General features: G+C 36.1%; 57 protein-coding genes. 26 read left to right on the top strand and 31 right to left on the bottom strand.

The window, feature by feature from the left end; translation table 11 throughout:
- Positions 1 to 22 precede the first annotated feature (22 nt).
- The 8 genes from YN1551_RS15235 to YN1551_RS15270 all read left to right on the top strand — a co-directional run bounded on the left by YN1551_RS15235 (position 23) and on the right by YN1551_RS15270 (position 6,167).
- Positions 23 to 985 (top strand): hypothetical protein, encoded by a 963-nt coding sequence (locus YN1551_RS15235; RefSeq protein WP_012718267.1) that lies wholly within the window; start codon positions 23 to 25, stop codon positions 983 to 985.
- 48 nt (positions 986 to 1,033) lie between these two features.
- Positions 1,034 to 1,225 carry a hypothetical protein gene (locus YN1551_RS15240; protein ID WP_012718268.1) on the top strand — a complete coding sequence of 64 codons (192 nt, stop codon included), beginning with the start codon at positions 1,034 to 1,036 and terminating at the stop codon, positions 1,223 to 1,225.
- A 29-nt stretch (positions 1,226 to 1,254) separates the two neighbouring features.
- The gene (locus tag YN1551_RS15245) at positions 1,255 to 1,452 is read left to right on the top strand and encodes a helix-turn-helix domain-containing protein (protein ID WP_012718269.1); all 198 of its coding nucleotides are present in this window, start codon (positions 1,255 to 1,257) and stop codon (positions 1,450 to 1,452) included.
- The gene (locus YN1551_RS15250) at positions 1,449 to 1,823 is read left to right on the top strand and encodes a hypothetical protein (RefSeq protein ID WP_012716290.1); all 375 of its coding nucleotides are present in this window, start codon (positions 1,449 to 1,451) and stop codon (positions 1,821 to 1,823) included. Before YN1551_RS15245 ends, YN1551_RS15250 begins: the two co-directional genes overlap by 4 nt.
- The gene (locus tag YN1551_RS15255; protein ID WP_012718270.1) at positions 1,823 to 2,377 is read left to right on the top strand and encodes a DUF1286 domain-containing protein; all 555 of its coding nucleotides are present in this window, start codon (positions 1,823 to 1,825) and stop codon (positions 2,375 to 2,377) included. Before YN1551_RS15250 ends, YN1551_RS15255 begins: the two co-directional genes overlap by 1 nt.
- Positions 2,378 to 3,197: 820 nt before the next feature.
- The gene (locus YN1551_RS15260) at positions 3,198 to 3,449 is read left to right on the top strand and encodes a plasmid regulator (protein ID WP_012718271.1); all 252 of its coding nucleotides are present in this window, start codon (positions 3,198 to 3,200) and stop codon (positions 3,447 to 3,449) included.
- On the top strand, positions 3,446 to 4,588 hold the full coding sequence (locus YN1551_RS15265; RefSeq protein WP_012718272.1) for a HEPN domain-containing protein: 1,143 nt from the start codon (positions 3,446 to 3,448) through the stop codon (positions 4,586 to 4,588). Before YN1551_RS15260 ends, YN1551_RS15265 begins: the two co-directional genes overlap by 4 nt.
- 319 nt (positions 4,589 to 4,907) lie before the next feature.
- Positions 4,908 to 6,167: a tyrosine-type recombinase/integrase gene (locus tag YN1551_RS15270; protein ID WP_012718273.1), complete on the top strand. Its 1,260-nt coding sequence runs from the start codon at positions 4,908 to 4,910 to the stop codon at positions 6,165 to 6,167.
- Here the strand turns inward: YN1551_RS15270 and YN1551_RS15275 are convergent.
- The 11 genes from YN1551_RS15275 to YN1551_RS17930 form a co-directional block, all read right to left on the bottom strand.
- Positions 6,145 to 6,432: a hypothetical protein gene (locus YN1551_RS15275; protein ID WP_012718274.1), complete on the bottom strand. Its 288-nt coding sequence runs from the start codon at positions 6,430 to 6,432 to the stop codon at positions 6,145 to 6,147. The genes YN1551_RS15270 and YN1551_RS15275 overlap by 23 nt on opposite strands.
- A gap of 5 nt (positions 6,433 to 6,437) precedes the next feature.
- Positions 6,438 to 6,734, bottom strand: a complete 297-nt coding sequence (locus tag YN1551_RS15280; RefSeq protein WP_012718275.1) for a cell division protein ZapB — start codon at positions 6,732 to 6,734, stop codon at positions 6,438 to 6,440.
- Positions 6,721 to 6,957, bottom strand: a complete 237-nt coding sequence (locus YN1551_RS15285) for a hypothetical protein (RefSeq protein WP_048052523.1) — start codon at positions 6,955 to 6,957, stop codon at positions 6,721 to 6,723. The genes YN1551_RS15280 and YN1551_RS15285 overlap by 14 nt, the downstream gene beginning before the upstream one ends.
- Complete coding sequence (locus YN1551_RS15290) at positions 6,954 to 7,148, bottom strand: ribbon-helix-helix protein, CopG family (protein WP_012718276.1); 195 nt, start codon at positions 7,146 to 7,148, stop codon at positions 6,954 to 6,956. The genes YN1551_RS15285 and YN1551_RS15290 overlap by 4 nt, the downstream gene beginning before the upstream one ends.
- The gene (locus YN1551_RS15295; RefSeq protein ID WP_012718277.1) at positions 7,145 to 7,489 is read right to left on the bottom strand and encodes a hypothetical protein; all 345 of its coding nucleotides are present in this window, start codon (positions 7,487 to 7,489) and stop codon (positions 7,145 to 7,147) included. The genes YN1551_RS15290 and YN1551_RS15295 overlap by 4 nt, the downstream gene beginning before the upstream one ends.
- Positions 7,486 to 7,698, bottom strand: coding sequence for a hypothetical protein (locus YN1551_RS15300; protein ID WP_012718278.1), 213 nt, complete (start codon positions 7,696 to 7,698; stop codon positions 7,486 to 7,488). The genes YN1551_RS15295 and YN1551_RS15300 overlap by 4 nt, the downstream gene beginning before the upstream one ends.
- Entirely contained in the window at positions 7,691 to 7,981 is a 291-nt protein-coding gene (locus YN1551_RS15305) for a hypothetical protein (RefSeq protein ID WP_012718279.1), read from the bottom strand. Before YN1551_RS15305 ends, YN1551_RS15300 begins: the two co-directional genes overlap by 8 nt.
- Positions 7,974 to 8,465: a hypothetical protein gene (locus YN1551_RS15310; protein WP_012718280.1), complete on the bottom strand. Its 492-nt coding sequence runs from the start codon at positions 8,463 to 8,465 to the stop codon at positions 7,974 to 7,976. The genes YN1551_RS15305 and YN1551_RS15310 overlap by 8 nt, the downstream gene beginning before the upstream one ends.
- Positions 8,462 to 8,629 carry a hypothetical protein gene (locus tag YN1551_RS17230; protein WP_012717425.1) on the bottom strand — a complete coding sequence of 56 codons (168 nt, stop codon included), beginning with the start codon at positions 8,627 to 8,629 and terminating at the stop codon, positions 8,462 to 8,464. The genes YN1551_RS15310 and YN1551_RS17230 overlap by 4 nt, the downstream gene beginning before the upstream one ends.
- Positions 8,626 to 8,949 (bottom strand): hypothetical protein, encoded by a 324-nt coding sequence (locus tag YN1551_RS15315; RefSeq protein WP_048052531.1) that lies wholly within the window; start codon positions 8,947 to 8,949, stop codon positions 8,626 to 8,628. The genes YN1551_RS17230 and YN1551_RS15315 overlap by 4 nt, the downstream gene beginning before the upstream one ends.
- Before the next feature lie 84 nt (positions 8,950 to 9,033).
- The gene (locus YN1551_RS17930) at positions 9,034 to 9,156 is read right to left on the bottom strand and encodes a hypothetical protein (protein ID WP_274379019.1); all 123 of its coding nucleotides are present in this window, start codon (positions 9,154 to 9,156) and stop codon (positions 9,034 to 9,036) included.
- 114 nt (positions 9,157 to 9,270) lie between these two features.
- Between YN1551_RS17930 and YN1551_RS15320 the strand changes: the two genes are divergently transcribed.
- Both YN1551_RS15320 and YN1551_RS15325 read left to right on the top strand, forming a co-directional pair.
- Entirely contained in the window at positions 9,271 to 9,855 is a 585-nt protein-coding gene (locus YN1551_RS15320) for an IS607-like element ISSis5 family transposase (protein WP_012717888.1), read from the top strand.
- Positions 9,833 to 11,134, top strand: a complete 1,302-nt coding sequence (locus tag YN1551_RS15325) for an RNA-guided endonuclease InsQ/TnpB family protein (protein WP_012717887.1) — start codon at positions 9,833 to 9,835, stop codon at positions 11,132 to 11,134. Before YN1551_RS15320 ends, YN1551_RS15325 begins: the two co-directional genes overlap by 23 nt.
- Here YN1551_RS15325 and YN1551_RS17235 read toward each other — a convergent pair.
- Complete coding sequence (locus tag YN1551_RS17235; protein WP_187146900.1) at positions 11,118 to 11,273, bottom strand: hypothetical protein; 156 nt, start codon at positions 11,271 to 11,273, stop codon at positions 11,118 to 11,120. The genes YN1551_RS15325 and YN1551_RS17235 overlap by 17 nt on opposite strands.
- 120 nt (positions 11,274 to 11,393) lie before the next feature.
- Here YN1551_RS17235 and YN1551_RS15330 point away from each other — a divergent pair, with 120 nt between their 5' ends.
- From YN1551_RS15330 to YN1551_RS15340, 3 genes are all read left to right on the top strand, one after another.
- Positions 11,394 to 11,675, top strand: coding sequence for a hypothetical protein (locus YN1551_RS15330; protein ID WP_012718282.1), 282 nt, complete (start codon positions 11,394 to 11,396; stop codon positions 11,673 to 11,675).
- A gap of 109 nt (positions 11,676 to 11,784) precedes the next feature.
- Entirely contained in the window at positions 11,785 to 12,426 is a 642-nt protein-coding gene (locus YN1551_RS15335; protein ID WP_012718283.1) for a hypothetical protein, read from the top strand.
- Positions 12,423 to 12,968, top strand: coding sequence for a FeoC-like transcriptional regulator (locus YN1551_RS15340; protein WP_048052525.1), 546 nt, complete (start codon positions 12,423 to 12,425; stop codon positions 12,966 to 12,968). Before YN1551_RS15335 ends, YN1551_RS15340 begins: the two co-directional genes overlap by 4 nt.
- A 437-nt stretch (positions 12,969 to 13,405) precedes the next feature.
- On the opposite strand, the gene YN1551_RS15345 is transcribed toward YN1551_RS15340, so the two are convergent.
- Positions 13,406 to 13,744 (bottom strand): hypothetical protein, encoded by a 339-nt coding sequence (locus YN1551_RS15345; protein ID WP_012718285.1) that lies wholly within the window; start codon positions 13,742 to 13,744, stop codon positions 13,406 to 13,408.
- 133 nt (positions 13,745 to 13,877) lie between these two features.
- Here YN1551_RS15345 and YN1551_RS17240 point away from each other — a divergent pair, with 133 nt between their 5' ends.
- Together YN1551_RS17240 and YN1551_RS17245 are read left to right on the top strand one after the other, a co-directional pair.
- On the top strand, positions 13,878 to 14,015 hold the full coding sequence (locus YN1551_RS17240) for a hypothetical protein (protein ID WP_012718286.1): 138 nt from the start codon (positions 13,878 to 13,880) through the stop codon (positions 14,013 to 14,015).
- Between the two features lie 127 nt (positions 14,016 to 14,142).
- Positions 14,143 to 14,298 (top strand): hypothetical protein, encoded by a 156-nt coding sequence (locus YN1551_RS17245; RefSeq protein WP_012718287.1) that lies wholly within the window; start codon positions 14,143 to 14,145, stop codon positions 14,296 to 14,298.
- A gap of 310 nt (positions 14,299 to 14,608) precedes the next feature.
- Here the strand turns inward: YN1551_RS17245 and YN1551_RS15350 are convergent, their stop codons facing one another.
- From YN1551_RS15350 to YN1551_RS15360, 3 genes are read right to left on the bottom strand one after another with little or no spacing between them, the layout of a single operon-like run.
- Entirely contained in the window at positions 14,609 to 16,333 is a 1,725-nt protein-coding gene (locus YN1551_RS15350; protein ID WP_048052526.1) for a restriction endonuclease subunit S, read from the bottom strand.
- On the bottom strand, positions 16,326 to 17,891 hold the full coding sequence (locus YN1551_RS15355; RefSeq protein WP_012718289.1) for a class I SAM-dependent DNA methyltransferase: 1,566 nt from the start codon (positions 17,889 to 17,891) through the stop codon (positions 16,326 to 16,328). Before YN1551_RS15355 ends, YN1551_RS15350 begins: the two co-directional genes overlap by 8 nt.
- Before the next feature lie 19 nt (positions 17,892 to 17,910).
- The gene (locus YN1551_RS15360; protein WP_012718290.1) at positions 17,911 to 20,202 is read right to left on the bottom strand and encodes a DEAD/DEAH box helicase family protein; all 2,292 of its coding nucleotides are present in this window, start codon (positions 20,200 to 20,202) and stop codon (positions 17,911 to 17,913) included.
- Positions 20,203 to 21,470: 1,268 nt separating this feature from the next.
- Between YN1551_RS15360 and YN1551_RS15365 the strand changes: the two genes are divergently transcribed.
- Positions 21,471 to 21,953, top strand: coding sequence for a hypothetical protein (locus tag YN1551_RS15365; RefSeq protein ID WP_012716262.1), 483 nt, complete (start codon positions 21,471 to 21,473; stop codon positions 21,951 to 21,953).
- On the opposite strand, the gene YN1551_RS15370 is transcribed toward YN1551_RS15365, so the two are convergent.
- Together YN1551_RS15370 and YN1551_RS15375 are read right to left on the bottom strand one after the other, a co-directional pair.
- The gene (locus YN1551_RS15370) at positions 21,939 to 24,935 is read right to left on the bottom strand and encodes a type IV secretion system DNA-binding domain-containing protein (protein ID WP_012718291.1); all 2,997 of its coding nucleotides are present in this window, start codon (positions 24,933 to 24,935) and stop codon (positions 21,939 to 21,941) included. The two genes, YN1551_RS15365 and YN1551_RS15370, sit on opposite strands and share 15 nt — an antisense overlap.
- A 156-nt stretch (positions 24,936 to 25,091) precedes the next feature.
- A complete protein-coding gene (locus YN1551_RS15375; RefSeq protein WP_012718292.1) occupies positions 25,092 to 25,484 on the bottom strand; it encodes a hypothetical protein in 393 nt (130 codons plus the stop codon).
- Between the two features lie 39 nt (positions 25,485 to 25,523).
- On the opposite strand from YN1551_RS15375, the gene YN1551_RS15380 reads away from it, so the two are divergent.
- Entirely contained in the window at positions 25,524 to 26,078 is a 555-nt protein-coding gene (locus YN1551_RS15380; RefSeq protein ID WP_012718293.1) for a hypothetical protein, read from the top strand.
- Here the strand turns inward: YN1551_RS15380 and YN1551_RS15385 are convergent.
- Complete coding sequence (locus tag YN1551_RS15385; RefSeq protein WP_012718294.1) at positions 26,052 to 26,333, bottom strand: hypothetical protein; 282 nt, start codon at positions 26,331 to 26,333, stop codon at positions 26,052 to 26,054. The two genes, YN1551_RS15380 and YN1551_RS15385, sit on opposite strands and share 27 nt — an antisense overlap.
- 42 nt (positions 26,334 to 26,375) lie before the next feature.
- Here YN1551_RS15385 and YN1551_RS15390 point away from each other — a divergent pair, with 42 nt between their 5' ends.
- Entirely contained in the window at positions 26,376 to 26,891 is a 516-nt protein-coding gene (locus YN1551_RS15390; RefSeq protein WP_012718295.1) for a hypothetical protein, read from the top strand.
- Positions 26,892 to 26,899: 8 nt separating this feature from the next.
- Here the strand turns inward: YN1551_RS15390 and YN1551_RS17250 are convergent, their stop codons facing one another.
- Positions 26,900 to 27,055, bottom strand: coding sequence for a hypothetical protein (locus YN1551_RS17250; RefSeq protein ID WP_012718296.1), 156 nt, complete (start codon positions 27,053 to 27,055; stop codon positions 26,900 to 26,902).
- A gap of 134 nt (positions 27,056 to 27,189) precedes the next feature.
- On the bottom strand, positions 27,190 to 27,801 hold the full coding sequence (locus YN1551_RS15400; RefSeq protein ID WP_048052528.1) for a Holliday junction resolvase-like protein: 612 nt from the start codon (positions 27,799 to 27,801) through the stop codon (positions 27,190 to 27,192).
- Between the two features lie 185 nt (positions 27,802 to 27,986).
- On the opposite strand from YN1551_RS15400, the gene YN1551_RS15405 reads away from it, so the two are divergent.
- A complete protein-coding gene (locus tag YN1551_RS15405; protein ID WP_012718297.1) occupies positions 27,987 to 28,589 on the top strand; it encodes a hypothetical protein in 603 nt (200 codons plus the stop codon).
- Positions 28,590 to 28,593: 4 nt separating this feature from the next.
- Here the strand turns inward: YN1551_RS15405 and YN1551_RS15410 are convergent, their stop codons facing one another.
- The gene (locus tag YN1551_RS15410; protein ID WP_012718298.1) at positions 28,594 to 30,099 is read right to left on the bottom strand and encodes an Ig-like domain repeat protein; all 1,506 of its coding nucleotides are present in this window, start codon (positions 30,097 to 30,099) and stop codon (positions 28,594 to 28,596) included.
- Positions 30,100 to 30,398: 299 nt separating this feature from the next.
- Between YN1551_RS15410 and YN1551_RS15415 the strand changes: the two genes are divergently transcribed.
- On the top strand, positions 30,399 to 31,298 hold the full coding sequence (locus tag YN1551_RS15415) for an IS5 family transposase (RefSeq protein ID WP_012717109.1): 900 nt from the start codon (positions 30,399 to 30,401) through the stop codon (positions 31,296 to 31,298).
- A gap of 84 nt (positions 31,299 to 31,382) precedes the next feature.
- On the opposite strand, the gene YN1551_RS15420 is transcribed toward YN1551_RS15415, so the two are convergent.
- From YN1551_RS15420 to YN1551_RS15445, 6 genes are all read right to left on the bottom strand, one after another.
- Positions 31,383 to 31,703, bottom strand: a complete 321-nt coding sequence (locus YN1551_RS15420; RefSeq protein ID WP_012718299.1) for a hypothetical protein — start codon at positions 31,701 to 31,703, stop codon at positions 31,383 to 31,385.
- The gene (locus YN1551_RS15425; protein ID WP_338107617.1) at positions 31,697 to 32,419 is read right to left on the bottom strand and encodes a ParA family protein; all 723 of its coding nucleotides are present in this window, start codon (positions 32,417 to 32,419) and stop codon (positions 31,697 to 31,699) included. Before YN1551_RS15425 ends, YN1551_RS15420 begins: the two co-directional genes overlap by 7 nt.
- A 15-nt stretch (positions 32,420 to 32,434) precedes the next feature.
- The gene (locus YN1551_RS15430) at positions 32,435 to 33,493 is read right to left on the bottom strand and encodes an ISH3-like element ISSis6 family transposase (protein WP_012717385.1); all 1,059 of its coding nucleotides are present in this window, start codon (positions 33,491 to 33,493) and stop codon (positions 32,435 to 32,437) included.
- 143 nt (positions 33,494 to 33,636) lie between these two features.
- Positions 33,637 to 33,867: a ParA family protein gene (locus YN1551_RS17935; protein WP_048052529.1), complete on the bottom strand. Its 231-nt coding sequence runs from the start codon at positions 33,865 to 33,867 to the stop codon at positions 33,637 to 33,639.
- Positions 33,864 to 35,174, bottom strand: a complete 1,311-nt coding sequence (locus YN1551_RS15440; protein ID WP_012718300.1) for a ParB N-terminal domain-containing protein — start codon at positions 35,172 to 35,174, stop codon at positions 33,864 to 33,866. The genes YN1551_RS17935 and YN1551_RS15440 overlap by 4 nt, the downstream gene beginning before the upstream one ends.
- Positions 35,171 to 35,452, bottom strand: coding sequence for a winged helix-turn-helix domain-containing protein (locus YN1551_RS15445; RefSeq protein WP_012716276.1), 282 nt, complete (start codon positions 35,450 to 35,452; stop codon positions 35,171 to 35,173). Before YN1551_RS15445 ends, YN1551_RS15440 begins: the two co-directional genes overlap by 4 nt.
- Positions 35,453 to 35,557: 105 nt before the next feature.
- On the opposite strand from YN1551_RS15445, the gene YN1551_RS15450 reads away from it, so the two are divergent.
- The gene (locus YN1551_RS15450) at positions 35,558 to 35,839 is read left to right on the top strand and encodes a MarR family transcriptional regulator (RefSeq protein ID WP_012718301.1); all 282 of its coding nucleotides are present in this window, start codon (positions 35,558 to 35,560) and stop codon (positions 35,837 to 35,839) included.
- 58 nt (positions 35,840 to 35,897) lie between these two features.
- Positions 35,898 to 36,047 carry a hypothetical protein gene (locus YN1551_RS17255; protein ID WP_012716279.1) on the top strand — a complete coding sequence of 50 codons (150 nt, stop codon included), beginning with the start codon at positions 35,898 to 35,900 and terminating at the stop codon, positions 36,045 to 36,047.
- Here YN1551_RS17255 and YN1551_RS16380 read toward each other — a convergent pair.
- Positions 36,015 to 36,632: a GNAT family N-acetyltransferase gene (locus YN1551_RS16380; protein WP_012716280.1), complete on the bottom strand. Its 618-nt coding sequence runs from the start codon at positions 36,630 to 36,632 to the stop codon at positions 36,015 to 36,017. The two genes, YN1551_RS17255 and YN1551_RS16380, sit on opposite strands and share 33 nt — an antisense overlap.
- Before the next feature lie 143 nt (positions 36,633 to 36,775).
- Here YN1551_RS16380 and YN1551_RS15460 point away from each other — a divergent pair, with 143 nt between their 5' ends.
- From YN1551_RS15460 to YN1551_RS15475, 4 genes are all read left to right on the top strand, one after another.
- The gene (locus tag YN1551_RS15460) at positions 36,776 to 37,099 is read left to right on the top strand and encodes an SWIM zinc finger family protein (protein ID WP_012716281.1); all 324 of its coding nucleotides are present in this window, start codon (positions 36,776 to 36,778) and stop codon (positions 37,097 to 37,099) included.
- A 3-nt stretch (positions 37,100 to 37,102) separates the two neighbouring features.
- A complete protein-coding gene (locus YN1551_RS15465; protein WP_012716282.1) occupies positions 37,103 to 37,285 on the top strand; it encodes a hypothetical protein in 183 nt (60 codons plus the stop codon).
- A gap of 87 nt (positions 37,286 to 37,372) precedes the next feature.
- Positions 37,373 to 39,247 (top strand): VirB4 family type IV secretion system protein, encoded by a 1,875-nt coding sequence (locus YN1551_RS15470; protein WP_012718302.1) that lies wholly within the window; start codon positions 37,373 to 37,375, stop codon positions 39,245 to 39,247.
- A 1-nt stretch (position 39,248) separates the two neighbouring features.
- The gene (locus YN1551_RS15475) at positions 39,249 to 39,506 is read left to right on the top strand and encodes a hypothetical protein (RefSeq protein ID WP_012718303.1); all 258 of its coding nucleotides are present in this window, start codon (positions 39,249 to 39,251) and stop codon (positions 39,504 to 39,506) included.
- Here the strand turns inward: YN1551_RS15475 and YN1551_RS15480 are convergent.
- Both YN1551_RS15480 and YN1551_RS15485 read right to left on the bottom strand, forming a co-directional pair.
- On the bottom strand, positions 39,468 to 40,130 hold the full coding sequence (locus YN1551_RS15480; protein WP_012718304.1) for a hypothetical protein: 663 nt from the start codon (positions 40,128 to 40,130) through the stop codon (positions 39,468 to 39,470). The two genes, YN1551_RS15475 and YN1551_RS15480, sit on opposite strands and share 39 nt — an antisense overlap.
- 91 nt (positions 40,131 to 40,221) lie before the next feature.
- Positions 40,222 to 42,222, bottom strand: a complete 2,001-nt coding sequence (locus tag YN1551_RS15485; protein ID WP_012718305.1) for a hypothetical protein — start codon at positions 42,220 to 42,222, stop codon at positions 40,222 to 40,224.
- Between the last annotated feature and the right edge of the window lie 23 nt (positions 42,223 to 42,245).

The raw sequence follows: 42,245 nt of genomic DNA on the forward strand, positions 1-42,245 counted from the left end.
TTTTTAAAAACCCTGCATAGTGATGATCTCCAAAAAAGAGTTTTTACCTATTCTTGCATACTCTATTCCAACATATGTACTAGTGTATCCATCATTTTTTGTTAACACTCTAGCAAGGGAATTCCCATACTGGGAGGCATTCCTACTACTCTCCCTACCCTTTCTAGGGAGAGTAGTAGGATCCCTAATTTACCAATTCTTCAAATCCTACATCATACCGCTCCTAACCCTTAGCATACTCACGCTCCTACAAATCGATTTAAACATAATATTTCCCGTCAGATTCTTGATCGGCATAATCTTCGGACTAATGACCAGCTACGCAGTTGACAATGCTGTTAAAACGAACAACTTAGTGTTAGGTTTAACCACAGCGGGCTGGAGTATAGGATGGATACTATCATATATAGCATATACAACAATCCATAATTGGAATCAAATATGCATAATCAGCAGCATAATAATAGTATCCATAGCACTCCTAGACAGAAGAGTAAGCCTAGATAAAATCAAAATCAATATAAGCTTACCAAAAACGTCATCCATAATAGTCTACTTCTCAGCGTTAACCCCGGCATTCACACTACAAATAATTCCGAGCATATTCGAAAAAGCACACACAACATGGCTAATACTCCCTTCGTATCTACTTTCCATAGCTGCGTATACTATACTACCAATAATAGCAAGCAAAATAGGACTAAAGAGATGCATCATAATAACAACCCTAGGAATACTAATTAGTGGAATAACAACATTCCTAATAACACCCTACACCCTATTACCATATACCTCACTAGGACTAGGAATACTTTCACTAATACCGAAATACTTAACAACGAAAAACGAAAAAGCCAACACTCTGGGAATAGCCCTAAATATAGGATCAATAGGAGGACTAATAATACCAACGCTATACACAATAATACCGACAAGCCCAGAATCAATACTCATAATAACTTCAATAATATTGTTAACAATCTAAAAAATTGTAATGAGGGTTTTTAAAAACCCCAAAAGTGAAGGTGGTGAAATGATTTCGCCTGACTTAGCAATAAAAATTCTTCTATTAGTTCCTTCAGTAATATTCTTCTTCTACAGTGCAGTATATTTAATGTTATTTGAGCTAAATGTACAACCTAAACTGAGCAAATTCTACAGAAATACTAGTCTAGTTTTAGCTGGAGGTGGTATACTATTATTGACAATTTATTTAATGATTTAGATAGCATAGATGATATAATTTTAATAATATTGGCAAATGCTAACGGAACTGTTAAAGAAATGGCAGAGAAAACGGGAATAAAAGAAGAAGCTGTATATCATCTTTTAGAATTTCTAACAATAGCTGGGATTGTGAAGAAAGAGAATGATAGATATTCTATAGATAAAACAATGAGAACTATAGCTCAACTTTTGATAGATTTTAAAGACGGAGATGACGTGAATTGAAGAAAATAGTAATAAAAACAGAACTTCCTTATAATTATAGAAAGCTTAAGGGATTTTTCATTTCACCTGGGGTGCTCAGATTATTTTATGACGTAAAGAGTGTAGAAGTTGCAGGGAATTTATCATATATTATTAACAACAAGTACAATGCAATAATGTATTTCAGTAATGTTGATATTGTATGGGAGATTTATAATGGTAGATTAAAGGATAAGATCTCAGTATGGTTATATCCAATTGGTGATAATACAGGATTACACTTGAAATTCGAAACTAATAGAATACTCCCGCTAAAGAAACCTCTAGAAAATGAAGTCAAAGCAGGAGTAGAATTGCTAAAAAGTTTGTTAGATGCTTTGAGGAGGTTCTGATGAAGTTAAGAACCCATTACATCTTCTCAACCGGTTTATTGACGCTTCTGGACTCTGTACTCTTTCATGAATATTTTTACTACGCTTTAATCTTGAGCGGAATAGTTTCGGTAATAGGTAATTCCTTGATTGATAGGATTGGCCATAAGGAGATTGCCACTAGGTATGGGTATATCCCGGTAAGGACACCTTTAACCCATACAATTCCTAGAAGTGTAGTTTGGGGTATTGTCTCCGTAGTCCCGGTCTTTATTCTCTTATTGATTTATTATTATGGGTTTAGCTATCACGAGTACTATTTCTCCCTTAGCAATAAGGTGGTGTTGTTAATATTGTTAAATGGTGTAGTTGTTGGGCCCTCTCATTTGTTCCTGGACGTATTTACGGAAAGGGGAATATATCATAAAGTAAATGGTAAGTGGAGGAGATTCGCATTGGCACACTTCTCCTATGATAACCCCTTAGTAAATGGATTAGCAATCTTACTAGGAATTATAATGCTGCTAGCAGCACTTTATCTACATAACTACCATTATTACAACTATTATTTCTAACGAGATAATAATAGTATAAAGATAAAAACAAAAAAGTTTTTAAATCTGTTTTTACAGAAGTAGAAATGGGGGATGAGGGGATGATGAGTAGGGTCAGAATTGACCTATGATAGGACACTCGGCAGCTGACCTGACCCCCTCATCCCTAATTTATTCTTACCTTATCTAACTATTAAGCTTTTCTTCTCATTGAATTTTGAAAAATTGAGCAAAGAATGAGGTTGGATCCTAACGTTAAATTTACGACGTGAGAAAAATTCAATAAACTCCCCAGTTTGCTAAGAAAAATTCTTTCTTCTAATTTCTTAATCTCATCTAATTTTGTATTATTAGCTAATAATGTACAATAAATGCAGCTGAGGAGTGATATGATGCAACATAGATACGCTAAACATTCTCTATAATAAACTGAAATATGATAATGTATTCGAATTGAATTAAGCATCTTTATAATTAGGCAAATTTGTATAACACAAATATAAGTGTGCGTAATTATTGCAGAAATAGTTATCAAGACACTTGTTAAAATAAAAGAAATGATGAGAAGAGTTTTATTTCTCATAATATTATAAATTTTATTTAAAAAGCTCAGTTGAATTAACTCCAGTTTACTCTACAAAAATTCAAAGTAGTTAATCCTGCACGGATCTCAAATTTTTTAGTTAAAAGAGCAAGGTAATGCGATAATGACCATAAATACTACACTTTGTTAACCCTACTATTCCCAGTTTGGGAACTCATTTTCAGCCCCCTTCTAAGGAGGTAACACTTTGTTAACCCTAGTTAAGGTTTATTAAGGGAAATTTCTCAATACAATTTTATGGAAGTTAAGATAGAGAAACATAAGTCAAGGTTTACCATTACACAATTAATTTTAATGGCTATGGCTAAAGCTCCTGGGAGCTGCTGTAGTTTGGAATATTTACATGAGAAAACTGGTGTTGATAAGAAGGAGCTGCTAGTATATCTAACAAGGTTAGCCAAAAGAGGAATAATAGAAAGGAAATGGCATAAAAGTAGGGCAGGGAAAGAGAGAATGTATTGTCTGAAGTATAAGGAGGATATACTATGAGCCCGCCAAATGATAAATTTTTAGAATACGCTAAAGCGCTTTTAGAAACTGCAGAATCTGATTTAGATGCAAGTAAATTTCTTTGGGATTGTAATTATCAAGCTCAGTCAGTGTTTTATCTTCAGCAATCAACCGAGAAGATATTTAAAGCGTTTAGGAGCATGTATCAGTACCTCTTTGTAGAATTTCCCGAATTTATTACAGAGGAACTGATAGCTTCAAGTAATAGTAGAGTTACTAACTTGATGCCCTATCTTACACTGTTAAATTTAAGGTTAAAAGAGAGAAAACTGAATATTAAAGGCCTGGAAGATTTACTGAAAAAGGAATACTCTCATGGCTTAAAGAAAGGATTAAAGGGCGAAATAGATGAGTTAAAAAAGGAACTTGAATATGATAAAGTTATTTTAAAGGGTATATTTTCTCAACTACAGTATACTAATATAACAAATAATATTGATTCTGCAATATACTCGCTTATAAATAATTTATTATCACCTCAAGGTAACCAACAGAATATCGAGAAAGAATTAAAAGATATAGAGGGAATCATTGAGAGTATTAATAATGTAACTTCGTTCCTTCAAAAATTCGTGGGAGAAATTAAAAAACAACCATCAAGTATACCCTTACAAAGTTCATCCAGGAATAGTAGTAATTTAGTAGATATTATTTTAGACGAAGTTTTACCTTCTATACTTACCGTTTTAATATTACCATTTAAACTATATAATATAGCGTCTTATCTTGCTCAGTTTGAAGAGAATTCAAGATATCCGCAAATAAATAACGGAAACATTGAAATTCCACAAGATATAATTCGCAATTGGTCTAATAATTATTCTAGTATTTACGGTAATTTATATGAGGTAATAAAAGAGATTCTAAATAACTTTAAGAAAACTGACCAATTTCTGCTAGATATTCATTATAGAGTTATTCAGAGAAACTATTCTATGGATAGTATACTTAATGATATTCTTGGTTTCATAGACTTTATAAACAATATTTTTCCAATATTACTACAAAAAAATATATTACAGAAAATAATAAATATTATAAATAAAGATAAAATAGATGAAAATGATATTGAACAATTAGCAAATGAATTAATCAAAACACTGGAAAAAGTGATCTAAAAGGAAATTAAGCCTAACATAAACTGTGGGATTCGATAGTTTGGAACGTTTTACGTATTCTACTACTATTTTATTCTACTTTTCTTTCATAACATAATTCTACTTCTACTTCAACGTGCAACAGAAAACGTTTCTTTTCAACGTTTTACTGAAACGTTATCTAGCCTGTCGAGCCCCTGACCCGGGTTCAAATCCCGGCCGCGGCGTTAATTTTCCCTTAAATTGAAAGAGAGCTACGTTCTCTTTATAAAGGCGTAAATGGAACAGTAATCCTTATTTTTGGAACAGCGTCACTTTCTTATAAGTAGGGTAGAAATATATGCTAATTGATATTTCTAAACTGGACGAGCAACAAAGGAAGAGAATTATTAAGAAGTTAGTAGAGAAGTTGGGGTTATCTCAAGCTGCAAAAATGCTGGATGTCGGTAGGAGTACTTTATATAGATACGTTAACAGTGATCAGAGTATTCCTTTAGACATTGTGAGGAAAGCTGCAGAAATGTTAGCTTCAGACGAACTTTCGGACGCAATATACGGGCTGAAAGTAGTTGACGTTGATTTTACTACTGCATTATCTGTAGTTGTTAAAGCTATGAAAGATGAGAAGTTCCGGAACTTTTTCGTTTCGATACTTTATCAATATCTAGGAGACTATTTGAAGAACGTATCATCAACATACATTGTTACTGAAGAAGACGTGAAGAAGTTTGAAAAATTGCTCCAGGGTAAGAGTAAAAGCACTATTGTCATGAGGATGAGGTATCTTAGGATAGCGCTTACAAAGTTGGGATATGAGTTAAGCCCGGACAGTATCAGAGACTTAATAGCGGAGTTATCTGAAGATAGCAGCAATGTAGCCAGACATACCGCGAATTCCTTGAAACTATTTATCAAAACAGTAGTAAAGGAGAAGAACTTGCAGTTAGCACAGCTGTTATATAATTCGTTCAAAGTTCCTAAGTCTAAGTATAAATACAAACCCCAACCGCTTAGTTTAGAGACGTTAAGAAGAATCTTTGATAATATAGAACACTTAGGTGCTAAAGCTTTCTTCTTATTGCTATCAGAATCAGGGCTCAGGGTAGGAGAAGTATACTCGCTTAAGATGGACCAACTAGATCTGGAAAACCGCATAATAAAAGTGATGAAAGAATCAGAAACCAAGAGGGCCTATATTTCCTTTATCCATACAGAAACTAGGAAGTGGTTACAAGAAGTTTATTTCCCATATAGGGAAGAGTTTATAAGGACGTATGAACACGTTGTAGGTCATATAGGAGCTGATGTAGAAGCGTGGAAGCAGAAACTGTTCCCTTTTCAGTTAGCGGACTTAAGATCTTCAATAAAAGAAGGGATGAGGAAGGTTCTGGGAAAGGAGTTCAGACTTTACGACTTGAGGAGCTTCTTTGCCAGCTATTTAATCAAAAACGGAGTATCGCCGATGATAGTTAACATCTTACAAGGACGTGCTCCCCCTGCTCAATTCCAGATACTACAAAACCATTATTTCGTGATGAGCGAGATAGAGCTGAAGAAGATATTTGATGAAAAAGGGCCTAAGCTGCTTTCTCCAAAATAAGGTCTATTTCTTTACCTAAATACTGCTCCCAGATCTGTTTCAATGAAATGGGTAGGGTAAGTATAAAGTAGTTTCCGTGCTTATATAGGCTCCTTAGGCCTATTAGTATTTCACGCTGATCAGTTATAGCTGTGACGCTCCATTTTCCATGGCTTAAATACTTATCGAAACGCAGAGGTAAATAAACGTAATAAATCTCCTTCTTTCCGCTCCTCATTTTTGATACCGTAACTCCAGGTATCAATAACTTACTCACTTCGGCCATTAGATTCACCCCTTAAACTCCCCAGTTTCTTCCTTAATCTTCTGTAAAACTGCCTTCAGATGTAGGTCTTGTTTTTCTCTATCTCGTATAGTCAGTGCAATCTCTATAGCCCTCATTAGAATATTATTTTGTCTTCTCAGTTTCATATTTTCATCTTTTAATGAAATGTTCTCTTTCTGCAATCTTTCATTCTCTCTTTCTAACTTTTGCAGCTTCCTCTCTAAAGCTGCTATAGTATTCAATGCTTTACTATACTGAATTTGCAGCTCTTCGTTTTCTTCAATGATCTCATTTATTGTCATGTCTTATCGCCCAATCGTCCAGGGTAGTTTGTCTCATCTTTTTCTCCTTATTCTTTTTAGTCCATTTTTCTGCATAAGGGCAAGAAAGACGATGGGGTCTCCAATCTGGGTCAACTGGAATTTTATAGCCCTTAACATGCCTAACCCAGTAGATTTTCTTATGGCAATATTCGCACTCTGATTCCTCAAATGCCTCTACCCAGTCGGGTATGTCTGAAGTCATATTTCCCTCACCCTAACTCCATTGTTTTTCTCTTCAAAGGAATTTAGTCTGTAAACTCTGCCTTTCCTGCAGCTTAAGTAAAACTTTATTGCGGTCCTAATTACCTCGCTTCTCTCCTTAGCGTTATTAATGCAGTATAAGTCTAGCTGCTGTAACAATTCCTCCTCTAGTTTAAATGTAACAACCCTCATTCCTTTTCACTCTCGATCTCTTCCCAGTCTACTTCCTCTCCTTCTTCTTGGTTCTTTTTCTGCTGATTCTTACTTTGCCTGGTTTTTGCAGCTTTTTCATCTGCCTCTATGTATTGTTTAGCTAAGAGTGCTAGAATGTAATCTAATCTCTCTTTAAGTAGAGCAGCTTCAGCTGTTGAGAGATGGAAGAAGGTCTTTTGATTCTCAGAGTGTATAGACAATAATAAACTCCCTTCTTCGGCGAAATCTTTAGAATTTATTTCAACATCATCAAATCCTAATTCGAGAACTTTCACTTTCTTATTTTTATCAAAGTGGGCTAACCGTAGGGCTTTTCTCATTGAATAACACCTGGAATCAATACTTTTCTTTCGAATTTCCTACAATAGCTTACGTCTTCTTCTAAGTCTTCAGTAAAGCTAGGATCATCATTAGCAATAGCATTGAAGAATTTGCAAATAAGCTGCTGACAATCTCCTTCTAATTGCTGAATGTTGTCTACTCTTCTGAACTTTAACCAACAATTAATGAATCTGTCAAAATCATTCATTCTTCTCACTCTCGACCTCTTCTATGAAGTTCTCAATGGCCTTCTCTGGATAGAATATATGGCCAATACTAGGAATCCATAATGTAAGCTCAGTTTTCTCGTTGAAAGAGGCATAGAATGGAATATGTTTTTTGCCTATCCTCAGAAATCCCTTTAACGTCTTTCCATCTCTGACCGCCCACACTACCTTAAGTTCCTCTATGTTTACTAACATAAGATCGTTAGAATTGATAAATTCTTCAAATCTAGCAAATATCTTATCTATAATTTCCTTCTCACTCATTCTTCCTCACCTTTAGACACCAAATATCCAATCCGCTGCCCAGGGGATCTTCAACTTCTTCAACTGCAGCTTCTGCTCCTATCTCATCTAACCTTCTAAGAGCCTCTACCTTAGAATAGTAACATTCTTCATATCCCTTTTCCTTCATCCAATTAATGAAGTATTTCTCTTCATCTAGATTTTGCGGTAAACTCCCCAGTTTATCGTCAGATTTTGATACCATTTGCCTAAAACTTCTCAATAACATAGAATCTCTTTTCTCTTCAATTAATTGTAACTGCTTTTCATAATAGCATAATTTTGTTCCAACTTCTGCTTCATCATAGTCTAAGCCGTATAGCTGAAACTCTTCCATTGCACTTATCAACTCGTTAATTTCATGTAATATCCTCCTTGCAGCTCTATCTGCAGTTAGTTTCTGAGCTTTGCCGAATAACATGTAAGCTTTCTCTAAGTGCTGCTGCAAAGTAGTAGCTTCAGTCATTCTCCCACCTCAGCAGCATCTATAGCAAAGCACATTCCATCAGAAGCTTCCTTTTTTGCCTCCTCCTCGCTGTCCGCGTACACGTATGCAAAACTTAATTCATCTGGTCCTCCTGCGACAACGTTTAAACATTGCAACCTTACTAAGTAGAGCTTTCCAGTCATTCCTCCTCAGCCTCCATTCTTTCAATTATTTGTAGAGCTCTCTTTGCCTTCTCCCTGACTCTTTCAATTAGCCATCTTCTTGCTTCTTCATCGGCTTCCACTATCTGTAATATTCTTTCGTCACTGGGCGCATAGCCGTTGAGAAACTTATAGTATGCAGTTTTGCTCAGCTTCTTTTCTTCTATCTGCTGTTCGAAATCTTCTCTGAATTCCTTTACGAATTCTATCTTATCTTCTCTGTCCAATAAACTAATTAAAAAAAGAAGATCTTTCTCCCCATCAACTGGGGAGTTTTTTTGAGCCATTTCAACTAAACTCATTTTCTTCATTCTACATAGTATGCAGAGAGATATTTAAACTTTTGCATTCAACATAGAGTGCAGAGAATCTCAAATAAAAAAATGTTATTTACCAATCTCTTTTAGAGTATCGTTTAATTCTAATAATTTTTCAACTACAACCTTGCCAGTCTCCGTTAACTTCACTACCTTCTTAGCAGTTCCTACTGAAGTTTTTTCTTCTCTCACCACTATTAACCCATTCTCTTCTAAAATCGGTATCCATTTCTGGATTGTATGCCGTCGTCAACAGTTTCCGATAAACCGTGAAGTTTATATACTTTGTATGTAAGTTTAACTACAATGCTGAAACCTAAGGAAGTGTGCCAAAAACTAGGAATATCATACCGCACACTACAGAGCTATGTTAAGAAGGGTTACATAAAACCCGTGATACTACAGAGTGGAAAATGGAGGTTTAAAGAAGAGGATGTCGAAAGACTCATGGGGGTTGTTAGGAAGAGGAAAGTAGTATTATACGCTAGGGTATCATCAAACACACAGAAAGACGACTTAATAAACCAAGTTAAGTACCTGGAGGAGAACGTTAAGGACTACGACCAAGTAATAACAGACATTGGTTCTGGGTTGAACATGAAGAGAAAAGGATTCCTCAAGCTATTGAGAATGATACTAAACAACGAAGTATCGAAAGTTGTCATAGCCTACCCAGACAGACTAGTTAGGTTCGGCTTTGAAATAATAGAGGAGGCATGCAAAGCACACAACTGCGAGCTCGTGGTATTAAATAAGGAGGACAAAACACCAGAGCAGGAACTAATCGAAGATTTGATCTCTATACTGGTATCATTTAGCGGAAAGTTGTATGGTATGAGGAGCCATAAATATGAGAAGGTGAAGAAGTGTGTCGAAGAGCTTAAGGCTTAAATCATTCCAACCGGAGGAGGAATACGTTTACCTAACTTACTCCCTGAAGAATAATAAGAAGGTGAAGAGCAAGATATTACTAGAGAACTATAAACACCTACTACAGAAGGCTTTAGACTGGTTATGGGAGAGGACTAAGATAGAGAGGAAGGAGGTCAAGAAGGGCAAGAAAATTTTCGCTAAGGTTAAAGTAACCTTGCCAAAGAAAAAGGAAGTTTACAAGGTGTTGAGGGATGAGTTAGAGAAGGTTAACAATCTAGCTTCACATTACGTTGACAAAGCAATAAATGATGCTTACTCAATCTTGAATAGTTGGAGGAGGAGGGCTGAAAAAGGACAAGCGTCATTAAGGAAACCTAGATTGAAGAAGGTTTACGTTAGGGTAAAGTCGACACTTAGAAAGGTTGAGGGTGAGAGTGTAAGGATTACAGTAAGACCTTACGAATACGTCACCTTCTCATGGTCTCACAAATGGTTTTCAAGGAGGGTTGAAGGGCTTGAGTTGGGTGAGCCAGTAATAAAGGAGGATAAAGTTCACCTACCATTTCGTTATAAGTTACCTTGGTTTACTCCCCTTGACTTTCTATCTATTGATAGTAACTTGTACACATTAGACGCTTACGATGGGGAGAAGTTCGTCACATTTTCTTTGAAGGAGTTGTATAGTTTGAAGTTCGGTATGGAGTTGAAGAGGAGTAAAATACAGTCCTTCGCTTCTAAACACGGTAGGAAGGGGAAGGTATTGTTGAGGAAGTACTCCCACCGTGAAAGGAACCGCGTGCTTGATTATGTTCACAAGTTTGTGAACAAACTGTTGGGAATGTATCCTCTCACTATGTTTGCTGTCGAGAAGTTGAATAAGCAGTCAATGTTCCAAGACGCTGATGATAAGCTGTCTAAGAAGGTTTCAAGGACTGTATGGAGGACTATACACCGCGTGCTTAAATACAAGGCTCCCCTTTATGGTTCTTTCGTTAAGGAGGTGAACCCACACCTCACATCTAAGTCCTGCCCCAGATGTGGATGGGTTTCCCGAAAGGTCGGCAGGATTTTCAAGTGTGAGAGGTGTGGGTTCACTCTAGATAGGCAACTAAACGCATCTCTCAATATTTACCTCAAGATGTGCGGGTTTCCCCACCTCTTTCTTACTCCCACTGGGAGTAGGTGGATTGGGGTTATCCCGCTAAAGGGGCGGAGGGGTATGAACGGGGCGTTGCCCCGCGACTCTGGTGAAGCCCAAGGGCTGAGGATTGGATACAAATTCATGAAAATTCAATGAAGCCCAAACCCCAACTCATTTGGCTAATTTTTACCAGATCCATTAAGGATCCCTCACCCATCATGTTAATATATAGTAATATTTGCATAGGAGTTGACAAAATATCGAGAAGCTTTTTATTTATAACAAGTTCACTCATTCTACTCTCACTACATAATATAGAGAGTAAAATTTTAATAGTTTCGCTTACCAGTGCCCTCTGTTCTGCAGTCTACACAGAAAGCAAACTTTTAATACTTTCTGCACATAGTATAGAGTGATGAAAGTCTACCCTATCAACGCTAAATACAAGGTACTTATAGTGTTATTGAAACTTGGAGGAAGCGGAAAGTATAGTGATATAGACAGAATGATGCGTAATTCTAACTTACGCTTCTTCATAGAACAATTAAGACAAGAAGGTTTTATTGAAGACAGATATGAGGGAAATAAACATATAATAAAGTTAACAGAGGATGGAGAAAAACTCGCTAAGAGATTAATGGAAGCTGAAGAGTTCGTAATGATGAAAATAGCTCAAGCGAGAGGCCAGATTCAATGAAATCCTTCTTTTTCATTTTTATTATAGTTATTCTCTATTTCGTTCTTCTTCAATTAGAATTCTCTATTGATAGAAGAGAACGGTAAACTGAGGAGTTTAAGGTGAGAAAATGATTATCGGTATGGGAAAAAGTCCAGTAACTGCAATTCTGCAGCAATACAGCTATATCTGTGCATATCCTTGCTTCTTTGATAACAAAGTATTGCTGACTGAGAATAGAAGCAGGGCTTATATCCAGTACATTAAATTATTAGTAAGGCATTATGCAAAATACGGCAGGGCTCTTAAAATCGCAATATGGCCCGACTATACTCCATTATATAAGGTAGAGAAAATAGCAAACATATACTTGTTTAATAATATAAGCTTCATAGTTCCTATACACGATTTATCAGAACTAGAGATTGTAGATGAACTAGTAGAGAATGGGTTCAGGGTTTTCGCGGGTTATGCTTCCGATAAGAAGCTTAGAAAATATGAACTTGATGACTTCAAAGAAGTAGCAAATTACGACCGGTGGTATCTAGGAGTATCATCTAAGCATGAGGTAAGAGAGGCAGTACTATATAATTTCCAGGGTTTTGACATAACAACATTTCTCTTTGGAAGACATGAGGATAGAAAGGACAGCAAAAAACTTGCATCAAATATACTGAATTTCGTTAAAGAGATCAGTAAGGTCAAAGGCAAACAAACTATTCTTTACGATTTCTGCGGTAAACTGGGGAGTTTAACGGGTGAAAGACGGTGATAGGCGTTGAAATAACTCCTAAATCCTCCAGGGTTATCAACACCTTGGCCTTTCTGCTGGAGAACGGGAGCTCCTTCGCTCACCAACTATCTCAAATCATGAACATGGACTCCAGAGAAGTATACCCCATGCTGAAGACCTGGATCCTAAAGGGAGTTGTAACGGTATCAAAACAGGGTAGGAGGAACGTCTATTCGATCTCCCAGAAATTCAAATCTTTAATCAGCAGTGTCGTAAAGAAGTATTCTTATAAGGGCAGGGAATTCATAATAGCTAAGGCTAAGGAGAGGTATAAGAGGTTCTTAGGGAGGGATCCGGACCCGGAAGTATTAGCAGTAATAGAGTACTTTGTAGATAAAGCACTCTCTGGAAACCCCTACGTCCAAGGATCTCAAAACGAAAGCGTTGCAGAGTTGTTGGCCAGGGTACTGAACATTTCCTTATATGATATTAATGAAATACTGAGGGAACTAGTCCAGGCTAACATCTTATATGTTTGGAGGAACAGAAAGGCAAGGTTAGACTCTTCCCTTACGGCCTAACTGCCTTACCTAAAACTATGAGTAATTTTTCTCAGTCTCGTAATAAAAGTTCTAACTAGCGTAAACTCCCCAGTTTAATTTGTAAAAACTCAAAGTAAAAACAAACTAATTCTTTGAATAAACTCCCCAGTTTATTGAGAAAAATAGAAACCTCTCTAAAAAGAGACTTGCTATTTATTACTACTACTCAAACTTTCACAAAAAATAAAAACAAAAACAAACGTTCTTACACTACTTTCAATTTTACAACTTTTTACTTAGGCTAATTTTACGCTAAATTATAGCTAATTGAATTTTTTGTTTTATTTTTAGAAAAATTTTATGAAAAGAAAGAAGGCCTTACATACTTCTTTTTACTGGGCCTAAGCTTTTTCACTCTTCTGTTTTTCATTCTCAGAACTCTTAGTAGTAGTTATTACCAGTAGTCGAATTTTTCTTCAGTAAACTGGGGAGTTTAATTCTATCTCAGCTATTACTAAAACTTTCTTACCTATTAATTTCTCCCCTATCTCTTTAGGAATAGAAATACTAAAGTAAGGAATATTTTCTTCTCCTTTTCTGTAATATTCCAAAGAAAATATCTTCACATTACTTAACTCTATTTTCTCTTCATTGGTAACTATTGTTACGTTTTTTAATATTTTTCTCTCCTTAAGTATGTTAGAATACTCTATAGGAAAAGTAACTATATAATAAGGATACTTAACCTTCTCTCCCTGACTGTTAATCTTTACGTTATACTTTACCCTTACTTTTAACTCCTCTTTAATTATCATATGTATGGATATTTTTAATTTTCCCTTATAAATCTTTCTTTATTTTAAGAGAGATTCCCTTCTAAATTATAGAAGAATCTAAGAGAGAAATATTTAAATACTAGAAAGTAATAACTATACTTGTGAAAGAAAAATGGCAAAAAGAACAAATAAGACAAGAAAAAGCAAAAAAGAAGAAGATGAAATGATAGACGAAGTACAAGAAAAATTTGGGGAATATTGCTCTGACCCAGAGAACTACACTGATGAGGCTTGTGAAAAGTTATTTTAATTTTTTTTTTTAAAAAAACTTTCTAAGAATATAGCATATAATTTTCTTATTGTTATAATTCTCTCTTAGTACAGTAGTTTATTTAGGAGAGAAATATTTATATATTAGTTTAAAGAAAGTATAATTGATGACGGAAAACAAAAAGAACAAAAAAGAAGTAAACATGACATTCATATCATTTCCTAGCAAAGAAATTTTTGAACAAATATATAATGAGCTAAGTGAAGACGGTAAAAAAGAATTAGATAGAATGATGAAAGAAGGTAGAGTAAAGATATACTAATTTTTCATTTAATATTTTAAACTTTTTCCTCAATTTGCTAGCATTTTCTCAATTTCTTCTCCTATCTTGTCGTCTAATTTCTGAATCCCTGGCATTGGCTTGAAATTAAACTTCTCCTTCAATACTCAAAATTGGGAGAAAGAGAAGAGATAGAAAAGAAGAATTTACCACAGAATTGTGAGAAATTAAGGCAAAAAAGTAGTTTAACTCAAGATTGTGAGAAAAAAGATAAAATGAATAGGGGGTTTTACCACAAAAATGGGTAAAATTTCATTCTCACTAAAAATATATTCAAGTTATAATAAAAAGATTATTTTAAAAATTCATCTAAATTTAATTCGGATTTTACAGTATATTCTGGATATTTCTTATACACATAGGATAACAACTCCTTAAGGTCCTTATTCCCAAATCTATTTATTAAATCGTTTACCGCGTTGGCGATATCTTGATTTACCTGCGGTAACTCCTTAGATGTGATTAAACTCTTATCTACGTTATCTTTAACTTCCTTAACCTCTATCCTATCCTTAAGCTCCTCAAGATCCTTATAAAGTTGGGGAGTAAAAGGACCATATTTGTATGGTTCAAAATTGTAAGCTAGATTAATGTTATATTCCTTTTGAAGGAGGAATAGATACTTCATTAACTCTGTCATATAGACTGGCCTACCTTTAATCTTAGACGCTTGATAGACTAAATATGGTATTACTACAGATCTAAGTAGGATAATTTGCCTCCTCCAATCCTCAGTTAATTTCCCTGTTAATGCTAACCTAAGAATAGACTTATATAGAGTATTTGCCTCATCTTCTAAGTTCTGTAGGAAATCATTAAATCGAATAATAAGTTCATCAACCTTTTGAAGTAGTTCTACGATCTTCTTTTGTTCCTCTAGGGGAGGTAAAGGAATTAGTAAATTTCTTATTGTATCTAAGTTAAGATTCCACTTCCCTGCTTGGTTTTTAACCACTTTCTTAAAAGATCCGTTTAGATGATACCATGAGAGTAAATAATATATATAATATGGTTCCACATCCTTTGATACAATCCGTATTGCCGTTAGATGATTACTAAAGGTTATCTTTTGATTTAAAGGCATATCAATAATACCAAGTTTCCCTATATGATCAATACTACCATTAGTATTGACCAATACGATATCCAAATGCCTGAGCAAATACCTCTCAATTTTTGGAGATTCAGGTATATATACAATTCTATGAAAAACAATCCTATCCGTTTCATTATCAATATTATCTGGTCTTAAATGGATTACTTTACTATTCTCATCTCTTTTCCTCTCTGAAAAACCAGAACGTATAATAGCAATTTCATTAAGTCTTCTTACTTCCCAATCCTTAGGAAATTCGCCAATATCAGTCTCAACATAATCTCTATGCCCTATACCTTTAGTCAATAATTCCTTTCTTATTACTTTCGTTATAGTTTCTGTAGAATTTCTAATTTGAATAATATAATCCTTTAAGGTGTAATAAATATCAGTGGCCTTTTGAAGTAGTTCTACGATCTTCTTTTGTTCTTCTAGGGGAAGTATAGGAACTGAGCTATTTAAAACTATTTCAAGTGTAAGATTGGGTTGAGTACCCTTTTTAATAAATTTACTCCAATAAGGTTTGAAGTATAGATACCAATAATATAAAAATTCTGTATCTATAATATTCTTATTAGGTATTATTCCTATAATTGCTTGATTTGTCGCTACTGGTATTTTATTAATTGCAACAAATCCTAAAGAACCATAAATTGTTAATAGTAAAGAATCCTTTGGAACTATCCAAGCATTAGAATTTTCTAATCCTTTTTCAGTAATAAATTCCTCAGTATTGTATAGATACTTACCAGATTTCGTTATATCTTGTATCTTTGCAAATGGAATGTTTCCGTTCCAATATTCAGGAACATTTCTTCTGGGTGTTCCTCCAGATTTTGCTTTTATTATAACATCTTTTAATTTTCTTACATCCCAATCCTTAGGAAATTCACCAATATCAATCTCAACATAATCACTCATTTTCATCGCCAATGCCTAAGATCTTCTTTAACTCATTCAACCTTTTCATAGCGTCACTTAAGTTAGTCTCCATTAATTCTATAAGTTGTTTGGGATCTGCATTTTCTTCCTCTAACCTGACTTTCCTATATACGTTAATATCTAATCTATAATCATGTTTCCTTATCTCTTCAACATCTACTACGAAGTACTGTTCAGTTTGAGGTATTTCCTCTCCTCTCTTAAATTTCTGATAAATTTCTAGAGCTAAAGGCAAGTCTCCGCATCCATCTATATCCCCCTTCTTATCACAATCCCCTATAGGTTTCCTAGTCGGTTTAAGTTCATAGCCGTCGCTTTCTATGTTAAAGAAAAGTACCTTATCTGTAGTCTTTTCTCCCTTGTTAGGCCTTCTAAAGACTAATATATCTGTTTTAGCAGCTGAGTAAGGCAAGAAAACCCCTGCGGGTAATGAAAACACAGCTTCAATCTTGAATTTATCAACTAAATCTCTCCTAATACCTTCATAGTTCTCGTTAAAGAGGAGGCCTTCCAGCATTACTGTAGCTACCCTCCCTCCAGGTTTGACCATGTCCATTATAGCTTGAATGAAATAAGTTTCAAATCTCTTGAACTTATACTTAAAGTTACCAGTAGGTTCACCACTAAATGGACCAAAAGGCGGGTTAGTGGTTATAACGTCTGCCTTCTCCTTATATGCACCTTGGACTGAGCCAGAGAGAGCATCTAGGTTCTCAAAGTTCGATGAGCCGTCTCCATGAAGCCTTAAATTCATTAGCCCTAACTTAAAGACATCTGGAGCTTTTTCTATACCGTAAAGGTTATGCTTTAATTCCCTTATTTTTATTTCCTTATCAGCTTCATTGGTAATTTGTCTCTCTATTTTTTGTTTAACATATTCAAAAGCCTTAACTAAAAATCCTCCAGTTCCAGCAGCTGGATCTAATATAACTTCACCTGGGTTGGGATCGATAATTCTGACCATAAAGGAAACTATATTCCTAGGCGTAAAGAACTGTCCGTAATTACCTTGTTGCCCAAGTTTATACATCAAAAATTCGTACCCTCTACCTAAAGCATCAAATTTTCTTCCTTCGTCTCCAGGTAATTTCAGTAGCCTAAGCCTATCTATAACCTGGATTACCGTATTATCGTTTTGCATTCTCCTGGTTTTGTTGGAGAATATTTTCTTGATTATACTTCTATCTTCATCTATTTTTGGATCTCCGGTATCTGGTAAATTAGCCAAATCGAGAAACATTTTATCCAAAAATTCTGTTACTGTTTTGAACCCCTTACTTCTAGCATAATTTCTAGGATCACATGCCCAGTTAAAGAATCTGTACTCACTTGGTATAGTGGACTTATAGTCTTCACCCAACTCTTTAGCTATGTTTTCCTGGTAAATTTCCTGCTCATCAAACAACCTCAGGAAAAACAGATACGAGAATTCCTCTAAATATTCCGTTGGTTTTACTATATCGCTTCTAAATATATTAGCAATATTCCATAACTCATCTCCAAAGGAGTTCCAATCAACTTCTTTACTCTGTTTCATCGAGTTTTCGTAACACGAATTAGCCAGTTTCCATCACCGCCTCATCATATAGTTTCCAGAATGAGTTTATATCTTCAAAGCACCCTTTTACCTTAGAAAATCCTCCAGCTTGCTTAACCACCTCAGCGTTGAAAAACGCCTTCTTATCTATATTTGGGTTTCTCTTTCTAAAGTCATAGAGTGCCATGAATAATCTTTCACATTCTTTAGGATATCCTTTCTTGTTATACCATTCCTTGATAAGATTCCTTTTCCTTTCCTCTGGAGTCGGGAAAGTTTTCAATCCCAAAGCCACTTCTACGAAGTCTTTTAGGGTAGCGTCGGGTTCTCCATAAGTATCCTTTAAAACATCCTCTGTTATGCCTTGTTCATTAAGGAAAGCTTCAAGCTCCTTTAAATAATTCTCGTTTAACGTTTTACCTCCATTTTTCCTATAAAAATAGTCGAAGGATCTGACTGCGGTTTCAAATTGTGTCTTCTTTATTTGTACTTCTTCTTGTGCTTGTAAATAAGCCTTTACTTGTCTTACTACTTGTTCACTTATTCCTTTTAATTCATTCTTAAAATTCTCAGGAGTAATTACTTCAGCATAAACTATACTTACTGGAATATCTAAGATTACCATCTCTTCTCTCTTTTGTTCTCTCTTCACTTCCTTCTTGGCAGTAGTCCTTTGCGGTTCTTCTGTGGAACCCATAAGCTCGCTTATTTCCTTCTCTTCTTCCTCTTCTTCTTTCACGATGTCCTCATTCGTTATCGGCTTGTCTTCTTCATTTTCTAATCTCCATGTGTCCACAAAATCAATAAGATAGAATTTGTCCTTTACTTTATTTCCCTCTTTATATATTCTAGTCCCTCTACCTTTCATTTGTAAATATAATACTCTGGATTTTGTAGGCCTTGCCATAACTATTACTTCTACGTCAGGGGCATCAACACCAGTGGATAGTAAATCTACAGTAAAAGCAACTTTGATCCTAGAGTTAGGACTTTGGAATTCTCTAACTAATTCCTCATGATTAGGAATAGCGGAATGAATAGAGCGGAAAATTTCTTCAGCCTCAGCATTATCAGGAGAGTATCCCATTAATTCATTATATTTCCTAATAAAAGCTAGCCTGAGATTTTCTGCATGCTTAATACTAGCTGCAAAAACAATAGCTTTCTTCAGCTCTTTAGTTTCTTTAAAGTTTATTGCTTCGAAGTATTTTTCAGCTATTAATTCATTCCTCATTGGTATATCTACTTTTTTACCTAAATCGTTAGGATCAAAATCATAACCTAAATCATGAATTCCATAAATATCTACATTTGTAAGGAACTTATAGTAAATTGTATCTGCTAAATAGCCGTCTTTTACTCCCCTACTATATGTATATCTAAAAATAGGATATCCGAAATACGCAAAATTATCAACATCCTTATCAATTTTAGGGGTTGCAGTAAGCCCTAACACTGCTGCTTTATTAAAGTATTGCACAACTTTATGCCAATCTCCATAATACGATCTATGTGCCTCATCTAAAACTATCAATTGGAAATGATCTGAATTAAATAGTTTGAATTTCTCATCTACATACAGCATTTGTACTGTTGAAATGATTATATCTGCAGATAAGTCATTAATATCACCACTTAATTTTCTTATATTATACTTGTCTCCTAACCTAGCATTAAATCTCTGATAAGTTTGGGTTGCTAGGGAATCCCTATCAACTAAATACAAGACATTTTTTACCTTGCCCTCATCAAGGAGTTTCGCTATTGCTGCCATTACAACCTCTGTTTTCCCTGTTCCAGTAGCCATTTCTACTAACATTCTCTTTTTACCGCTGAGAAAAGACGTAATTATTTGCTGTACTGCAATCTTCTGATAATTTCTTAAATCAAGGGCATTAATCGAACTGGAAACCGGATTTAATGTTACTGAAACTTCTTCAGGCTTTAGAAACCTCTCTACTTGGGTTTCTACTGTATTTGCATCTAGGTTTTGCATGTACCATTTTTGACCATCACACGCATAGATATAAGGTACGTTAACTCCATATTTTCTTAGAATTTTAGCACTCTCTCTAGCCTCTGCTATTGCAGCTCTTAAATCAACACCCTTTTTCTTCGCCTCAATTAGAATTACCTTATCTCCTAAAATTAAAGTATAATCTGGTCTATGTTTTCCTTCATTTTCTGTAAACGATATGTTTGGGAAGAGATCCTTTAGGGTGTGGTTTTTCTTAAATTTCTCGAGATTCCATCCCAACTTCCTAAGATGTTCATCGCATAACGTTATCGCATCAGCTTCGGTATTTGGCATGATAATAAATATGCAGAAAAATTTTTTAACCTTTCGGGGGTTAAGGGGTGGGAGCCCCTTATACTAATTTTAGAAGAGAACAGCCCCCAGTTTTTTGAAGTTAGAAAAGCAGTTTAGCAGTATCTGAGACAGGTTAAGCAGTCCTGGAATAAGCAGGGTTTTAGGCCCTAAATTAGCAGCTAAGGCTATAGGACCTTGTAAAGCAGTTTTTCTAAAAACATAGTTAGTAGAAAACTCCGGAGCTAGTAGGGATTAGCAGTTTTAGGTTTTGGGTTATAGGGCGTTAGCCCTTATACTGTGATAAATTCTATTTGAAGAGAAGGGAATTAAGGTTTAGAGAATAGGAAAGAATAAGGATTAGCGCAGTTGTATTTAGAAAAGAATAGTTTAGAATTATTTATATAGAGAATTGCAAGGTAAGGGATTATAATAATAGATGAAAGCCGTTATGAATAAGATAATGGGCTAAAACGAAAAGACCTGGAGTAGTTAGTGTTGGGAAAATGGTTATTGAGCTTAGGATCCTGGAAGGGTATTAAGTAAAATAGTTAGTTAGAATGGGATATAGCAAAGAAGGAATGAGACCCTAAGATGTTAAATTAGAGGGTATTAGGTTATAGGGTTATTTAAGGCTAAGTTATAAGAGTAAGTAGGTTTGTGTTAGTAAGCAGCTTAGAAGAATAGTATAAGCAGAAAGAGAGTAGAGGTGCTAAGCAGAGAATAGTTAGTAAAGATAGTAAAGTTTAGAGGCAGAGGAGTAAGCAAAAAGTAGAGAAGAGAGGTTGTTGTTTGTTAGAGTAAGAAAAGCTGCTAAAGAGTAAGCAGTTTAGAAGCAAGGAAGATAGTAAGTAAAGTTTAGCAAATAGATCAGATTTGAGTTAGACAGAAGTAAAAAGAGAAGAAGCAAAAGTAGAAAAGAAGAGACAGTAAAACAAAGCTAGAGTTAGAAAGAGTAAGAATAGAGTTTGATAGTTAAAAGCAAAAGAGTAAGAAAGTTTGAGAATTAAAGGAAGCGGGCGCAAAGCCCGAAAATTGGGTATAGAATTTTGTTTAGATTATAAGTAAAAATTAGAGAATGGGGGTATAGAGATGAAATGCGGTGCACGAAGTTGCATAGCCGAAGCACAAAGTAAAATATCCACAGCATAAAGTCATATAATAACTGCATTAATTCTAATGTTGAATAATTCTTTCTACTGAGGTATAAAATTTGCATAGTTAGGATATGAGGGGTTTTTAAATATTTACTATTATTAGGATGAGGAAAGATGGGAGAAGAAGTAAATAATCAGTCAATTCAAAACCAACCTCAGTTAAATCAAAATAATTTAAACAAGGGAGATAATATCTCTTCTAATGAAGAGAATGTAAATGAAAAGAAGAAAGAAGAAAAGAAAAGTAAGAAGCAGAAAGTAGAGAAGAAGAAAAGTGATGATTACTTATTATTAGTATATCCAGAAAAAGCAAAGTCTTTCAGAGCCAAAGTACAAAATTGTATTATCGAAATATTAAAGAAAAACGAGTTAATGAACGAGAAAGACTTAGTTTTGCAGTTGATTTTTGAATGCGAAGCTGCTAAAGAGTACTATAAAGTAACTCACGAGACTCAGTACCTGAGGAGAATTATATGGAAGATGGCGAAGGATAAGACGATTTTGAGGGCGAAAATAGTTGGAGATGAGAGGTATACATGGTATTTATTACCAGAGAACTTAGAAAAAGTAAAGGATAAGTTATTACGTAGGGCCTAAAAGGATAGTTTTCTTAGTTCCAGCTGCTTGGATTAAGATCTTATTTTCTTTTAGTTTTACGTCTTCCAGTAGCTCCGGATCCTTTGCTGCTGCTTTAAGCAGTTCTAAGTCTGTCTTAAGTACCCTGTACTGCTTATCTCCTATCTTTATTATTGCATAATCGGTATCCTCTTTGAGGACCTCTATCGTTACTTCTTTCAGCGTTAAACTCCCCAGTTTACTGTTAGCATTATTGGCAGCAGCTCCCTGGGCTGCTTGTTGAGCTATACTTTCAGCCTTCTCTTCTCTTTTGCCGTTAAACTCCCCAGTTAACTGTTCTTGTTTCTGTTCTTCTTTACTTTGTTGTTCTATCTCTTTCTTTAACTTTATTGAGAATATCTTAACTTTGTTTTTCTCTACATCAGAAAGTTGATTATATAGCTGCTGCAGCTTATCAAAACATTCTTCGTATGCCCATGAATGTACTTCTGCAAAGTCCTTAGTGCTTTCCTTTCTGAAATTATGCATTACTTGCTCCGGATGTACACTAAGCTCATTGCAGCTTTCTATTTCAATTGCAATAGATCTATCATAAATGGGCCTCAATGTTGATTTGTCGATAGGTATAGCTACTATATCAGGTCTAGACGTCAAGCTCTGGTCTTGTTTGGCTGGAGTTACGTAATAACCTTGCTTCATGTACCTGAGCATTACCTTCATGGCCAGTTTTCTACCTTCAACAGAAGGAGCTACTGCTTTAACATTTCCAAACAGTCCCTTACCGTAGTAGAGAACCTTTTTGTTTCCTTCCTTTTCAACGTCTATATAACCTAGTTTCTCCAATCTGTTTACCACATCATTCACCTTATCCCTGTCCAATCCTAGCTCCTTTAATAGATCAACTAAATACATCTTCTTCCCATTTTTGAACACGTGATATAGAACCAGTTGTTCTAATACGTTAGGTTTCTCTATATATTTCATAATTGGGTTAACTATACTCTCTATGTCTTCGCTCTTAGGTATCTCTCCGGTTATATATATCTGCATTCTGTCTATGACTTTCTTCAGCTTCTCTGGGTTCTTTTTCACAGGGACGTAGTTTACTTTAACCCTCACTGGGACAACCTTATCTCCCTCTTTTCTCGGTGTGATTATGGCTACAGTTTCGCCTACTCCTAGGCTGGGTAGGATTTTTTGTAGCTCTGAGCCGAACTCTGGAAATATTTCCGCAAACGCTTTAGCGTCATCTCCTTGTTCCTTCATCAACAGCTTCACCCCAGTATTGCTCATTATTGATTTAATGAGGGGTTTGTCTAACTGTCCAGTGTGTTGATGAGCCATGATAATATGCATACCGTACTTCCTGGCTTCGCTTAGAATATCATCTATAACGCTCAATGATGCAATATTCTGGAACTCGTCCATAAATGCAATAATAGGAATCCTTTCCATGCCTAATGCAGCCCTCGCTAATGCATAGTACCATGTCTTGAAGATCCAACCAGCTAAAATCAGGAATGCCGCATCATTTCCTACTGCAGCTTTTGATGCGTTTATTACTATTATGTTCCCGGGCTTGAATAGTTCCTTATCATCTATCTTACTCCTACTGAATATCTTTAGGAGAAGAGGGTTTGTCCCTAACATCTCAAGCCTCGACACAGCTGAGAGGAAGCTCTGTTCCTGCATGTTTTGGAACATCCCTAATTTATTTTCCCAAGTAGGATCATCAACTGGGAGATCTATCTCACCTGTCCTCAGTTTGTAAATAATTCTGTATAGATCTCTAAATGTAGGTTCTGGAGTTTTAGAATAAAGTAGCTGCATTGATACTTGAATGATATATTTTACGTAAACTGCGGTATCCTTAAGTCCAAATAGTTTCTCGAATATTTCCATAACATTGCTGAACCCTAGTAGCAAGGCTTGTTCTTTATTTGGGATGTTTGGCAGTGCTAATGGGTTGATTGAAATCCCTGATTCTACAGGGTGGAAGTAGATTAGTTTTTCGTCATCTGCAAAATATGAAGCAACCTCTTCAGCCATGTCTCCGTGCGGGTCAAAAATCATGATTATCGTGTTATTGTAAGCTTTCTTTATAGCAGTTATCAAGGAAATAATTGTTGTAGTCTTCCCAGCACCAGTGCCACCTATGACATATCCGTGTCGATAAAGATCTTCTAACTCTAACATGTAAGATTTACCAGATTGGATAGTTTTGCCTATTTCGAAACCATTCCTGTTAGGAGGAAGTTCCGGAAGTATCCCCCCGGTTACGAAGTTCACTGGGATTATTGATGGATTGGGAATTACAGCTACTTTATTTATTTTCTCTTCATCAACCCAGAGCCATCTCTTAATTTTTAATGAATGAAATCTAGGCACCCTGGGGATATTATCTTCCCATCCCTTAGTTTTCCTAATTTCTAGTCTTAATTTTCTAGACCTAGTTAAAATAAATTGCTGAAGCTCCTTAGTCAATTCTTTTATTCTTTTTTTATCATCTGAAAGAATGTATGGTTGTAAATAGTATATGTTATCTTTCGCAAATTGCTCTAATCTCGAAGCTAGGACTTCCCTCTGTCTTTTGCCTATTATAGATTGGTTCCTTTTCAATTTATCAGAATATTTGAGAAATATCTCGTTGAGCCGTGGCTCAAGGACTATCCAGAGCCTTAGTTGTTCCCTTGGCCGCAATTTAGTAAGAAAACTGTTGAAATCGTTGAACTCGGCACCCCAGTAGAAATCTTTCTCGTTTTTGAACAAAATACGACCTACGAATTTAGGGACTGGAATGTTAACATTTTCGTTAACACCGAAGTCCTTCCTTAAAACTTCTAGTTGTGTATTTGTGTAAGCATAGAGGTGCATTAAATCTTTGTCTTTAAAATATATGATCTCGAAGACATGTCCTAGAGAATTTAGGATGTTGAATGTCTTATCGTACTCGACTTTTGGGAATAATTCGTAGTATTTGATTACTTCTTTTTTGCCCCACATCAGAAGAATATTATTTAAAAAGGGCTCAGTGTGGCAGTCTTTCCTCATACTCTCAGCATGTCATCTCTTCATCATTGCCCTAAATTTCTATATGTAGAGAAAGTTTTATAAACTTTGAATAAACTCCCCAGTTTAATGAGAAAAAATGAAATAACTTTAGTGAGCTAGGAAGAGTACTACTATTAAAAATAGCCAACCAGCTACTAATATGTAGCCTAATATTTTCTTAGCAACCTCAGCAAAAACTAATAAAATGTAAATAGCAGTTAGCGGGATTAACCATGCTATAATATTAGCATATGTTGAAGCTAAGCCTGGGTCTTGCTTTAACAATGTGTTCTGCAATATACCCTGAATAATCCCCACTAACCAATTATATCCCTGAGCTACAAGATTAAGAATTCCCTGGAAGAAATTTGAAGGAGGAGCTGGGATTTTCTGAGCATAGCTCTGAATCTGTGTCGAATTGATAATACTGTTGTTTGTAGTTGTTGCAGTCACAGTTACTCCTAATACTATTATAACGAATAGAGCTAATAGAGTCCTCATTTTTGCCCAGAATAAAGTATTTTAAAAAGCTATTAGGTGATGGACTGGTTTCTGTCATTATTTAACATTATATTAGTTTTAGTATTCTATGAGGTGTTTCATGGGATACTTTACTACAAAAGTAGGGAAGTGAAAAGGGAAGGAAGGATAAGCGTGAGAGTTTTAAATATTAACGAAGAAAACGCGGTAACACTTAACAGTATATTCTTTAGAAACACTATAGTTTTTCTCTCTAACAAGATAGATGAGAAAATCTTAACACATGAAGAAGGACATACTAAACAATTCAATTACATTTATGCTTTTCTGATAGCAGTAGCTGCTTTGTTATCAATTAGTACTTTGTTAGCAATCCCAGCTATTCTGGTAGGGAAATTCTTATTATGGAAAATGGAAAGGGATGCGGATCTTTACGCATATACTAAATATAATATAAAATACGAAAGCGTTGCTGAGAGGCCTAAATCTAAAATTGATAGAATAAAAGCTTGGGTCTTTGATACTCATCCACCTGACTGGGTAAGAGAAAAAGAAGAATATTATGAAAAAAAGATTAGTTTGATCAAATTATTTATTCAAGATCTGACTTCTTAATCTCCTATACTCAACTATGCCTCCGATCAGACTTACGAACCCAATTAACGCCAGAAAGTCCGTTATGTAGCTAGCATCGCTCCCCAGTAAGCTGCTAAAGCTGCTGTCGAAAGTACTAGCTATAGCTCCTCCTAACAGCGCTAACCCGGCTATGAAACCTCCCACTGCAGCCTCATGGTTGCCCTTCCTATACTTCGTTACTGGCATCTTCACTACTGCTTTTGCCTTACATTTTATCACTTGTAGCCTTTTCATTGCGCCTCATCTTATCTCTTTTTAAAAACCCCCTATCTTAGAATGAAGCTAAGAGAATTAACAGTAGGTTGGCTATACACGACAAGTGGAATAGATGAGAAAAGTTTCCCTATCGGAATAAAGAACGTGAATATGAAAGAATTACTAGTAATATTTCCACTGCTAATACTGACTATCAGTTTTGCTTTTAAGAATATAATGATAGCAATGGCATTTATAGCACCAGTGTTCTTCTTCGTATTTTATGAAGAGAAGTCCATGGATGAATTTCAGTACATATATCATTTCCTCAGGTTCTATCTCAACGACTTCCTGGCGCCTAAAGAAGAGAAAAATAAGAAAGAGAGTAAGAAGAAAGTAAAAACTTTTGACATAAAGAAGTTTAAAGATGAAATAATAATTACTGCATCGGCGTTATTAGCATTAACAAACGTAAATGCGTTCATAAATACGTTTCAGTTGAAGTTTTACTACCCAACCTCATTGAGTCAAGATCTACTCTTCGCCGTTGGAACTGGTGTAGCAATAGGATTTATTATATCGAAAATTAGAAAGTAAAAAATAAGTTAATCTATTTTTATCACATCAACTTTTCTTTTGCTTTTTAGTCCTGCAACTATTTTAGGGTCATTGATATACAGCGTAAGTTCCATAGGAAATGCCCTATACTTTTTTGCTAGTTCTATTATCTCTTCTGGATCCTTACTTCTTATTGCCAGCATCAAATATAATTATATCTACAGGCTAATAAATTAAACAAAACGATTGCTTTCCCTAAAATTACGTTAAGCCGAAGATCAGTTTAAACTAGTTGCTTAAGAGAAAATAAGGAAAAACGGAACTGCTGTTAAAGTTTTCAACTCAACTTGTTTATTTCTTCATTTATCTTCTTCTGCACTTCACCTATCAAGTCGTTCAAACTGACTACCTCATACCTTACTTTTCCGTTCCTTATTGCATCCCTAACTTTTCTTTCTCTCTCAGTTAGAGAACTAGATTTCCCGCTCTTAACTTCAATGAAGATTACCTCTGGGTGTACATTATCGTCAGAAAGTCCTTTGAAAGCAATGTAATCCACTGGACTACCTAAATGCCTGAAGTCCTTAGGATTAACTTGATATTTGTCTGCCAGAAGTAGAGGAGCAAATTCTTCCCCTATTCTTCCTAAAAGAGTATTAACTGATCTAGCTATAGCGTCCTTTCTTATCATTTGTTCATTCTGTTGTTTCCACATTTCCAACTGCGCTTCATATTGCTGTTTTATTGATTGTTCTAATTGCTTCTGTAATTGTTGTGAGTGTTGATTAACCCAGTTATTGAACATCTGTTGAGCTATTTGTTGCGAATTAAGCTGAACTTCTGTTATCTTCTTATTTAGTTGCGAAACCTTCCTTGAATAATATGCGATAACTATTATTAGGACTATTAGAAGTAGAGCTGATACCCCACCTAAAATTTCCACTAACATATTTTCTAAATCGAAAGAGAGAATTATAACTTTTAGCACTTGTAAAGTTTGCCCTTATTTTACCTTAAGCACCTAGTATAAACATCCCTTTTGCTTAAGGTGGTTTTAGGACTAACTCCCGTAGAGTTTAAAGTTAAAACAGAAAAGTATTTAGCTATAGAAGGAGAATAAAAAAGTGAATGACGATGAGGAAGTTTAACTATAACGAAATAGTAATCCTCAACCCATTGCAGACTAGGTACCAAATGATGTCTTCTAGGGTATTCATCTCTCTCCATGCTGCAGCAAACGACGGAATTTACAGAATGAATAGAAGAAAGTTTGTGACAAAGTACGGTCCAAAGACTATAGGAATATATATGCTAGGAGCTTTCGGCGCTCTCATTTTACTTATAGGTATAGGTATGGCAGCTTATCCGTTCACTCAGACTACTGGGATGACTAGTGCTGATGGTCTAATTGCTATAGTCATAGGAGGGCTTATGTTATATTTTGCTATAAAGAATGCAAAGAAAACGGTTCAGAAAATAAATGAAGAGAAAGGGATTGAAGGGGAACTTGTAGTCCCATGGAATCAAGTTAAGACTATAACTGTCATGAATGTGAGGCAAGAAAACGTAGCTAATAGGCCTAGCTTAGTTCTCAATACTATAGCTCCTACTTACAAGGAAATAGGTGACTGGCATGTACTTACCATAGACGGGAGGGACATAACAATACCTAACGTAGATGATCCTTATAATAAGCTAAATTACGTAAAAAATAGATTTAATTTAAATTTTAGTTGATTTTTTACATATATCTTCCAGGTGGTGGTTCTGAGGACGTAGATCCGCCACTATTATTTTCTACTACTACGGTATTTCCGGATCCTCCTCCGTTTTTCTTTCTGAATGCTCCCATCATATGTTCTCCTGGTCTTAGTCCGAAGACAAAGAAAGCTAGAGTGAACAAAAATTCCCCATCCATAGCTATAGGGTCGATAGCAAACATTAACGCTCCCAATGGCAGTGTTGCCAATATAGCGAATGTTACTGCAGCTATCAGCCCAGCAACCATAAGTCCTATCAATAAGTCTATGACCACCATAGCAATTTTTCTTGTCCATTCGAATATCCATAGAGTAGCCCATAAGGGAATTGTGTCTACTATCGCTAGCATTACAGCGTACTTAATCGTTGCTATTGCTAAAGTAATAGCTAATAAGAACATAACGAGGGACAAGAACATCGACAACGCATCACCAAACCCAAACGGGATGCCATTCATTAAGGCAAATAATGCAGTAAACAATGTAGCTCCCCCTGTATATTCAACTGTTGCGATCCCTAAGTAAGGTCCTGCAACAGAATATATTATAGAATTAATGAAATTCGCAGCGTAAGTATAAATTGTTAGGCCACCCGCGAAGAACAGTCCCCAAACAGATAATTTGTACATTACGTCTCCAGCAAGATCCACGAGATCGGCATACTCTCCCCTTATAGCGTTATAGGCGATTGAGAAAGCTATGAAAAGCATTGCGAGCCCAACGCTAAAGTCTTTCATTTGGTTGTAAATTGATTGTGACGCTGGTGACATGGTAGGAGTAGGAGAATATGTCATCCATTCCAGAGGTGCTCCAAAAATCTGTAGTAATGTTGTTAGGAATCCTGTAAACGCATTAGCGACAGAGTTAATTAATCCAGAAATTGCGCCTGTGATTGCTCCTTCTATCCACCCAAGAGGTGAAGGGGGGTTTGTAACTGTAACCAGAACTGCCCCAGAACCTCCAGCAAAATTCTGTTGATTAATTACACTTGCTGCAACTATGTATTTACCTGGATCATTAAAAGTATAGGTAAAAGAAGTACCTCCAGTAGCGTTGTACACTATACTTCCATTATATAGAACAGTCCATATTACAGTTCCAGACATGGAAGGACTCCATGAGACTGTATAAGTTTCAGTATTGCCTGTGTACGCTGAAGTAGGACCAGAAACTTTTACCTGTAGTTGCACTAGCGTAATTTGTACATTTCCTCCTATCTTACCTCCTGTAGCAGCTGCAAGAAATATCGCTGATGCCATAGCAGCAGCAAACAACACTAACGCATAACGCTGGTCGTATCTGTTAGCTAATATTGCTAAGAGTATGAGAGCTGCTGGTATCAGTGTCTGCAGTGTAGCTATAAACTGGCCTAAGCCACCTGGACTTCCTCCTCCACCTCCTTGTGCCGTTGCTATAATATTTCCTGCTCCTGAAAGCAGTGATGGAAGTACTAATATTATTAATAGGATAGTTAATGCTTTCCTCATTTTCCACTCCTAATCAAGCTCTTTTTAAAAAGCTCAGTTGAATAAACTCCCCAGTTTACTGAAGAAAAATTCAAGCCTAATCTCTTTTTTCAAACTCCTTAACAAACCTACTAACTAGTCCTAACACTTCCTTAATCTTAGGTAAAAAAGCGGATAAGGGAATATAGTAAGCATTCTCCAAGCTTATGTCTGGTTCCCTTGAGGCGATAACTATTAAATAACTTTTATCACACGACCTGCTTTGTGGGTTACTTCAGAATTATACAAAAATTTATAAATAATTATACCGAGTATTACTCATGGGAAAGAGTAAGTACAAGAGGGATTGGAGCAAGTACGACGAGAACGTTATAACTAGATACGAGCTAATGTTCCCCTTCTACGTCTTCCAACACTGGTGGGAATTACTAGCAGAAGAGAATAGGAATGCCAAGAAAACCTACAAGGCGCCAAAGGAGTTCAACGACTTCCTAGCGTTCCTGCACTTGTTCCTACCTTATAGGGCCATAGAAGGAGTATTGAGAGCATTAGAAAGACTGAAAATCATCCCAACAAGCCTAGACTACTCAACAATATGGGAAAGAGTAAGAAACATGAACATAAAATTCCCAGAGGCAAATGACCAACTTGAAGTAATAGCAGACGCAACGGGAATAAGCACAAACAAGGGAGGACAATACATTATAGCAAAATGGGGAAAAACCAAGGACTCAAAATTCCTCAAGATCGAAATAGTAATGGATAAGGACCAATTCAACGTAATAAACGCTGAAGTAACCAGCAACGAGGTTCAGACTGCAGTTAAGACGGTTAAGGATTTACAAGATAAGGGAAAGAAGGTCAAGAAGTTTTATGGAGATAAAGCTTATGATGCTAATGAGGTTTACAAGACTGGGGTTGAGGTTGTTGTTCCACCTAGGGAGAACGCCTCCACTAGACGCGGTCATCCTGCTAGGAGAAAGGCTGTAAGGGAGTTCAAGAGGTTGGGTTATAATCGTTGGAGGGAGGAGAGGGGTTACGGTGTTAGGTGGAGGATTGAGTCCTTATTCTCTGCTGTGAAGCGTACTTTTGGGGAATCTGTTAGGGCTACAAGTTTTTTAGGACAAGTGGTTGAGGCTAAGCTCAAGTTCTGGGCTTATGCATGGATGGTCCACTTGGCTAATTCTTTAGTTGGTAGAGCTCCGGGTATTAGGGTGTGAGCTTGCGAATAACGTTGAAATAAATATTAATTACTGAAAAATTCTCAGTGCATCATATCATGCTTATGAAATAAATTGAAGAGATCAACAAAGCACACACGACCTTAATTCCCTCAAACCTTCCAGTTCTTCCGTAAGTTGGTCTTTGTCTATACCGTTACCGCTCTTGACCTCAAAGCCTATGCATAAGCTCTTCAATTCGGCATCCGTAGCTATATATAACGCATCTATAGCCCTATCGTTGGGCAGTTTAACCTCCTTAGAGGAGTACTTTATGCCGATAATTTTCCTAGCCCAATCGTCGGCATTAGCTTGTAAAAGCGTCATTACGAAGTTAGGGTTGTAAACTATTATCGTCTGTATTATGTCGTGTACATATACAAGGTTAGAATAGTTGGCTACCATTCCCTAACCCTCCTTACTACCTCTGAAGGCAATCTGTAGAATACTTTATAGAAGTAGGAGTAGAGGTCTGGTTGGAGTTTCTCGCTAACTAAGAAGAGCTTGTCAAATACTTCACCTATGGGCGGTATACTTTCGTTCCTCCATATTAGGTCACTCAAATACTCCTTATTTGATGAAAGTATGAAGTCCTCTGGGTGGTCGTCGTTAGCTCCGAAGTAAGGCGGGTCGTAGATATGGCTCATCACTTCCGTGTTCTCTGAGATTTCGTTAAGCAATAACTTGTTATGTTCTAACAATAGTTTAGTTGAATTCCTCCTAACCTTAGTGAGGACAGATCCCAATACTCTAGGATTATCGAAACTGCTCCATATGTATTTAGGCAAAGCCTCCTTAAGGAATATGAGCATTGCGTTAAAGGCCTCAATGGTACCATCTTCTGGGATTATTAAATAGTCCGAAGCCCTCAGAACAGGCTTTATTGTGACTACGTCAGAAGGTGAGGTATCTATCAGTATGAAGTCATATTTTTCTCTGAAGTTCTCTAACTCTTTCTTAACTGCAAACTCATCGAACATTGGGAAGTAGCCTTTGAACATTGCGTGGAAAGTAGATACGTAGGATCCCGGGATTATGTCTAATGAAACTTTTACTTCTCCCTTAGAAGTCTTGGAGACGTGGAGAAAGTTCTCTACAATTACGTCCGATATCTCCCTTATTCGGTAGACCCAAAATCACCTCCTTGAAAATAAATCTATATTATTAATAAGCGGTTCTATTGATTTAAATAGAAAATCTTTTAGATAGAATAAATCATCAGAAAACAAGAGTATTAGGAGTATCCTGAACTGCTCCCTCCTCACCTCCCCCTTGAACACGGTGTACAGGGAGTAGAAGGCCACGGCCAGCACGAAGATCAACGTGCGGAAAACAAACTTAGTAGAACTAGTAAATGGAAGAAAAGCCTTAATGTTCCTATAAGAGGTCTCTATGGGACCCCTTACCTTATTGTACAAATCCAACACCTCCCCCTTCGGTAGGTCTAGATTAGTAGCCCTAGCAAAATAAACAACACTCTTCTTCTTTCTCCTCACTTTTTCCTTGCTGTACACGAGAAGCCTGAACTTGACCTGCTCATCCCTCCTATGCCTCTTACTATTAGTTGCGTAATCCCCGTCAAACTCCTCATAAACCTTAACATCCCCAACAGGCACAGCAACTATATACTTAAACTGTGAAATGAAGTTGAGCACATCAACAGTATAGAAACCTGCGTCAAGAGTTATCAACCTTATCTTGAACCCCATCGCGACGACTTGCTCCACGAGGGCCTTCACGATCTCTTCCTTAGTCATCCCCTTGACTTGAGTGACGAAGGCCAGTAGGAGCACTTTCCCATTAAACTTTGTCGTCGCAGTTGCGTAGTTCCAAGAGTTTCCCTCCTCCGAACTCCCGAGCCCTCCCACCGGTCTCCCGTACCAGGTCTTGGTTGTCCAGTCTATTGAGACGTCTATCTCCTTGACTCCCTTCAGTACCTTCAAGGATATCTTCCTGGCGCTTTCCAAGAGTTTCTCAATAACTTCCATCCCTTGCTCCTCCACGTAATTCCTCACGGTCTGTGGGGACACGCCATACGCCCTCGACTTGCTTTCCACCGAATCGTTCCATAAACACGCTGAGATGAGGGTTCTCGCCACCTCTTCCCCTTTCTTTCCCTTGAAGTTCAGCATGGAAAGTAATTTATATCCTATTTGTTGAATGTTATTTTGGTGAGGGAGTACCGGTGTTACCATCTCACTTACTCACGTGGTAATACCACATCTCCCTCAGCTTAAACCTTTCTTCAACTGAATTCTTAATACTCATATAAATCCTGTTATCTATCATGAATCGATATTATTCTGTCAGAATTATTTTTCATAATACGATTTTGGGTCTACCGTATTAGGGCGTAAGCACTCCTATCCGATTCCGGTCTTATAGACTGTTGTAGGATTTCCTTCCTTCTCTCCTCCTTAACGAATATCTGTGTTAAGGACATTTGTGGGTCGAAGTCTATCAGCAATACTCTGTGGTTTACTGCTAAGCCCATTCCAAGAACTGCCGTTAGCGTAGTCTTACCTACACCGCCCTTGAAGTTATGTATAGCTATAACTTTACCGTTCATTTCACCACCCCGAATTCCTCCTTTGGGTAAAGCCTCATGTTTCCTTTAACGAACTTGTAGAAGAGTTCCTCCAGCTGTTGTCTGTTTAAATGAGAAGATAGTAGGGGTTCTGCTACATTATGCCAGTTTATTGATAGGTTTTTGAAGGCTATCTGGAAGTTCCTCCAAACTTCTACCATGGTAAGAATGGCCTCTTCATCCAGTTTCTTCTCTTCATAGAGTTGTTTAATTTCTGGGCAATTGGATAACATCTCCTCCTTTAGTTTGGCTACAGTCTGTAACCATTTTTCATGGTTTATTCTGGTTATCTCTTCTGCAGGCGAGTGAACTTCAGTATTAAACTGGGGAGTTAACTGTTGTTTAGCCTCTTCCTCCTTCTGAGCCCATTCCTCTACGAAAGAATACTCATCACTTTCAGCCTCCTCTCCCTCATCAGTTTCGACTTCCTCTCCTTCGTCTTCTTTCTCTTCTTTTACCTTGGATTTCTTCTTAGACCTTTGCAGTTTCTCTTCGGTCTTCAGCTTATTAATTGCTTGAGAAACTGCCATCCTATGGTTTACTATCTCCTCAAGTAGATCCTTCCTCTCATCCAAAATTATCTTTCTTCCATCGGTAAGTAATGTATTTCTTTCGTAAGGAGGTAACTTAGCTACAGCTTCTAGTAAGCCCATTTCTTGTAGTTTAGTATAGATACTGTAGGCAGGATAGATTCCCAGTTTTCCTTTTAGTATATAATCGGTTAGCCATGGTGCATTTTCCTTAATCCTAATATAGTAGTCTAGTGCTCTATCATCAACCTTTACATTATACTTCTTTAGCTCTTCTTTTACTGCATTCCTTAAATCAGTGAGGCTTTGAATTTTTTTATTTTGACTTTCACTAAGTTGAACGGGTACCCGTTCAACTTTCGTCTCTTTAGGATTATTTTCACTATTTTGGTTCTTTTTTAATATCTTAGTCTTCTCTTCTACTGCTTTCTCTATTAACGCTAGGGCTTGAGCTTTACTCAGTTGCCTCTGTGTTAAATTTGTAGATACTAATAGATCGTATTCATCAGCTCTGTCAGTCGTTTCATATACCGCAACTGGAACCTTTTTTATTCCTAATTCCTTAGCTATCTTCAGCCTAGTGTATCCGTTAATTAACTCGTAGTTTTGATTAACGATAAGCGGTACCTTTATTCCATTTTTAGCTATATCTTCTTTGATTTTATCATACATGTTATTTTCAGGGATGAAGGTTCTGAATTCATCAACTTCCTTAATTTCTTCGATAGAAATTTCTTTGTACTCTTTCAGCTTACTCATTGAACCACCTCAATCAATTTTCTAATTTTTTCAAGTTCTGTCGTTGCTAAATGTCTCCCTTTATCCGTTAAGACGTAATAGATTTCTTCACCTTCTTGTTCCTTTATTACATATCCCTCTGCTAATAACCACCTAATATTCTGTATTACGGTCTGGTATGGGATTTGTGTACTTTCGGCTATTTCACTTGCTTTTGCCTTACCTACCTTTAGGAGGTAAATAACGATATATGCCCTGGGAGTTAGGAAGATGTATTTATCTGTGGATATTTTTCCCATGTTTGCTCTATGTTAATCATAGAGCATAATAATATTTAAATCTTCTCTTTACATATCGCATAAACCATAGATTACTCTTTTCATTGTATGTATAACATCAACCATATGAAAGAAAATTATCGCGTTCTCAGTGAGACCGAGCAGTATATCCTATTATATTTAATTAGTATAAAGGAAGGGGTGGCGGTAAAGGAAATTTATGAGGAAATGAAACTAAGTCCTAACGCTGTTACCCAAGCTGTTAATAAACTATTAAATGAGGGACTTTTAACAGAGAAAAGGGAGGAAGTATTCCCTAGAAGAAGATTAATATATTTAAGTGAGAAAGGGAGGAAAATAGCTCAATTACTTCTTCAGATGCAGGAAATTATAAAGGTAAATCAATAGCGTGTTAAGTGGAAAGTATTAAAGTGAGAGTTGAAGAATATTAGATTAGTGAAAAGAGATGGCTAAAGTTGAGGAAGGAGAAATAATTCTAGATACTGAGGAGGAAGTTAACAACTTAATTGAGGCTATAAGGAAAGAGAAGGTTGATGAAGAATTAATTAAAAAAGCGTTATTGTTAAGCAAGAAAAGCCTTGTATCTAACCTCTAACACGTTTTTATATAATGAGTAAAAGTAATTCGCACCTCCGCTCTTATCTTCATAAATTAGCTGGAAACCGAGTTTTTCATAAAATTCCTTAGCTGTCTTTGTATAAACTAAAATTCCTATACAACTATTATTAATACAATAGCCTAACGAATAGGGAATTATGAAATTCTTAACAAAAACACTCCCTACCCCTTTGCCTTGATATCTTTTATCTATACCTAGCTGTCCTAAAAGGATTACGGGTAGTTTCTTGAAACTTATATTGAACTCATGAGGTAAACCTCTTCTGTTAAACTCCTCCTTCATTACCTCCCTAATCTTACCTATAAAACCTTCAGCGAACGCATAAGAATAACTGGAAAATGAAACAAAGCCCGCCAAATCATTATCACAAATTAGTAGAAAAGTATGGTTTATTCCAGCTAGATAATGCCCTACAGCAAGCCTTCTTATAAACTCGTTTTGTTCCTTCTCTCCACAATCAAAACTACCTAACCTATTTATGAAAGATGAGTGAATAGTATAAACATAACAATTGCCTAAAGGAGTAGAAATAGTATCGAAAGGTTGAATATTAGTACTCAACTCCTTATCGATATAAGATAGTCAATTCGACAGATAAAAATTACTTCCAATGCTATAACTTTGCCCTTATATTATGCTCTATTGTTTATGTAAAGCATAAAGTTTATATACTATCTATGCTTTATGATTAACATAGAGCAAACATGATTTCCACACAAACCCCCAAAAATCCGATTAAAAGGTTAGATGTTTTTTACGTATTATCTGAAGGTGTAGTAGTAGCTGGAGACGTAGAGAGTAAGAGTAGGAAGGGATTATTGCATTATACTAGGATTGTTCTGGATCCTCTAACAATGAAGATTACTAAGGCTTCCTGCGACTGCGAGGGTTATACTTTCAGGCACAATTGCTGGCACATCAAGACTTTAGAGCAGATGATTAAGGAGGACAGGGAGTTAAGGGAAAGGATAGAGAAGGCAAGGCAGGAAATGATGCAAATAGAAGAAGACATAGCAAGCTGGGGATGAGCTATGAGTGAGGTACTGCAGACTCAGAGAAACTTAGAAGAGTTAGTAAAGCTATTGAGGATATACTTTCAACTTGATGAGATTCTCAGTTTCGCAATGGAAGAGTTAGGAGGCGATGAAATAGTAGTTGAAATATCAGCAGTTAAGGACAGAGTTAGAAAAGTGATTGAGAGAATGATAAGTTAGAATTTTTCTTATTAAACTAGGGAGTTTATTCTAATTTTTCTAACTATTTGTGCTACATGGGTTTTTAAAACGGCTCTTTTTGAGAGCATGAGTTTCCTTAACTTATTCAAAAAACCAAGTCAGCAAGCAGTAAAGAAGGATAAAACTAAATACTACAAGCTGGAAGGGATCCCGTTCTTCCTTCTAGCGCCAGAAGATAGAGATATGAAAATGAAGGAATTAAGTGCTCTTTTAAGTCAAGCTGAAAAGGGCTATATTTACATCAGTCGTAAGCCAGATACCTACGAGTTTGAGGGGACTAAGTTCCCTATTATTACGTCTTCTTTCAATTTGATAACAGAGAAAGAACTAGACTTAGAGACAGCCGAACCTCCGCAGAGGCCTAAGATTGTTAAAGAATATGCAAAATATTTACAAACTACAGAGGGTTACGCTAGAGTTCTGGTTAGTTATGCATACTCGACTAAAATTTACGAAGGTGCGCTTGGCAGAATAGACTTCAAATCTTTACGCCCTGAGCTCTTTGAGTTAGTTGTTCAGTTCCAGAAAATTTCACCACTTTCTGTAAGAAATTACCTCAACAGCCTAGAAGTGAAGAAACAGAAGATGGCCAGGTATGCCTCTTCATCAGTTCAAGTTGAGGAAATGTTGGTAAGAGGGGCTCAATTGAAGAAAGACCTTGATGAGGAGGCTGCAGATCCCCTCAAGTTCAGATTCGTATTCATTATACACAGTAAGACAGTTCAAGAACTTGAATCTTTGACAAGAGAACTCACTCAAACTGCCCAGGAAAATGGTATACTATTAGATGTTCCTTGTTGTGCTCAAAAGGAGTTATATAGTTTTGAAGGGAGCGTAGGTTACAGAATAAGCAGTAACATCAGTCTTAGCAAGTTCTATCCGATCATAGGTTTTAGTCTAATTGAGCCTGGCGGGATATTTCTAGGTACCGATGACAAAGGTGCTCCAATTGCTATCAATCCCTACTTGTCGGTCAACGGGCGCCAGAACCCACATTGGGCCATCACTGGTACAACCGGTGCAGGTAAAACAACAACTGGCGCTGTTCTCATTGATAGACTGAGAAAAGCTCACGACGATGTTTACGTAATAGTCATAGACCCTATGAGTAACTATAACAGATTCTTTGAAAATGAAGCAGATCTTAACATCGTTTTCGGAGATAATGATTATTTAGGATTGGATCCTGTTAGTTTAGCTAACGAAGGAGTAGTAAGCTCTGGTGACATTGCTGATTTCTTAATAGAATCATATGGAATTCCAGCTGAGCTTCGAGGCATTTTAGTAAGCCAGCTCGAGCAAAATAAATCGTTAAAAGAGCTCATGGACAATTTAGAAGACTTAGCAAGCAAGAAATTTGCTACTGAATACAGAAAATTAGAGAACTTCCTATTGAATATGACAACGGGTTCTGATAAGTATGTCTTTCAAGGATCTCCGCCTAGTCTAAAGAATAAGAAATTCGTCATTTTGGGATTGAAAACTGAGGACACTAGGAAGAAGCGTTTGGCAGCAACTATGCTAATGCTTTATGCATATTCACTAATTAATAAACTCCCCAAGGATGTCGAGAAATTAATCCTCATCGACGAAGCCCACTTCCTCTTCGAGTATCAGTCAGTAGCTAAGATCATTGCGATCATTTACCGAACAGCCAGGGCTTTACGGACTTCAATGATCACTATGACACAACTGATACAACATTATAATATGAACAACTATAGTAGAGAAGCCTGGCAATTGGCTAACAACAAACTAATATTAAAACAAGAGAAGGAGGCAAAAGACGACCTAGTTAATTTAGCTCATCTTTCTGAAGAAGAGATTGACTATATCCTGAAATCTTCACGTGGAAGGGGAATTCTGAGGACTGGCGCAATTACTACACACATTCAAATCCAACTCACTGACGAAGAAAAAGAACATTGGAGGACTGAGTGAAATGAGCTTAGTTCAGCTCATTGAAAAAGCTGCGAAGAAATATAATATCAAAATAAATTCTCTCCCTAATGGTGTGATAATTCTTGTAAAAAATGACATAGGCTATGTGCAAATAGCTGCAGTTAGAAATGTTTACTATGTCAGATACTTAACGAAAAATGAAGCGTATATTATACGTAACTTAAACGAAAAGATCATAGAGCTTATACTGGAAGAAAAGTTAGAAGAAACTGAAGCTATCAAAATCCCTGATGTTTAATAAAAGTAAAGTTCTTTCAATTTCTTTCATTCTCTCTTCTTCAAATAATTTTTCTTTCAATTTCTGGTCAGATAAATACTTTAGTAATATCTTCTTTCTCGTCTCAGCTTTTCCATACATAATCCCTTTCTTTTTCAACAACTCATATATTCTCAATGCCTCTTCCTTGTCACCACTATATTCATATATATAATGTATAATAGGATCCTCCCTAACCACGTGCCTCAGAAGTTTCTTCTTCTGCCTAATCGCGTGTCTGCCTAGTCCTTTCATTTTTAAGAATTTGATATAGTCTCTGGTTACCACTTTTCCTTCTCTTTCTAGAATATATTCGTAAATCGCTAAGTAAAAAGACGCGTCCAATTTTTTCTCATCAATCTTTTGCAAAATTTTATAGAACATCTCTTTCTCTTTTTCTGTCATAACGCTCTGAAGATAATTCAGTACTATTTTCTTCATATCTTTGATTTCTTTCTCAGTTTCTCTCTTTTGAGAACTTGCTCTTTCGTAATACTCTAGATTTGAATAATCTTGATATGTATAATTATCAAAGTCTACTACTTCTCCCGTACACGAGTCCACCAGAAACCCTTCGCTGTTCCTTACTTTGTAGCACTCTTGCATCAGAAAATAGAAGTATTTTAAAAGCCTGTAAGGATTTTGATGGGGAAATCAGTATTACCAGTAAACTCCCCAGTTTACTAAGAAAAAAGACTTAACTTACCCAAACTGTCCCGTTCCAGATCGCTATTATTTCTGTTTTGACTGCTGCAGTGTATTGAAATGTAGCATAGAATATGTTAGGTATGTAATTCGCTGACGTGAAGCATAGAGTTTCATGTAAATATGGAATATGTTGTCCAGTAGTATTAAGATAGAAGTAAGTCGTCTCATTGTTAAGTGGATTAAAATAGTAGTATATGTTGCCAAACGGGACTTTATTGAACCCACTGTAATATAATGCATTGTAAATATCGACAAGATATATTTCATAATTTCCAGTGATATTCATAAATATTGTATTATTGTAAATCTGTGGGATTCTGCTTATGTTAAAGAACATTATCTGATAGTTGAAATATTGCAATTTAGGCCATGCAGACAAATTTAGGATATTAGCAGTTACTAAGCTCCAGTTCTCGTAGAAAGATTCAAGCTCTAGAAGATTAGTAAAAACAGAAGATGTAGTATTGAAAGTATACATAACAAATTGTGATGCGAGAACGAAATACTCAAACTTCCAATATTGAAAGTCTGTTTTATTAATTGTTTTCATGATATAATTATACAATGTGTGTGCTAACGTAGCGTTTTGCTCTAAATAGAACCACGAAATCGCTGCAGACTTGCTATAAATCATTTTTTGAGAGATCCAGTAAGGAGGCTGTACTGTATTATCCTGAACGTTGAAAGTAAGATAGTAGTTTATTGTGTTCCAGTCTTGTTGTGTGTTTAATAGTGGAATAATTTCTATATTACCAGCGTGCCAAATTCTTTCAATAGTATAATTTGCTATCTGTATGTGATCGTAAGTAACTATCGTAGTACTATTCGCAATCGGATCTGAGCTCCACGTAGTATACGTAAAGTAAGCTGTAATATTTCTAGAATTGTAGATTTTATTATTAATAAGTGTCTGTGGATCTGAACCGTTGTAGACTATTACCATTATTGGTAATGTCACGTTATACTCATACCAGTTGAAATTATAACTTGTAGTAGATAAATAAGGCCCTGTAGGGTAGTATATATAATAAATATATGTTGTATTATTAACAGTACGTTGATAATGTTTATATCCAGCTCCAGCACTTATACTATAGCTTCCATAAACTTCTTGTGTACTTTCTGGAGGTACTGTAATCGTTCCATAGATGTAATTAGGCCCATATTCCCCTCCATACCAATAGAAAGTTGTCGCGAAACTCTGAGAATTTATCAGCTGATTATTTGCATACAGATAGGCTGTACCCCAAACTTTCATCGCGTAATACTCATAAACATAAGTAACGTTACCTTGATTGTGCGTATATTTATTATATAAATATGTATATTCGTTATATTGAACGTTTACGCTAGTTTTTACAGAAGTTTCATTAATTATTTTGTAAACTGGGGGGTTTACTGAAATTAGATCTGACGGAGGATAGCTCCAGCCAGACTGAAATCCATTAGGCGCCTCGAGTGTTTTCCCATATTTTACTATTATATCCCATTTTGAATAGTTTTCTGTATCATTTTCATTTAATGGGAACGGCTGGAGTGAAGTATTCTTATAATTGGTAATATTGACATAGGCACTGCTAGCTATAGATAATAGAGCACCGTATGGCCCTGGAGCAATTTCACTTGCGTTTCTAGCCAATGCATCAAATAAGAGATTTAACATATTGTTGTCAGGCTTTGAGAAGTTGAATAAGATATATGCTTCTGGAGAAATATTGTAATAAGGTGCTGGTAGATTACTGTAGCTTCCCCTAACATATTGTAGATCTTGTAACGAAGGGCTTAATGTTACTGTTTTATTATAAATGTACTTAGGCCCTGGGACGCTGTAAGACCCAGAACTTCCTCCTCCACTTCCTATTTGTATTGAAGAATTCTGTTGAGGTACTTTTAGATTTGCAAAACTCGCTATAAATGCCAGAATTATTATTATTGCTATAAATAAAACAGAGAATCTTCTAATATCCATTCCGAATATATTATCTCCCATTTTCACTTCCCTACCTTTAGGGG

This window comes from Sulfolobus islandicus Y.N.15.51 (assembly GCF_000022485.1).
Classification (GTDB): domain Archaea; phylum Thermoproteota; class Thermoprotei_A; order Sulfolobales; family Sulfolobaceae; genus Saccharolobus; species Saccharolobus islandicus.

Bases quoted from the DNA above. Each gene is read 5' to 3' on its own strand.
- YN1551_RS15235 (WP_012718267.1), top strand. From the start codon at position 23: ATGATCTCCAAAAAAGAGTTTTTACCTATTCTTGCATACTCTATTCCA.
- YN1551_RS15240 (WP_012718268.1), top strand. From the start codon at position 1,034: ATGATTTCGCCTGACTTAGCAATAAAAATTCTTCTATTAGTTCCTTCA.
- YN1551_RS15255 (WP_012718270.1), top strand. From the start codon at position 1,823: ATGAAGTTAAGAACCCATTACATCTTCTCAACCGGTTTATTGACGCTT.
- YN1551_RS15260 (WP_012718271.1), top strand. From the start codon at position 3,198: ATGGAAGTTAAGATAGAGAAACATAAGTCAAGGTTTACCATTACACAA.
- YN1551_RS15265 (WP_012718272.1), top strand. From the start codon at position 3,446: ATGAGCCCGCCAAATGATAAATTTTTAGAATACGCTAAAGCGCTTTTA.
- YN1551_RS15270 (WP_012718273.1), top strand. From the start codon at position 4,908: ATGCTAATTGATATTTCTAAACTGGACGAGCAACAAAGGAAGAGAATT.
- YN1551_RS15275 (WP_012718274.1), bottom strand. From the start codon at position 6,432: ATGGCCGAAGTGAGTAAGTTATTGATACCTGGAGTTACGGTATCAAAA.
- YN1551_RS15280 (WP_012718275.1), bottom strand. From the start codon at position 6,734: ATGACAATAAATGAGATCATTGAAGAAAACGAAGAGCTGCAAATTCAG.
- YN1551_RS15285 (WP_048052523.1), bottom strand. From the start codon at position 6,957: ATGACTTCAGACATACCCGACTGGGTAGAGGCATTTGAGGAATCAGAG.
- YN1551_RS15290 (WP_012718276.1), bottom strand. From the start codon at position 7,148: ATGAGGGTTGTTACATTTAAACTAGAGGAGGAATTGTTACAGCAGCTA.
- YN1551_RS15295 (WP_012718277.1), bottom strand. From the start codon at position 7,489: ATGAGAAAAGCCCTACGGTTAGCCCACTTTGATAAAAATAAGAAAGTG.
- YN1551_RS15300 (WP_012718278.1), bottom strand. From the start codon at position 7,698: ATGAATGATTTTGACAGATTCATTAATTGTTGGTTAAAGTTCAGAAGA.
- YN1551_RS15305 (WP_012718279.1), bottom strand. From the start codon at position 7,981: ATGAGTGAGAAGGAAATTATAGATAAGATATTTGCTAGATTTGAAGAA.
- YN1551_RS15310 (WP_012718280.1), bottom strand. From the start codon at position 8,465: ATGACTGAAGCTACTACTTTGCAGCAGCACTTAGAGAAAGCTTACATG.
- YN1551_RS17230 (WP_012717425.1), bottom strand. From the start codon at position 8,629: ATGACTGGAAAGCTCTACTTAGTAAGGTTGCAATGTTTAAACGTTGTC.
- YN1551_RS15315 (WP_048052531.1), bottom strand. From the start codon at position 8,949: ATGAGTTTAGTTGAAATGGCTCAAAAAAACTCCCCAGTTGATGGGGAG.
- YN1551_RS15320 (WP_012717888.1), top strand. From the start codon at position 9,271: ATGCTGAAACCTAAGGAAGTGTGCCAAAAACTAGGAATATCATACCGC.
- YN1551_RS17235 (WP_187146900.1), bottom strand. From the start codon at position 11,273: ATGAGTGAACTTGTTATAAATAAAAAGCTTCTCGATATTTTGTCAACT.
- YN1551_RS15330 (WP_012718282.1), top strand. From the start codon at position 11,394: ATGAAAGTCTACCCTATCAACGCTAAATACAAGGTACTTATAGTGTTA.
- YN1551_RS15335 (WP_012718283.1), top strand. From the start codon at position 11,785: ATGATTATCGGTATGGGAAAAAGTCCAGTAACTGCAATTCTGCAGCAA.
- YN1551_RS15345 (WP_012718285.1), bottom strand. From the start codon at position 13,744: ATGATAATTAAAGAGGAGTTAAAAGTAAGGGTAAAGTATAACGTAAAG.
- YN1551_RS17240 (WP_012718286.1), top strand. From the start codon at position 13,878: ATGGCAAAAAGAACAAATAAGACAAGAAAAAGCAAAAAAGAAGAAGAT.
- YN1551_RS17245 (WP_012718287.1), top strand. From the start codon at position 14,143: ATGACGGAAAACAAAAAGAACAAAAAAGAAGTAAACATGACATTCATA.
- YN1551_RS15350 (WP_048052526.1), bottom strand. From the start codon at position 16,333: ATGAGTGATTATGTTGAGATTGATATTGGTGAATTTCCTAAGGATTGG.
- YN1551_RS15355 (WP_012718289.1), bottom strand. From the start codon at position 17,891: ATGAAACAGAGTAAAGAAGTTGATTGGAACTCCTTTGGAGATGAGTTA.
- YN1551_RS15360 (WP_012718290.1), bottom strand. From the start codon at position 20,202: ATGCCAAATACCGAAGCTGATGCGATAACGTTATGCGATGAACATCTT.
- YN1551_RS15365 (WP_012716262.1), top strand. From the start codon at position 21,471: ATGGGAGAAGAAGTAAATAATCAGTCAATTCAAAACCAACCTCAGTTA.
- YN1551_RS15370 (WP_012718291.1), bottom strand. From the start codon at position 24,935: ATGTGGGGCAAAAAAGAAGTAATCAAATACTACGAATTATTCCCAAAA.
- YN1551_RS15375 (WP_012718292.1), bottom strand. From the start codon at position 25,484: ATGAGGACTCTATTAGCTCTATTCGTTATAATAGTATTAGGAGTAACT.
- YN1551_RS15380 (WP_012718293.1), top strand. From the start codon at position 25,524: ATGGACTGGTTTCTGTCATTATTTAACATTATATTAGTTTTAGTATTC.
- YN1551_RS15385 (WP_012718294.1), bottom strand. From the start codon at position 26,333: ATGAAAAGGCTACAAGTGATAAAATGTAAGGCAAAAGCAGTAGTGAAG.
- YN1551_RS15390 (WP_012718295.1), top strand. From the start codon at position 26,376: ATGAAGCTAAGAGAATTAACAGTAGGTTGGCTATACACGACAAGTGGA.
- YN1551_RS17250 (WP_012718296.1), bottom strand. From the start codon at position 27,055: ATGCTGGCAATAAGAAGTAAGGATCCAGAAGAGATAATAGAACTAGCA.
- YN1551_RS15400 (WP_048052528.1), bottom strand. From the start codon at position 27,801: ATGTTAGTGGAAATTTTAGGTGGGGTATCAGCTCTACTTCTAATAGTC.
- YN1551_RS15405 (WP_012718297.1), top strand. From the start codon at position 27,987: ATGAGGAAGTTTAACTATAACGAAATAGTAATCCTCAACCCATTGCAG.
- YN1551_RS15410 (WP_012718298.1), bottom strand. From the start codon at position 30,099: ATGAGGAAAGCATTAACTATCCTATTAATAATATTAGTACTTCCATCA.
- YN1551_RS15415 (WP_012717109.1), top strand. From the start codon at position 30,399: ATGGGAAAGAGTAAGTACAAGAGGGATTGGAGCAAGTACGACGAGAAC.
- YN1551_RS15420 (WP_012718299.1), bottom strand. From the start codon at position 31,703: ATGGTAGCCAACTATTCTAACCTTGTATATGTACACGACATAATACAG.
- YN1551_RS15430 (WP_012717385.1), bottom strand. From the start codon at position 33,493: ATGGTAACACCGGTACTCCCTCACCAAAATAACATTCAACAAATAGGA.
- YN1551_RS17935 (WP_048052529.1), bottom strand. From the start codon at position 33,867: ATGAACGGTAAAGTTATAGCTATACATAACTTCAAGGGCGGTGTAGGT.
- YN1551_RS15440 (WP_012718300.1), bottom strand. From the start codon at position 35,174: ATGAGTAAGCTGAAAGAGTACAAAGAAATTTCTATCGAAGAAATTAAG.
- YN1551_RS15445 (WP_012716276.1), bottom strand. From the start codon at position 35,452: ATGGGAAAAATATCCACAGATAAATACATCTTCCTAACTCCCAGGGCA.
- YN1551_RS15450 (WP_012718301.1), top strand. From the start codon at position 35,558: ATGAAAGAAAATTATCGCGTTCTCAGTGAGACCGAGCAGTATATCCTA.
- YN1551_RS17255 (WP_012716279.1), top strand. From the start codon at position 35,898: ATGGCTAAAGTTGAGGAAGGAGAAATAATTCTAGATACTGAGGAGGAA.
- YN1551_RS15460 (WP_012716281.1), top strand. From the start codon at position 36,776: ATGATTTCCACACAAACCCCCAAAAATCCGATTAAAAGGTTAGATGTT.
- YN1551_RS15465 (WP_012716282.1), top strand. From the start codon at position 37,103: ATGAGTGAGGTACTGCAGACTCAGAGAAACTTAGAAGAGTTAGTAAAG.
- YN1551_RS15470 (WP_012718302.1), top strand. From the start codon at position 37,373: ATGAGTTTCCTTAACTTATTCAAAAAACCAAGTCAGCAAGCAGTAAAG.
- YN1551_RS15475 (WP_012718303.1), top strand. From the start codon at position 39,249: ATGAGCTTAGTTCAGCTCATTGAAAAAGCTGCGAAGAAATATAATATC.
- YN1551_RS15480 (WP_012718304.1), bottom strand. From the start codon at position 40,130: ATGCAAGAGTGCTACAAAGTAAGGAACAGCGAAGGGTTTCTGGTGGAC.
- YN1551_RS15485 (WP_012718305.1), bottom strand. From the start codon at position 42,222: ATGGGAGATAATATATTCGGAATGGATATTAGAAGATTCTCTGTTTTA.